A 56,227-nucleotide genomic window follows, 5' to 3' on the forward strand; every position below is an offset into this window, starting at 1 on the left:
GGCCGTCGGGGCCGATCGTGAGGGAGTGCTCGTCGCTTTCGACGGGGATGCCGGCGTCGGTGGTGGTCGGTTCGGGTCGGATCTGCGTCACAACGTTCCTCTTTCCGCGGGGCGGGCGGCGCACCCGGGGCAGATGCCCCAGAACACCACTTCCGCCTCGTCGATGGTGAAGCCGTGCGCGGTGCCGGGGGTGAGGCAGGGCGCGGCGCCGGTCGCGCAGTCGACGTCCTCGGTCCGCCCGCACCGCCGGCACACGACGTGGTGGTGGTTGTCCCCGGCCCGGCGCTCGAACCGGGCGGGGTGGCCCGGCAGCTCGATCCGCCGGACCAGGCCGGCTTCCGTGCACGCGCCCAGCACGTCGTAGATCGCCTGGGTGGACACGGAGTCCAGCAGTTCCCGGACGCCGGTGCCGATGGCGTCCACAGTGGAATGAGGATGCTCGGTCAGCCAGGTCAAGACGGCCCGGCGGGGCGCGGTGACCCGCAAGCCCGCCGCCCGCAGGCTCGACGCCGCATCGCTCATGACTCCCCACCGTGCGCCCTTCTCTGGAACCGGTCAAGTCCACGGATGGACGGTTTTGCGGGCGCGAAAACGGGTAGAGGCGCCCGGTCTGGCATCGTGGGGGAGTGAGCGAGCGACCGGCGTTCGTGCTGCACGAGCACTGGCGCCCCCGGCACCACTTCGACCTCCGCCTCGAGGAGGACGGCGTGCTGCGCTCGTGGGCGGTGCCCCGCGGAATGCCCCCGGACGCGGCGGGCAACCGGCTCGCGGTCGCCGTGCCGGACCACGCGCTCGACCACCTCGCGTACGAGGACGAGACGAAGAAGATCGCGGACACCGGCTGGTGGGAGGAGCACGACCGGACGGAGAAGCGGATCCTGTTCACGCTGCACGGCCGGGCGGGTGCGGTGCGGTATGCGCTGATCCGCACGGACCGGGACTGGCTGCTGCATCGGACGCGGGATCAGCCGGGACAGGCCTCGGTTCAGGCGTAGCAAATTCGCGGGTCGGCGCGACTCTTTACGACTTCACGGGCGAGAGCGACCGCGAGCTGGCCGAAGCCGCCTCCGCGTCGACGTCACGCCGCCGACGAAACGCGCACCTGAGAAGGCCGCATAGCTCGGTGCGCCCACTGGCCCAGCACCGCCAGCAACGCGATCTCCAGCACCATCATCAACCGCTCCACCAGCCCGGTCGCCACCGTCGGCAGGTGGCCGCCCAAGACGACGTTCACCGCGAACGGGACGATGAACGGCAGGTAGAACGGGATCGCGGCCAGGGCGAGCCGCCGTGACCAGGACGCGAAACGGCGCCAGCGGGGGTCGTCGCGGTGGCGGCGGCCCAGGGCCCAGCCGACGATCGGCAGGCTCAGGCACGTCACCGCCGACGCGTACAGGTGGATCTTGCCGGTCGCCGTGATCGCGCCGCCCTGGGGGTCCTTCGCGAAGATCGCCACCGCCACCAGGCTCACGCACCACAGCGCCTTCGCCGCCACCAGCGCCGGGTTCGCCAGCAGGCCGCGGCGGTAGAGCGCGACCAGCAACAGCGCCGAGCCGGTGCTGGTGAGGATCAGCGCGCCGTCCCACAACCCGCGGCCGGGGCTCAGCGCGTAGTCGCTGAGCATCGAGCTGACCGGGTCGAGCGGCGCGAGGCTCCGGTCGAGGTGCAGCACCACGAGCAGGACGACGGCGACGGCGAACGCGGCCAGCGCGCCCGGCACGAGCAGGCGGGCGCGGAGGCGGGGACGGACCGGTGAAGGGCACAACATGCGTTAAGACACTCCGGGACGGCTCGGCTGGTTCAGGCGCAAGCCGCGGACGCTACCGTGACCGTTCCGTGACCAGCGTGAAGCCCGGCCGAGATGTGACGCAGGCCTCAGTGCTCGCCGTCCTGCGGGATCTCCGCCGAGTCCGTCAGCCGCAGCTTGCGCCGGGCCCGCTGGTAGAACGTCGTCATCCCGAGCCGGACGACCCGGGCGGCGCTGGGCCGGCCGCGCAGGTCGAGGCGGTCGCCGGGGGAGACGTAGCCCGCGACCTGGCCGTCGACCTCCACCGCCAGCCGCCCGCTGGTCGGCAGGATCTCCAGGGACACCTCGTCGTGCACCGACAGCACCACCCCGCGGCTGTACGCCGAGTGCGGCGCCGCGGGCGTGACCAGCAGCGCCTCCACCGCCGGGCTGGTGATCGGGCCGCCCGCGGAGAAGCTGTAGGCCGTCGAGCCGGTCGGGGTCGCGACGACCACCGCGTCGGCCGAGTAGCTCACGAACGGCTGGCCGCCGACGCGCACCGCGACCACCGCGCTGCCGTCGCCGGGCACGCGGACCACGGCGATGTCGTTGAACGCCGTGATCTTCCGGCCCTCCAGCACGGCGTCCACGGCCAGCCGCGGCTCCACCGTGAACTGGTGGTCGTCGATGGCCGAGAGCGCGCCGGGCAGGTCGGGGACGTCGACCTCGGCGAGGAAGCCGAGCTTGCCGAGGTTCACCCCGAGCACCGGCGCGCGCTGTCCGTCGGCCAGCCGCATGGCGCGCAGCATCGTGCCGTCGCCGCCGAGGCTGACCACCAGGTCGGAGCGGCGGCCGAGCTCTTCGGGGGTCACCCCGATCGCCGCGCAGTTGAGCCGGACGATCTCGTCGGCGATGCCGAGGATCTCGATGTTCCGGTTGCCCGCCCAGCCGAGCACGGCGTCGACGGCGGCCGCGGAGTCGCGGCGGGGGTGCAGGACCAGGCCCGCGGAGTGCATGTCAGCGGGCCGGGTCGGGAGCGAGCGTCATGCGCCCAGTCTGCCCGCTCCCGCCCGCCGCCGCGAGAACCGGAGCGCGCCGTCGTCGATCCGGCCGTGCCGCAGCTTGACGACGTCGTGCGCGTAGCTCATGCCGAGCGTCCACGGCGCCCGCGACCCGGCCTTCGGGAACTCGTCGATCGACCGCAGCACGTACCCCGCGTCGAAGTCCAGCAGCGGCCGCTCGGTGACGGCCGGGTCGTCGTTGACCGGCACGCACTGGTCGAACCCCTGCCGGTCGAGGTGGCGCAGCAGCCGGACGAAGTACTCGCCGACGAGGTCGGCCTTCAGCGTCCACGACGCGTTCGTGTACCCGATCGTAAACACGAAGTTCGGCACGCCGCTGAGCATCATCCCCTTGTACGCCATGGTTTCCGGCAGCTTCACCGGCTCGCCGTCCACCACGAGCTCGATGCCGCCGAACGCGAGCAGCTTCAGCCCGGTGGCGGTGACGACGACGTCGGCTTCGAGCTCGTCACCCGATTCGAGGCGCACTCCCCGTTCGGTGAAGGCGGCGATCCGGTCGGTGACGATCGAGGCGTCACCACGCTTGATCGAGCGGAAGAGGTCGCCGTCCGGCACCAGGCAGAGCCGCTGGTCCCACGGCTGGTACCGCGGCTTGAAGTGGGTGTCGACGGCGTACCCCGGCGGCAGCTGCTTCATCGCCGCCTTGCGGATCATCGCTTTGACCACCCCGGGCCGGCGGCGGCTGAGCTGGTAGATCAGCGTGCTCACGGCGACGTTCTTCCAGCGCGCGATCGGGTACGCCAGCTTCGCGCCCAGCAGCCCGCGCAGCCGGTTGGCCAGCGCGTCCTCCGACGGCAGCGAAAGGATGTAGGTGGGGGAGCGCTGCAGCATCGTCACGTGCTCCGCGCGGTCGGTCATCGCCGGGACCAGCGTGACCGCGGTCGCGCCGCTGCCGATCACGACGACCTTCTTGCCGGTGTAGTCGAGGTCCTCGGGCCAGTGCTGCGGGTGCACGACGGTGCCGCCGAACCGCTCCAGCCCCGGGAACTCCGGCGTGTGGCCGCCCGCGTAGTCGTAGTACCCGCTGCACAGGTAGAGGAACTTCGCGGTGAGCGTCACGGGCTCGCCGTCGTGCACGGCGTCGACCGTCCACAGTGCGTCCTCTGTGGACCATTCCGCACGGACGACCTGGTGCCCGAACCGGATGTGCCGGTCGATCCCGGCCTCGGTGGCGGTGTCGCGGACGTACTGCAGGATCGACGGCCCGTCCGCGATGGCCTTCTCGCTGGTCCACGGCCGGAACCGGTACCCGAGCGTCTGCATGTCCGAGTCGGACCGCACGCCGGGGTAGCGGAAGAGGTCCCAGGTGCCGCCGATGGCGTCACGGGCCTCGAGGATCGTGTACGTCCGGCGCGGGAACGCCGTCCGCAAGTGGTGGGCCGCGCCGACGCCGGACAACCCGGCGCCGACGATCAGCACGTCGACGTGGTCGGTCATCTCAGGCGGCCTCCTTTCGCCGCAGGCGCTTCAGCAGGAGCGAGAGCATGGCGTTGTAGTGGGTGGGGGTGACACGCGCGAGCGCGTCGAAGAGCCGGGCGTCGGGGCCGACGAGGATGCGGGCCTTCCCGCGGTCGACGCCGGTGTGGATGACCTCCGCCGCCTTGTCCGGCGACGTCATCGTGACGGCCTCGAACTGCGCGGCCATCTGCTCCTTCGTGCGGCCCAGGCCCTCGGGGTCCTGCCGCATCCGGGCGTTGCGGGCGATGTTGGTCGTGATGCCGCCCGGGTGCACGGTGATCGCGCGGACCGCCGAACCGCGCAGCTCCTGGCGCAGCGACTCGGTGAAGCCGCGGACGGCGAACTTCGCCGCGCAGTAGGCGCTCTGGTGGGCCACGCCGAGCAGGCCGTAGACGCTGGAGGTGTTCACGATCGCGCCTTCGCCCTGCTCGACGAGGATCGGCAGGAACGCCCGCGTCCCGTGCACCACGCCGTGGAAGTTGATGTCGTGCAGCCAGTCGTCGTCCTCGGGCACGGCGTCGAGCACGGTCGAGGTCACCGCGACCCCGGCGTTGTTGAACACCGCTGCCAGCGGCGCCGGGAGCCACTCGCGCACCTCTTCGGCGAACCGGAGCTGGTCGGCGGCGTCACGGACGTCGAGGACGCGGGTGAGCACCTTTCCGTGCAGCGCCGCGGCGGTGGCCTTGAGCCCGTCCTCGTCGACGTCGGCGAGGGCGACCGGCGAGCCGAGCCGCGACAGCCGCGTCGCCAGCGCCCGGCCGATGCCGGACGCCGCGCCGGTGATGACCACCGGCCGGCCGGTGATGCTACGGGGCCGTGACATCGCTGCTCCTCACGTGCTTGTCGATGAGGTCGAGGACGGTCGGCCACGCGCCTTCCGGCAGGTCGTGACCCATGCCGGGGACGGTTTCGAGGCGGGCGCCGCGAATCGCCCGCGCGGTGGCCGCGCCGCCGGTCGGGTGGACCATCCGGTCGCGGTCGCCGTGGATCACCAGCGTGGGCGCGGTGATCCGCTTCAGCCACGCCGTCCGGTTGCCGGACTTGAGGATCGCGCCGAGCTGACGGCCCACGCCGCCCGCCGTCGGGTCGCGGTCCCAGCCCGTCCCGGCCGTCTCGCGGACCCACGGCTCGTCGAAGGGGAAGCCGTGCGAGCCGATGTGCCGGAACATCGTCACGGCGCTTTCGATCGCCTCTTCGCGCGACTTCGGCGGCTTCGCGCCCATCAGCCGCAACGTCGAGAACGCCGGGCGGCCGATCAGCCGGGAGCCGGTCGTCGACATGATCGACGTCAGGGTCCGGACGCGGTCCGGGTGCAGCGCCGCGACGGTCTGGGAGATCATGCCGCCCATCGACACGCCCGCGATGTGCACGCGGTCGAGGCTCAGCGCGTCGAGCAGGCCTACGGTGTCGGCGGCCATGTCCTTCAGGTCGTACTGCTCCGCCGGGAAGCGCCCGGCGAACATCGCGGGCAGGCTCGCCGGCCGGAACCGCGGGTGCGTCGAGCGGCCGGCGTCACGGTTGTCGAACCGGATCACCTCGAAGCCGCGCTCGGCGAGCCGGGCGCAGAACGCGTCCGGCCAGCTGTGCAGCTGCTGGCCGAGCCCGGCGACGAGCACCAGCGGCTCGGCGCCCGCGTCCCCGATCCGTTCGCAGGCCAGGGAAATCCCCCGGCCGGCGTCGGCGATCTGTTCGGTCACGAATCTCATCCGGTGCTCCGGCGGCGCACGACCGCGCGGCCGCCCTTGGCCGGGGCGTACGCGACGCCCCGGGAGTGCCAGCGTTCGTCCGGCTCCGCCGTCGGAACGAGGGTGAAGTCCCGCAGCAGGGTGCGCAGGACGACGGACATCTCCATGGTCGCGAACGCGGCCCCGAGACACCGGCGGGTGCCACCGCCGAACGGGATCCACTGGTAGAGGTCCGGGCGCGCGCCGGCGAAGCGGTGCGGGTCGAAGGTGGCCGCGTGCGGGAAGACCGCGTTGTCGTCGTGGATCAGCGCGATGCTGACCAGCACGTTGTAGCCCTTCGGCAGCGTCCACCGGCCGAGCTGGAAGCCGTCCTGCTTGACCTGCCGGGCGGTGAGGTCGATGACCGGGCGGGCGCGCTGGACCTCGAGGATCCTCGCGTCGAGGAGCTTCCCGTCCGTCGCCTCTTCCAGCTCCTTCAGGAGCGCGGGATGACGGCGGAGGCGTTCGACGGCCCAGGCCAGCGTGGTCGCCGTGGTCTCGTGCCCGGCGGTGAGCAGGGTGAGCAGCTGGTCGGCGATCTCGTCGCGGCTCAGCCCGGACCCGTCGTCGTAGCGCGTCTGCAGCATCATCGAGAGGACGTCGTCGCCGTCCGGGCGCGCCTTCGCGATCAGCCGGTCGACGATCGTGTCGTACTCGCGGCGCATCGCCTCGAAGCGGCGCCAGGGGTTGAACCGGCCCTTCTTCGGGATCGGCGCGACCGCCAGCCGCGAGCCCAGGGTGACGAACGGCGGGAGCAGTTCGCGCAGCTGCGCGAACTCGGCCCCTTCGGCGCCGAACACCGCGCGGAGGATGGCGTTGAGGGTGATCCGCATCATCGACGGCAGCGTCGCGAACGCGCGGCCTTCGGGCCAGGTTTCCAGCTCCCGGACGGTTTCTTCCTCGACGATCTTTTCGTACGCGGCGAGCCGGCGGCCGTGGAACGGCGGCACCAGCAGCTTGCGCTGCCGTTTGTGCTCGTCGCCGGACAGGGCGAACATCGACCGCGGCCCGAGCACCCGCCCGAGGTTGACCTCGAGGTTGTCGACGAGGTCCGGCCCGGAGGTGAACAGCTGCTTGATCTCGGCGGGGCCGCTGATCACGACGGCGTTGCCGAAGATCGGCACGTTCACCGTGAAGGCGTCGCCGTAGCGCGCCCGCAGGCGGCGCATGCCGCGCAGCGGGAACGTCAGCGCGTAGGCGCCCTGGACGGCGCGCGGTGCGGTGGGGCCCGGCGGCAGCGCCACCGGCCTCGTCATGGTCGTCATCGACCCTCCCGGAAAGGTGGTACGCGAACGTACCGTCGGTACGGTACGCCGGTGTACCATTCGATTTCAAGAGGAGGGGTATAGCGTGGCGACGGTGACGACAACGGCTCCCGTGGCCGGCGGGTTCCGGCAGCGGCTGCTCGACGGCCTCGCCGCGGCCATCACCGCGGACGGCTTCCGCGACACGACGGTCGCCGACATCGTGCGCCAGGCCCGCACGTCCCGCCGGACCTTCTACGAACACTTCGCCGGCAAGGAAGAATGCCTCGTCGCGCTGCTGGCCGACGCCAACCGCGAGATGATCCGCCGGATCTCCGAAGCCGTCGACCCCCGGGCCCCGTGGGCCGACCAGGTGCGGCAGGCGATCGAGGCGTGGATCGCCTGCGCGGAGTCCGAACCGGCGATCACGCTGAGCTGGATCCGCGACGTCCCGGCCCTCGGCGCCCCGGCCCGCGAACTGCAGCGCGACGCGATGGAAGGGTTCATCGCGATGACGCACCGGCTGACCGACACACCCGAGCTGCGCGCGGCGGGGATCAGCCCGCCGTCGCGGCAGCTGGCGATCATGCTCCTGGGCGGCCTGCGCGAGCTGATCGCCACGACGGTCGAGGACGGCGGCCGCGCCGGCGACGTCACCGAGGTGGCGGTCCGGGCGTCCCTGGCGTTGCTGGGCCCGGCCTAGTGCTCGACGCCCGCGCACCAGACGCGGGTGATCGTGCGGGTGGCGTGGATGTCCGCGACCGGGTCGCCTTCGACGAGGACCAGGTCGGCGCGCAGGCCCGGCTCGATCCGGCCCCGGTCGGTCAGGCCGAAGTGCCGCGCCGGCAGCTCGGTGGCCGCCCGCAGCGCGTCCACTGTGGACAGGCCCGCCTCGACGAGGAGGGTCAGCTCGGTGTGCAGGCTTTCGCCGTGCGCCACCTGGGAAGGCAGGCCGGGCTGGGTGTGGGAGTCCGTGCCCGCGAGGATCGGCACACCTGCGCGGTACAGCTCGCCCACGGACCGCCGCGCGCCGGTGTACGCCTCCGGTGAGCCGAACCCGGACGCCAGGCCCTGCATCATGACCAGGGTCGGGACGACCACCCGCCGTGCGGCGACCGCCCGTTCGACATCGTCTGCTGCGACGGGAACGCCGAGCGGCGCGTGGGTCAGGATGTCGGCGCCCGCGTCCAAAGCCATCGTGTACGCCCCGGCCGAAGCGGCGTGCGCGACCACCCGCAGCCCGGCTTCGTGCGCGGCCTCGACCAGCGCCCGGGCGGCGGGCAGCTCAGGGCCGCCGTCTCCGGGCGCCTCCAGGACGATCTTGAGGTAGTCGGACCCGGCGGCCACCCGCGCCGCGACGAACTCCGCGGCCCGGGCAGGATCGGTGACGATGGCCTCGGCGGGCAGGCCGAGCACGCGCGCGTGCGGCCCACCCGGGCCGATCGCGGGCAGGCCCGCACTGCGGATGTCCGTGAGCCCAGGCTGGTTCCGTAGGGACGTGAGGAGCTCGATGTCCGCCGTGGCCATGTCGAGGGCGGTCGTGACGCCGTGCCGGGTCAGCCGCTCCAGGTTGTCGCGGCTGTCGAGGTGGATGTGGGCGTCGATGAGCCCGGGCAGCAGGACGTGCCCTTCGCCGTCGACCGTCCGTGCGCCGGAAGGGTCGGTGCCGAGGACGGCGCCGTCGATCACGACGGTCCGCGGCTCGGTGAGCCCGGCGCCGTCGAACACCCGGACGTCGGTGATGGCGGTCTTCGAGAAGATCGCCGCCCGCGCCGGCACCGGGAAGGCCGCGCTCTACCGGCGCTGGTCGGCGCCGGCGGACCTCGTGCTCGCGGCGCTCACCGACCCGGTCGCCGGGTTCGAACAGACTCCGCCGCCGCGCACCGGCTCGCTGCGCGGTGACCTCGTGGTGCTGCTCGGCGGGCTGGCCCGGGTGCTCGACGAACCGCACGGCCGGGCGCTGCGGCCGCTGATCACGCAGCGGGACCGGCACCCGGAGCTATTCGAGCGCATCCGGGCGCTGGTGCTGCGCCCGCGTCAGGAGCTGATCGTGGCGGTGCTCGCGGAAGCCGTCTCGCGCGGGGAGGCGCGGCCTTCGGCGGTCACCGCGCGGTCGGCCGCGGTCGGGCCGCGCCTGGTCATCGTCGAGCACATCGAGACCGGCGCCGTGCCGGCGGCGGAGGTCGAGGCGATCGTCGACGAGGTCCTGCTGCCGCTGTACCGGCGGTAGGTTGCGGTTCATGGAAAGCGACAACAGCCAGAGCGTGTTCGACGTCCACGCCGAAGCCGCGGCCCTGCCGGCCACCGCGACGACGATGCTGGTGGACAAGTACTTCGTCGACAAGCCGTCGGCGAGCGCGCGGATCTTCCGGATCTACCGCGAGGTTCCGCTGCACTACCACGAGGAGTGCGACGAGCACCTGTACATCCTCAGCGGCGGCGGCACGTTCCACCTCGACGGCGAGGAGTTCGAGGCGCGGCCGGGGATGTTCCTGTGCTTCGAGCGGCGGAAGGTCCACGGCTTCCCGGTGGTGGCCTCCGAGCCGTTGGTGGTGCTGGCGATCGACGTGCCGCGCCGCCGCCCGGACGACATCGTGTTCGTCGACCCTTCGGCCGGGGACGCGAAGACCTTCATGGCCCGCAACACCTGAGGCGCTGTCTCGAATTGCGACAGCCGGACGGCGGTGGCGGTCCTACCGTCGGTGGGCGGCCGTGCCCGGACGCCGATGCCGGGCGGCACGCCGGAGGCGACGATGAAGGCGCTGGTCTACCACGGTCCGGGCGCGAAGGCCTGGGAAGACGTCCCGGACGCCACCGTCCAGGAGCCCACCGACGTCGTGGTGCGCGTCGACACCACGACGATCTGCGGCACCGACCTCCACATCCTGCAGGGCGACGTCGCCGCGGTCACCGACGGCCGGATCCTCGGCCATGAGGCGGTCGGCACGGTGACGGCGGTGGGCGACGCGGTCCGCGCCTTCGCGGTCGGCGACCGGGTGCTCGTCCCGGCCATCACCCAGTGCGGGCGTTGTGAGTACTGCGGCCGCGGGATGCCGTCCCACTGCCGGACGGTCGGCGGGATCGGCTGGATCTTCGGCCACCTCATCGACGGCACGCAGGCCGAGCTGGTGCGCGTGCCCTACGCGGACACGTCGCTGTACGCGGTACCCGACGACGTCACGAACGAACAGGCGATCTTCCTGGCCGACTCGCTCCCGACGGGCTACGAGGTGGGCGTCCTGGCCGGCCGCGTCCGCCCGGGCGACACGGTGGCGGTGGTCGGCGCGGGCGCGGTCGGCCTGGCGGCGATCCTGACCACGGGCCTGTGGGGCGCGTCGAAGGTGATCGCGGTCGACTCCAACAAGTTCCGCCTGGAGAAGGCCCTGGAGTTCGGCGCAACGGACGCGTTCGAAGCCGGCCCCGGCGTTCTGTCCGACGTCCAGGCCCTGACCGACGGCCTCGGCGTGGACGTCTCGATCGAGGCGGTGGGCTACCCGGAGACCCTCCTGACGGCGGCATCGCTGGTCCGCCCGGGCGGCCGCATCGCGAACATCGGCGTGCACGGGGTGCCGGTCGAGCTGCCGATGCAGGAGATGTGGATCCAGAACCTGACGCTCACGATGGGCCTGGTCGACACGGTGTCGATCCCGACGCTGCTGAAGATGGTGTCCTCGGGCCGCATCCCGGCCGAGCGCATGGGAACCCACCGGTTCACGTTTGCTCAGATGGACGAAGCGTACGAGGTGTTCGCCAACGCTGCGGCGAACTCGGCGCTGAAGGTGGTCATCACTCCCTGAGCGCGTCACGCACGACCTCGACTTCGATGTGCTTCGCGAGCCTGCCGAGGTGTTCCCGGACTTCGGCGGAGTCGCCGGTGAAGCGGTCGAACATGAACACCTTGACGCGCGAGGTGCAGCTGGTCGTGGCCCAGCCCGTCGAGCTCTTCCGCACGTAAGTCGAATCTTCGCCGTCCTGTCGATCCTGTCAGGACTCGTTCGACGCTTCTATGACGGCGAGCCCAGGGAGGCCCTACGATGACCGGTCCGGTCCGGCTGTACATGACGATGTCGCTCGACGGTTTTGTCGCGGGCCCGGACGACCGCCCCGGTCAGGAGCTCGGCGCCGGCGGTGGCCGGCTCTTCGACTGGCTGGACCACCGCCACGGTGACGGCGCCAGCGGGCAGATCTTCGCCGAGGCGATGGCCACGGGAGCGCTCATCTCGGGCCGCCGGACCTTCGAGCTGGCCGGGCGGTGGGGTGGCGACCACCACGACGGTGTCCCGATCCACGTGCTGACACACGAAGTGGACCCGGCGGACGTCCCGCCGGGCAGCGCGCGGTTCTTCACGGACGTGGTCGCGTGTGTCGAGGAGGCGCGCGCCGCGGCGGGCGAGCGTGCGGTGATGGTCCACGGCGCCGGCGCGGCTCAGGCTTTGCTGGCGGCGGACCTGCTGGACGAGCTGGAGATCCACCTCGTCCCGGTCCTGCTCGGCGCCGGGCGCCCCTTGTTCGGGGAGACCGGACTGGACCGGCGCGAGCTGGAGCTGGTGCGGCAGCTCACCGACGAGGGTGTGCTCCACTTGCGTTACGTCGTACGGCGTTGAGCCGTCCCGCGGCTCCGGTCTCGGCCGGAGCCACGGGGGAAGCGTCAGTCGGCGTCGGGGAAGTGGATGTCGGTGATGTGGACGTCCACCAAGGCGACCTCGAGGCCCAGGTACTGCTCGACCGCCTCGATCACCTTGATGCGGATTTGCTCCGCCACCGTCTTGACCGAGCGCCCGAACTCGAGGACCACCGCGACGGTGATCGTGGCGACGTCGTCCAGGATGTCGACCAGGATGCCGGACTCGTCGAGGGCGTGGACGCCTTCGGCCTTCGCCGTGACCTTCGTGACGATCTTGGTCACGACGCCGTCCGCGACCGTCGTGCTGCCGCGGGTTCCGGCCGCCTGGCGGGATTCCGCGACCTCCGGCTCGGCGACCGCTTCCTCGGCCACGGCCGGCTCGGTCTCCTCGGCTTCTTCGGCGGTGTCCTCGTCGCTCTCGGCCGTCACCACGACCGGCTCGGCGACCTCGTCGGTGTCCTCGTCCTCTTCCACGACGGCGTCCTCGTCGGACCCGGCCGAGTCCTCGTCGTCCTCATCAACCTCGGCGGTGTCTTCGTCCTCGGTCTCGACCGCCTCGGCGCTGTCCTCGGTTTCTTCGGTGTCGTCGTTCTCGGTCAGGTCACCGTCGGCCGCGTCGGTCTCGACGATTTCCTCGGCCGAAGCCGTCTCGGGAGCGGATTCCGTTTCCTCGGTGGCGGGCTCGACGACGGCGGTCTCGGTGGCGACCGGCTCGGGGGAGCTGTAGCCGTACCCGCCGGAACCGGCGGTTTCGTTCTTGGGGCGGCCGAAGATGCTGTTGATGACGTCGGACATGTTTTCCCTTTCCGGGAGCGACGACTTCGGGTGGGGGACGAGCAGACGGGCGAAATGATAGGGGCATCGCCCGGCTTTCGATCAGCGGCCCCCGCATCGAGACTTGCTTGTGTCCCAACGGATAACGCGCTCACTGTGCGTCAGGTCGCGATCAGCGATCAGCTACCGCGGTGGCCCGTTGTTGTCCCGGAGTTGTCCCTCGCCCGGCCAGTCCACAGTGTTATGTCAGCGTTCCTCGAACAGCCGGGCCGGGACGCTCGAAGCCAGCGCCCGGTACCCGGCCGGGTTGAGGTGGAGATGATCACCCACGTCGTACGCCGGGAGCAGCCGCGAAGGCTCCGCCGGATCGCGGACCACCCGATCGAAGTCCAGGACCGCGTCGAAGTGGCCGCCGCCGCGGATCCATGCGTTCACCGATGTCCGGGCCGCCTCACGTTCGGGTGCGTCGTAGCCTTCGTTGCCGCCGAACGGTGTGAGCGTCGCGCCGTAGACCTGGATTCCGGCCGCGTGGGCTCGGACCAGGATCTGGTCGTACGCGTCGATCAGGTCCGACGCCGTCCGGGCTGCCGTCGCCGGAGTCGCGGTGCCGAGGTCGTTTACGCCTTCGAACACGATCGCCCATGAGACTCCGCTCTGGGCGAGCAGGTCACGATCCAGGCGGGCCAGGACGTTCGGGCCCAGGCCGTCCTGCAGTACCCGGTTGCCGCCCGCCGCCTGGTTCACGACCGCCGTCGGCACCCGTGCGGCCAGGACGTCCGGCCAGCGGTCGTTGCCGTTGGTCGTCGAACCGCGGCCGTCCGAGAGGGAGTCGCCGATCACCGCCGCTGCCGACGCCGGGGACAGCACCTCGATGCCGCTCAGGAAGTACCAGTGGTCCACCGGCGTCGCGCGGGGCAGGTCGGATGCGGCCACCTGGTTGCCGGGCATCAGATAGGACGTCGTCCGGGAACCCGGGTGCGAAGTGACCGACAGCGAACCCTGTCCCGTGGCCAGATACGCCGTCACCGTGACGTTTTCGAACGCGCGCACCGGGAACGGCAGCGGGTCCGACACGACCTGCGCGCCCACCGGGACCGTCGTCGACGGCTTTCCGTGGAACGTCACCGGGAGCGCACTGCCCGGCACCACGCCGGACACCCCGGCCCGGCCGTCGACGGGACGCGCCACCGTGACGGCGGTCAGCGGCAGGGGAGCGCCGCCGAAAGCGTTCGAGAAGCGCAGGCGGATCCGCGGCCCGCCCGCCGACACGTGCGCGGTCTGGCGCAAGGAAGCGTTTTCGAAGACCCGGTCAACACCCGTGAACGGCGCCGGCGGCAGGTTCGACGGCTCGGTCAGCTGCGGCATCGACGTCCAGGTCGCGACCCAGCGCAACGACGGCGGGCGGCCCGACGCGCCCACGAACAGCGCTGTCAGGACGGCCAGGAGCAGGATCAGCAGTGGCCGTCTCACCCGGAGAACTCCGGGGAGAGCACCCGGTCGAAGCCGACGAGACGGCGCGGGCCGGTCAGCGTGCAGTGCAGCGTCGTCACGATCCGCTCGCTCGAGGTCCCCACCCGCAGCTCGACGTCGCCGGGGTCGACCTGGCGCCGTCCCGCGCGACCCGTGTACGACGTCAGGTCGGCGTGCAAACCGATCTCCAGCATGGAAGTCGCGCCGGCGGCCAGGGTGACCCGGCGGGCCGCGATCAGCTGACGCTCGGGCCGCGCGACCTCGGCGACCGGGTCGTGCAGGTACACCTGGACCACTTCCGTGGTGTCCCGCGAGTGGTCGTTGCGGAGGGTCACGCGCACGCGGCACACCCCGTCCGTCGGCCACACCGAGCCCGTCGCGCTGACGTCCAGCCAGGTCGCCGGCGCGTAGGAGAGCCCGTGGCCGAACGGGAACAGCGCGGACGGGTCGACCGTGCTCACCTCGCTGCGGCGGCCCAGCGGCGCCGCGAGGTAGGTCGACGGCTGGCCCGCGCCGGCCGCCGGGAAGCTCACCGGCAGCCGGCCCGATGGGTTGATCCGTCCTTCGAGGACACCGGCCAGGGCCGCGGCGCCCTCCTCGCCGGCGTAGAAGCCGCAGACCACCGCGGCCAGCCGGGAGATCTGCCGCGAGAGCTCGTACGGCCGTCCGGAAAGCAGGACGACGACCACCGGGGTGCCGGTGGCCAGCAACGCTTCCAGCAGCTCCTCCTGCCGGCCGGGCAGCCGCAGGTCGGCCGCGTCGCAGCCTTCGCCGGACGTCCCGCCGCCGAACAGCCCGGCCCGGTCGCCCAGCACGGCCACGCAGACCGAGGCGGACGAACACGCCGCCACCGCTTCCGCGATCCCGTCGTCGTCCCCGCCGGTCACCGGGCAGCCCAGCGCGTACGCGACGTCGTGGGACGAGCGCAGCGCTTCCAGCACGGTCGGCACCGAGACGCCGAACGGGACGTCGGGATGGTGGACACCGACGTGCAGCGGGAACGAGTAGCAGCCCAGCATCGCGCCGGGGGCGTCGGCGCGCGGGCCGACCACGGCGAGCCGGCCGCCGGGGGAGAGCGGCAGCGTCCCGTCGTTGTGCAGCAGCACGATCGACTCTTCGGCCACTTCGCGCGCCAGCGAACGCGACGCGTCTTCGTCGAGGTTGATCTCCTCGGGCACGTCCGGCGCCCAGTCCGCGTCGAGCAGCCCCAGCTCGCACTTCTGCCGCAGCACCCGCTCGAGGGCGCGGTCGACGACGGCGGCGTCGACCGCGCCCCCTTCCACCGCGGCGAGCAGCGGCTCGCCGTAGCAGTCCATGGTCGGGAGTTCGACGTCGATGCCCGCGGTCAGCGCCTGCCCGGCGGCGTCGGCGCGGTCGGCCGCGACGCCGTGCAACCGGTGCAGGAACGCCACGGAGAAGTAGTCGGACACCACCGTGCCGGTGAAGCAGTAGGTGTCCCGCAGCAGTTCGGTCAGCAACGAGGGGTCGGCGGCGCCGGGCACGCCGTCGACGTCGGTGTAGGTGTTCATCACCGAGCGGGCGCCCGCGCGCAGCGCCTGCTCGAACGGCGGCAGCAGGACGTCGGCGATTTCGCGCGGCCCCGCGGAAACCGGTGCGAGGTTACGGCCGGCGCGCGAAGCGGAGTACCCGACGAAGTGCTTCAGAGTCGCGACGACGCCGGCCGATTCGAGACCCGCGACGTAGGCGCTGCCGATCGTGCCGACCAGGTACGGGTCCTCGCCGATCGTCTCCTCGACGCGGCCCCAGCGCAGGTCGCGCGCGACGTCGAGCACCGGCGCGAGCCCCTGGTGCACCCCCAGGCCGCGCATCGTTTCGCCGATCCGCGCGGCCATCCGGCGGACGAGGTCCGGGTCGAACGTCGCTCCCCAGGACAGCGGCGCGGGGTAGATCGTCGCCTGCCACGCGGCCAGCCCGGTCAGGCATTCTTCGTGCACCACGGCGGGAATCCCGTACCGGCTGCTCGCGACGATCCGCCGCTGGGTGCGGGCGAGGCTGCGCGCGCCGATCACCGGGTCGACCGGGCGGGTGCCGAAGGCCCGGGTCAGCTGCCCGATGCCGTGGCGGGCCAGGTCGTCGAGATCGATCGAGGCGTCGACGAAGTCGTGCTGGTGCGGGGCCATCTCCCCGCCGGAGTCGATGCCGACCCAGACGCCGTAGAGCTGGGCGATCTTCTCGCGGAGGGTCATCCTGGCCATCAGGGCGCGGACGCGCTCGGCCGGGTCGGCGGCGGGGTCGCGCCACGGCTCCGGAGCCGTCGCAGGCTGCGTGGTCAAGGGTTTCCGCCCTTCTTCGAGGGGAGGGCGCGGGTCGAGTGCCGCACCACCAGGCCGGTCTCGAGGGTGACGTGGGTGCGCTCGACGGCGTCGCCGTTGATCAGCGCGATGAGCATGCTGATCGCGCGGTGGCCCATCTCGCGGATCGGCTGGTCGACGGTGGTCAGCGGCGGGCTGCAGAGCGCCGACTCGGGCACGTTGTCGAAGCCCACCACGGAAAGGTCGTCGGGCACCGAAAGACCCAGCTCGCGCGCCGCGCCGACGGTCGCGATGGCCGAGATGTCGTTCGCGGCGAAGACCGCGGTCGGCCGGTCCGGGCCGGTGAGCAGGTCGTGGGCCGAGGCCGCGGAGACCTCCGGGTCGTAGGCGCCGATCCGGATCAGGTCTTCGTCGGCCGGCACGCCCGCGGCCTCCAGCGCCCGCAGGTAGCCGGTCTTGCGCAGCGACGCCGATTCGAGGTCGGGCCGGCCGGAGAGGAACCCGATCCGCCGGTGCCCCAGCTCCAGCAGGTGCTCGGTGGCCAGCTGCGCGCCGCGCAGGTTGTCGGAGTCGATGGTCGGCAGGTGGGACGGCCCGGTGTGCGGGTCGACCGCGACGACCGGTGTCCCGGGCACGGCTTCCAGCGAGACGGCCGGCGTGACCAGCACGGCGCCGTCGACCAACGTGCCCGAAAGCCGTGACAGGTAACGCTTTTCCCAGCCCTTCGGGTCGCCGGTCCGCCCGCCCGCGGAGTAGACGACCAGCTCGAAGCCGCTGCCGCGGATGGCGTCGGCCGCGCCCTTGAGCAGCTCCGTGGAGAACGGTTCGAGGTCGGCGACCAGGATCCCGATCACGTTGGTCCGGTGGTTGCGCAGGCTCTGCGCCACGAGACTCGCCTCGTAGCCGAGCTCTTCGATCACCGCGCGGACCTTCGCGAGCGTCGCGGCGGAGACGCCGTAGCGCTCGTTGATCACTTTGGACACCGTGGCCACCGAGACGCCGGCACGGGCCGCGACGTCACGGATGGTCACCCTCGAACTGGGCTGCATCGGCTCAGACTAACCATGGAAAACGTTATCGACAACGATTGACATCCGATTTGCCCGGGAGCAAACTCTTCGCCAACCCGGGCGCTGTGACGCCCCGTCCTACTCGGCCGAAGTCGTCAGGAGTGGACCCACGATGTTTGCGAAACGCAGAATCCCCGTTCTCGCCGCGCTGGCGGCGATCGTGCCGCTCGCGCTCTCGGCGTGCGGCGGGGGGAGCGAAGCACCCGCGCAGCCGAGCGGGCCGGTCACCCTCACCTGGTGGCACAACGGCACCACCGACCCGATCAAGTCGATCTGGGAGAAGGTCGTCACCGACTACCACCAGGCGCACCCGGACGTCACGATCAAGGCCCAGCCGCTGCAGAACGAGGACTTCCCGACCAAGGTCCCGCTCGCCCTGCAGGGGGCCACGCCACCGGACGTCTACCAGTCCTGGGGTGCGGGCGAACTCGCCTCGCAGGTCACCTCCGGCAAGCTCGCCGACATCACCGAGGCGACCAAGCCGTGGATCTCGCAGGCCGGCAAGTTCGCCGAAAGCTGGCAGGTCGACGGCAAGCAGTACGGCGTGCCGTTCGAACAGCACTTCGTCGGCTTCTGGTACCGCAAGGACCTCTTCACCCAAGCCGGGATCACCGCGCCGCCGAAGACCATGGACGAGCTCAACACCGCCGTCACGCAGCTGAAGGCCAAGAACATCGCCCCGGTCGCCGTCGGCGGCAAGGACCGCTGGCCGGACGCGTTCTACTACAACTACTTCGCCGTCCGCGAGTGCTCCGCCGACGTGCTCAAGCAGTCGGTGAAGGCCGTCAAGCTCGAGGACCCGTGCTGGACGAAGGCCGGGCAGGACCTGAAGAACTTCCTGGCCACGCAGCCGTTCCAGACCGGGTTCGCCGGCACCCCGGCCCAGCAGGGCGCGGGCAGCTCCGCCGGCCTGGTCGCCAACGGCAAGGCCGCGATGGAGCTGCAGGGTGACTGGGAGCCGGGCACGATGTCGTCGCTGACCGACGACAAGCAGCTGGACTCGAAGGTCGGCTGGTTCCCGTTCCCGTCCGTGGCGGGCGGGCAGGGCGACCCGGCGGCCGTGCTCGGCGGCGGTGACGGGTTCGCCTGCACCTCCCGCGCGTCGAAGGCGTGCGCAGACTTCCTGCAGTACCTCAACACCGAGCCGGTGCAGACGCAGCTCGCGGCGCAGGGGGCCGGCCTGCCGGTCAACAGCGCGGCGGCGAAGTCGCTGAAGACCGACACGCTCAAGGCGGTCTACGACTACGGCGTCAAGGCTCCCTACCTGCAGATGTACTTCGACAAGGCGTTCCCGACCGCGGTCGGCGCGGCCCTGAACGACGCGGTGGCCACCATGTTCGCCGGCCAGGGCACCCCCGAAGGCATCGTGGCCGCCGTCAACCAGGCCGCGGCGGGCAACAAGTGACCACGACGACCAGCCCGGTGCGGGCGGCGCGACCGCCCGCACCGGCGGCGCCGGTCCGGAAGCGGCGCTCGAGCCTGCGCAAGCGGCTCGAGCTGGCGTTGCTGCTCGGCCCGGCGCTGCTGCTGTTCGCCGGGTTCGTCCTGGTGCCGATCGGGATCGCCGGGTTCTACAGCCTCTTCCAGTGGAACGGGTTCGGCCCGCTCGAGGACTTCGTCGGGTTCGACAACTACGCCGACGCCTTCGCCGGCGACGTGTTCCAGGGCGCGATCGGGCACAACCTGATCATCGCCGGGCTGTCGATCGTGGTGCAGCTGCCGCTGTCGATCGGGCTGGCGATGCTGCTCAACCGAAAGCTCCGCGGCCGCGCTGTGCTGCGCGCGCTGGTGTTCGCGCCGTACGTCCTGTCCGAGGCGATCACCGCGGTGATCTGGGTGCTCATGCTGCAGCCGAACGGGTTCGCCGACCAGGTGCTGCAAGGCGCCGGGCTCGGCGGCCTGGTCCGGCAGTGGCTGGCCGACCCGGGCATCGTGCTCTACACGCTCTTCGCGGTGATCACCTGGAAGTTCATCGGCTTCGGCATCATCCTGCTGCTGGCCGGCCTGCAGGGCGTGCCCGCCGAGCTGCGCGAAGCCGCGGCGCTGGACGGCGCGTCGGCGTGGCAGACCACCCGGCACGTCGTGCTGCCGCTGCTCGGGCCGACCATCCGGATCTGGGTCTTCCTGTCGGTGATCGGCTCGCTCCAGCTGTTCGACATCGTGTGGATCATGACGCTGGGCGGCCCGGCGAACGCGTCGACGACGATGGCGACCTACCTGGTCGACCACGGGTTCAAGCGGTACGAGTTCGGGTTCGGCTCCGCCGTCGCGGTGATCCTCTTCGTCATCTGCTTCGTGTTCGCCCTGCTGTACCAGCGGTTCGCGCTGCGCCGCGACACCCAGGGCGCCCTGACGAGGATGGTGGGCTGATGCGCTCGCGCCGGTTCGGGCTGTCGATGGGGTACCTCGCGGCGATCGTCGTGGTCGGCGTGACCCTGGTGCCGCTGCTGTTCGTGGTGCTCGGCGGGTTCCGCAGCAACGCGCAGATCAACTCCGACCCGGCGGGCCTGCCCGGGCCGTGGGTCACCGGGAACTACGCCTCGGTGCTCGGGTCGGGCGCGTTCTGGACGTTCCTCGGCAACAGCGCGCTGATCGCGGTGATCGCGACCGCCGTCGCCGTCGGCCTGGGCTCGATGGCCGGGTTCGCGCTGTCGCGGTACCAGTTCAAAGGCCGTGAGGCGCTCTACACGTTGTTCACGCTCGGCCTGCTCTTCCCGCTCACGGTGGCGACGCTGCCGCTGTACCTGTGGCTGCGGCAGCTGGGCATGCTCGAAAGCTTCTGGGGCGTGGCGATCCCCGAGGCGGCGTTCTCGCTGCCGGTGACGATCGTGATCCTGCGCCCGTTCATGCACGCCATCCCGGGCGAGCTGGAGGACGCCGCCGTGCTCGACGGCGCGAGCCGGCTCGGGTTCTTCTGGCGCATCCTGCTGCCGCTCTCGGCGCCGGCGCTCACCACGGTCGGCGTGCTCGCCTTCGTGACCAGCTGGAACGCCTACCTGCTGCCGCTGCTGGTCTTCAACGACACCGCGCACTTCACGCTCCCGCTCGGTGTCGCGACGTTCCAGTCCCAGTACTCCCAGGACACCGCCCGTGTGCTCGCGTTCACGGCGTTGTCGATGGTCCCCGCGCTCGCGTTCTTCGTGCTCGCCGAACGACGCATCGTCGGCGGGCTGACCGGATCCGTGAAGGGCTGACTCAGGAGGTCTGCCGTGCCGTCCGAGGTCCACCGTCGTGCCTTCCTGCAGTTGCTCGCCGTGGCCGGCGCGGGGTCGGTCGCCGCGCCCGGGCTCGCCGAAGCCGGGACGGGGTTCCCGCTGGTGTCGCGAGGAAAGGCCGCGACGATCGTGGTTGACCCCGGTGACCGGCCGGGCGTCCGGCGGGTGGCCGCCGACCTGGCCGCCGACGTCGAGCGGGTCACCGGGATCCGGCCGGTCGTGGCGGACGCCGTCCCCGCGCACGGGCCGGTGGTGCTGGTCGGCACGCTCGGGCACAGCCCGTTGGTCGACTCACTGGCCGCCGCCGGCCGCCTGGACGTCCGTGACATCGCCGGGAAGTGGGAGACGTCGCTGAGCCAGGTCGTCGACGGACGGCTGGTGCTCACCGGCAGCGACCAGCGGGGCGTCATCTACGGCGTCTACGAGGTTTCGCGGCGGATCGGCGTGTCGCCGTGGTACTGGTGGGCCGACGTCCCGCCTGCCCGGGCTTCGGAGCTGCACCTTCCGGGCGAGCGGTTCAGCCTGGGGACACCGCACGTGAAGTACCGCGGGTTCTTCATCAACGACGAGAACCCCGCGCTCGGGACGTGGGCGCCGGCGTTCTTCGGGCCGGGTCTCGCGCCGGGTTATCCCGGTGGGTTCAACCACAAGTTCTTCGCCAAGGTCTTCGAGACGATGCTTCGGCTGCGCGCCAACTACCTGTGGCCGGCGGTGTGGGGCCGCGCGTTCGCCGAGGACGACCCGCTGAACCACGCCACCGCCCAGGAGTACGGCGTGGTCATGGGCACGTCCCACGAGGCGCCGATGATGCGCGGGATCGAGGAGTGGAACCGGCACGCGTCCCCGGGGCACGACCCGTACGGCGGCACGGGGGAGTGGAGCTTCCGCCGCAACGGCGAGGCGATCAAGGCGTACTGGACCGACGGCATCCGCCGGATGGCCCGGGAAGGCTTCGAGGGTGTGGTCACGCTCGGGATGCGCGGCAACGGCGACGTCAGCCTGCCCGACGGTGACGGCATCGAGCTGATGCGGGAGATCATCGCCGCGGAGCGGGAGATCCTGGCCCGTGAGCTGAGCACGGACGTCCCGCAGGTGTGGACGCTCTACAAGGAGGTGCAGCGGTACTGGGCGCAGGGCCTGCGGCCGCCCGACGACGTCATCGTGGTGTTCACCGACGACAACTGGGGCAACATCCGCAAGCACCCGGACCTCTCGCTGCCGCCGCACCCCGGCGGGTTCGGGCTGTACTACCACTTCGACTACGTCGGCGGCGGCCGCAACTACAAGTGGGTCGACACCGCGCTGATCGCGAACACGTGGGAGCAGCTGAACCAGGCTGTTTCGTACGGGAACGACCGGCTGTGGGTGGCCAACGTCGGCGACCTGAAGGGCAACGAGCTGCCGCTGCAGTTCTTCCTCGACTTCGCGTGGGATCCCTCGGCGCTGCCCGCATCACGGCTGTCCACTTGGGAGCGGGCCTTCGCCGCCGAGAACTTCGGCTCCGCCCTGGCGTCCGACATCGCGTCGGTGCTCCACGACTACGGACGGCTGCAGTCCCGGCGGAAGCCGGAGCTGCTGAACCGGCTGATCACGCTCCAGCCGGACGGCACGATCGTCTACGACGACCAGGCGTCGCCGTTCAGCCTGGTCAACTACGGCGAGCTGGACCGGGTCACGGCCGAGTGGCAGGCGTTGTCGGCAAGAGCGTCGCGGATCTCGGCGCGGCTGCCCTCCGCTTGGCGTGACGCCTTCTACGAACTGGTGCTCTACGAGGTGACGGCGTCGGCGAACCTGTACGCGCTGCGGCGGGCCGAGTTCACGAACCTGCTCTACGCGGCCCAGGGCCGGGCATCGGCGAACGGGCTCGCCGCCGTCACCGAGGCCCGGTTCGCCGACGACCTGGCGCTGGCGGAGAAGTACAACACCGGCATCGCCGGCGGCAAGTGGCGGGGGTTCCAGACCCAGCCGCACATCGACTACGGCGACGTCGAGCGGTACGGGCCGAACGCGCCGTGGCAGCAGCCGGAGAAGGACAACGTGGCGTTGCCGGACGTGATCTTCCCGGCGGTGAAACGGCTCTCGGTGCCTTCGGCCGCTTCGCTCGGTGTCGCCGTGGACGGCTCGGCGGAGGCGTGGCCGGGCGCCGCGGGGCGTCCGGCGCTGCCGGAGTTCAGCCCGTTCCAGACGGCGCCACCGCAGTACATCGACGTCTTCAACCGCGGCCGGACGGCGTTCCGCTGCACGGTTTCCGCCGCGGTGCCCTGGGTCGTGGCCGAGCCGCGCGGCGGCCGGGTGGAGGAGGAGCTGCGCGTGACGGTGCGGATCGACTGGAGCCGGGCGCCCCGAGGCGTGACGACCGTGCCGGTGACGGTCTCGGGCGCGGGGGCTTCGGTGGTGGTGGACGCGGTGGTGCGCAACCCGGTCGTGCCGCCGTCGTGGCGGCGCGGGTTCGTCGAAGCCGGGGGATACGTGTCGATGGAGGCTTCGGGGTGCACCGCGAACATCGGTGTCGCGGGCGTGACCTGGCGGCGCATCCCGGACCTCGGCATGACGCCGTTCCCGGTGACGTCCCCGAGCCACGCGGCGGGCGCCGGACCGCGCCTGGAGTACCGGATGACGCTGTTCACGGCCGGTCCGGTGACGGTCTGGGCGTACCTTTCGCCGCGCAGCAACGTCCTGCCGGGGGACGGGCTGCGGTACGCGGTGTCCTTCGATGACGCGCCGCCGCAGGTCGTGAACATCACGAAGGCGACGGGCGCGGATGACACGACCATGAACCGCCAGCGGGAGCGGACCACTTCGGACAACGTGAACCTGACCTCGACGCGGCACGAGGTGAGCGCGGTGGGCCCGCACGTGCTGAAGGTGTGGATGGTCGACCCGGCGGTGGTGGTGCGGAAGCTGGTCGTCGACACGGGCGGGGTGCGGCCGAGCTATCTGGGGCCGCCGGAGAGCCTGCGGTGGCCGGGATGAGGGCTGCCGCGGAATCGAGGCGGGCGACCGCCCGCGGGGGCGCCCCCCGTCTTCCACTCTACCGGTGGGTACCGACAGTTCCGGCGCCCGGAAGCCCGCCGGCGGCCGGTTATCCCCGGCCCGCCGGAACCACCTCGATCGCCGGTGCCGCCGTGCTGTGCCGGACCACCAGGCTCGTCGCCAGCTCCAGCCGGTGGCTCTCCGGGTGTGTCCCCCTCGCCAGCGAGATCGCCAGCCGGGCACCCGCCGCCGCCATCTCCTGGAGGGGCTGGCGGATCGTGGTCAGCTCCGGGGTCAGCCAGCGGGCGATCGGGAGGTCGTCGAACCCGACCACGCTCAGGTCGTCCGGGATGCGCAGCCCCGCGTCGCGCGCGGCCTCGTACACCCCCAGCGCCTGCAGGTCGCTGCCCGCGAACACCGCCGTCGGGCGGTCGGGGAGGGTCAGCAATGACGCCAGCTCGCGATAGCCCGACCGGGTGTGGAAGTCGCCGCGGCGGACCAGGGCCGGGTCGAATGCCAGGCCGGCCGTCTCCAGCGCCGTGCGGTAGCCGTCGATGCGGGCGCGGCTGCACAGCACGCCGTCCGGGCCGCCGATCATCGCGATCCGGCGGTGGCCCAGCTCCACCAGGTGCCGCGTGGCCGTCAGCCCGCCTTGCCAGTTGGTGGCCCCGATCGAGGGCGTCTCCGGGCCGGGCGCACCGGCCGGGTCCACGACCACCAGCGGGATGTCGCGGGCGCGCAGCTTCGCCAGCTGCCCGCCGGTGAAGTCGGAGCACACCGACACGATGCCGACGGGCCGCCGGGCGAGCACGCTCTCCAGCCAGCTCTGCCCCGGCGTGTGCCGGCCCGACGATTCGGCCAGCACGACCGCCATTCCGTTTTCGCGGGCGACGAACTCGACCCCGCGGATGATTTCCAGCGCCCACGTGCTTTCGAGTTCGTGGAACATCAGTTCCAGCAGCCGGGAACGGCGGGAGCGCTCGTCCGCCCGACGGCGGTATCCGTATTTCCCGATGACCGCTTCCACCCGCGCCCGGGTGCTTTCGGCGACGTCGGGACGACCGTTGAGCACCTTCGAAACAGTCGGGACGGAAACCCCGGTCTCGGCGGCGATCCGGGCGATGGTCACCCGGGACGCCACGGGCTCGAGGTCCTCGGACTTCGTTGTCATGAAGGAGATTCTAGGTCATCGAAACCCGAATTGACACTCGTCGAAACTTTCGGAAAACGGAGAAAAGAGATGCTGCGAAGTATTCCTATTAAACGCGCTCTGCTGACGGTCGCGGTCGTCGCTGGTTTTGCCGCATGGCAGGCGCCCGCGGCGTACCTGGCGAACAAACCGATTACCGGCCGTGCTCACCCGCGAATTCGACAACGTGACCCCCGAGAACGAGATGAAGTGGGGCACCGTCGAGGCGGTGCGCGGGCAGTACGACTGGTCCGGCGCGGACGCGATCGTGCGGTACGCGCAGGCGCACCACAAGACCGTCCGCGGTCACACGCTCGTCTGGCACTCGCAGCTCCCGGACTGGGTCGCCGCGCTGCCCGCCGACGAGCTGAGACGCGTCCTGCGGGACCACACCACGACGGAAGTCAAGCGGTACCAGGGAAAGGTCCGCGCCCGGGACGTCGTCAACGAGATCTTCAACGAGGACGGCACCCGCCGCGACACGGTCTTCCGGCAGAAGCTCGGTGACGGCTTCGTCGCCGGCGTCTTCCGCTGGGCCCACGCGGCCGACCCGAAGGCGACGCTCTACCTCAACGACTGCAACATCGAAGGCCGCAACCCGAAGAGCGACGCGGTCTACGACCTGGTGAAGACGCTGCGGCGGCAGGGTGTGCCGATCGGCGGCGTCGGCGTCCAGGCGCACCTGTCGATCCGGTACGGCTTCCCGGCCGGGTACCGCGCCAACCTGGACCGCCTGACGCTCGACACGCAGGCGAGCTACTTCGACCGGCTGTGGGACGGCTGCCAGGCGGTTCGGCGGTGCGTCGAATTCGCGACGTGGGGCTTCACGGACCGGCACTCGTGGGTCCCGGACGTCTTCCCAGGCGAGGGCGCGGCCTGCCTGTTCGACGAGAACCTGCGGCCGAAGCCGGCCTACACGCGGATCAACCCCTGACCGGACGAAGTCGCCTCCGCGGCCCGTCGAGGCCGCGGAGGCGGGTCCGGAGGCGTGGGTCAGCGGGCGAGGGCGGCCAGCCGCTTGGCCGTCGGCCAGCGGACGTTCCACGCCCAGCCGAGCTTCTCGAACAGCCAGATGACCCGCGCCGAGATGTCGATCTGCCCGCGCTGCGCGCCGTGGCGGGCCGAGGTCGGGTCGGCGTGGTGGGTGTTGTGCCAGGACTCACCCATCGACAGGATCGCGAGCGGCCAGAAGTTCGCCGAGCGGTCCCGGCTGGTGAACGGGCGTTCGCCGATCATGTGGCAGATCGAGTTCACCGACCACGTCACGTGGTGCTGGAAGGAGATCCGCGCCAGGCCGGCCCAGAGGAACGCGGTCAGCGCGCCCCACCACGAAAGGGTGATCAGGCCGCCGAGCAGCGGCGGGACCAGCAGGCTCACCACGACCCACAGCGGGAAGAGCCGGTCGACGACGCGCATGTCGCGGTCGGCCGCCAGGTCGGGGGCGAAGCGGTCGATGTTGGTCTTGTCGCGCCCGAAGAGCCAGCCCATGTGGGCGTGCCAGAAGCCGCGCGCCAGCGCCATCGGCGACGTGCCGAACAGCCACGGCGAGTGCGGGTCGCCTTCCCGGTCGGAAAAGGCGTGGTGCCGGCGGTGGTCGGCGACCCAGCCGATCACCGGGCCCTGCGCGGCGAGCCCGCCGGCGACGGCCAGCGCGATCCGCAGCGCGCGCTTGGCGCGGAACGCGCCGTGGGTGAAGTAGCGGTGGTAGCCGACGGTGATGCCGAGGGTCGACAGCACGAAGAACGCGCCGCCGATGGTCAGGTCGAGCCAGCTGACGCCCCAGCCCCAGAACACCGGGACGGCCGCGGCGAGCGCGAGGAACGGGACGAGGAGGAACGTGCGGATGGTGATCAGCTCGGCCACGGTCTGACGGCCGGAGAGCACGGGTTTGGCGACGGGACGGGGAGCCTTCACGGAGGCTGTCATGCACTACTCGTTTCGACGTCGTTCGCGCGCGGAGCCGGGCTCACGCACGGGGGCCGGGGAGCGGGAAACACCCGGCGGTCAGCGGTCTTCGGTGGGGCGGGGCGCGTCGCCGCTCCTGTTCGGCGATCCGCCTCGATGCCCGTGGGCCGGGAGCGAGACCGGCAGGACGCCGGCATCCGAGGGGCTCTCGACCCCCTCCACGTTACCTGACCGTTGTAAACCCGCGGTGTGGCGCGAACGAGAAAGGCCCCCGCCCCGGCAAGTGCCGGGGCGAGGGCCTGGGTGCCTCGTGGCTCAGATGACGCTGACGCGCTGGGCCTGCGGGCCCTTCTGGCCCTGGCCGATTTCGAACTCCACGCGCTGGCCCTCGTCGAGCGACTTGAAGCCGCTGCCCTGGATCTCGGAGTAGTGGACGAACACGTCCGGACCCCCGCCGTCCTGCGCGATGAAGCCGAAGCCCTTTTCGCCGTTGAACCACTTGACACTGCCCTGAGCCATACCCATACCTACTCTTTGTAGTGAGCCTGGACGTCCCGTTCGGACACCCGGTCTCACGACCATCCTCCCATTACCGGTCCGGACGGGCCAGCCCGGTCGTCAAACTCCCCAATCGGGGCGCAGCGGCATGCCCATTCCGCCCTCGCTGTCGGTCCGCACCCCGAGGATGTGGTGCAGCTCGATCTCCCGCCGTTCGAACGCCAGCCGGCAGGCCGCGAGGTAGAGCGCCCACACGCGGCTGCGCCCGGGGCCGGCCTCGGCGACCGCCTCGTCCCAGTGTTCGTCGAGGTTGGCGCACCACGCCCCCAGCGTCGTCGCGTAGTGCTCGCGCAGGTTCTCGGTGTGCCGGACCTCGAGGCCGGCGTCGTGCATCGCCGTGACGAGCTCGCCGGGCGACTCCAGCTCGCCGTCCGGGAAGACGTAGCGGTCGATGAACCCGCGGGAGCGGTGGGCGACGCTGCTGTCCGGGTTGGTGATGCAGTGGTTGAGCAGGCGTCCGTGCGGCTTGAGCTTGCCGGCGAGGAAGCGGAAGTACCCGGGCACGTTGCGCGCGCCGATGTGCTCGGTCAGGCCGATCGACGAGATCGCGTCGAAGCCCGTCTCGGTGACGTCCCGGTAGTCGAGGTGGCGGATCTCGGCGCGGTCGGCGAGGCCGAGGGCGACGACGTTCTTCTGCGCCCACTGCGCCTGTTCACGCGAAAGGGTGACACCGAGCGCTTCGACGCCGTAGTGCCGGACGGCGTGCGCGACCATGCCGCCCCAGCCGCAGCCGACGTCGAGCAGCCGCATCCCGGGCTTGAGGCCGAGCTTGCGGCAGATCAGGTCGAACTTGTTCGCCTGGGCCTCCTCGAGGGTGGCCTCCGCCGACGGGTAGACGGCGCACGTGTAGGCCATCGACGGGCCGAGGACCAGCTCGTAGAACCGGTTGGACACGTCGTAGTGGCTGGCGATGGCCTCGCTGTCGCGTTCCTTCGAGTGCCGCAGCGCGGTCATGCCGCGGCGGAACCGGCTCGGGTGCTCCTCGGCCGGCGGTTTGACCAGCCGCAGGTGGCGGGGCCCGAGCCGGCGCAGCAGCCACACGCGGTCGGCCGTCGAGAGCTGGTCGACCTGGGCCGAGAGGGCGTGCAGCGCCGTGTAGAGGTCGCCGGTGACGTCCAGCGCGCCGGCGACGTACGCGCGGGCGAGGCCGAGGTCGCCGGGGGAGGACATCAGGTAGTCCAGCGCCAGCGGCGAGCGCACCTCGATGGCCACCGGCGCGTCGGCCGGGCCGCTGCTGCTGCCGTCGTAGGCGGTGATCGACACCTGGGCCCGCGGGCCGAGCAGGCGCTCGAAGACGGCGCCGACGGAGGTGTTTTCCTGGGTCACGATGGTTCCTTTCACCGGCGGCGGACGCATTTTTCGTAGAGGCCGAGCAGCCGCCCGGCGGGGTCGTAGGTCCGCTTGAGGTCCCGGTAGACGTCGCCGTTGTAGAGCCGCCAGAACTCGTCCTCGGCGTAGAAGCTGTCCGAATAGAGCGACTTGTGCCCGCCGAGCCGGGTGACCTCGGCTTCGATCATCCGGTTGTGCACGCCGTCCCGCTCGCCGGGGTCGAGGGGGACGGCCGACCAGAACCCGAAGTTGACGTACAGCTCGTCCGGGTTCAGCTCGTAGAGCGGCCAGCGGACGCCGCCGGGGCGCTGGCGCAGCGGGCAGATCCAGACCGGGCTGATCGGGATCTCGCGCTCGAAGAACTCGAGGAACTCCGCGGCGCGCGCGAGCGGCACCTCGATGTCCTGGACGATCGTCTCCTCGGGCGGCATCCGCCGGAGCTTGAGGAGCTTGTCGGCGATCTTGAACCGGCGGTCGAGCGCCACGGCCTTCCAGTACACCGACGAGCGCAGCAGCCGCCGGCCGAGCAGCAACCGGGGCAGCCGGTGCTGCACGCCGAACGCGCGGGAGCACCAGAACCAGTCGGTGTCCCAGCGCCAGAGGTAGTCCCGGACGGTCAGGTGGTCGGTCTCGCGCCGCTGGATCGAGCGGTAGTAGATGTCCAGCCAGGTGTAGTCGCTGGTCGCCGGCGCGTGGTCGGTGAACGTGCCGAGCGTGAGGTACAGCTCGTCCGGGCCGAACACCGTGCCGTCCACGAAGTCGACGTGCGCACCCTCGAACTCGCTGGTCCGGCAGATCTCGCCCAGCGCGGTGAAGTAGGTCTCCCGGTCGTGGTGGCGGACGTGGCGCACTCGCACGAAGGGCTTCACCGGCTCCAGCAGGATCCGCAGCCGGAGGGCGTAGCCGAGGGAGCCGTAGGAGTTGGGGAAGCCGTGGAAGAGCGCGCTGTGCTCGTTGTCCGGGCGCGCGACGACGATCCCGCCGTCGCCGGTGAGCACCTCGAGCTCCAGCACCGACTCGTGCGGCATGCCGTTGCGGAACGACGAGGACTCGATGCCGAGCCCGGTCACCGCGCCGCCGAGGGTGATCGTCTTCAGCTGCGGGACGACCAGCGGCATCAGGCCGTGCGGCAGCGTCGCGTCGACGAGCTGCTCGTAGGTGACCATGCCTTCGACGTCGGCGGTGCGGGTCTCGGGGTCGACGCGCAGCACGTGGGTGAACCCGGAGACGTCCAGGCCCGGGTGTTTCGTCCGGGTTCGGGCGCGGAAGAGGTTGGACGTCCGTTTCGCCAGCCGGACGGTGCTTTCGCCGCCGAGGGCGGTGAGCTGTCGCCGCAGGGCGTCGACACGGGCTTCGTGGTCGGGGAAGGCCGGGGCTTCGGGGGCACCGGCCCGTTGGGTGGTCACCACCTGATCCTGCCTCACGGGAAGAGCGGGCGCACCGCGCCTCCGGCGTGAGGAAGATCCGGGTGTCCCGCGAGGTGGGAACTTCGCGGTTGATCGCCCCTGGGCGGGGTATCCGGCGCTCGGACCGCGGGGATCCCGCGGCGGCACGGGGAAAGCGGGGCGGCGTTGAGCATTCTGATCGACTTCGGGCGCGACACGGAGTTCTCGTTCGAGCGGCGGCTGCGGAGGTACCTCGGCGCCGTCGCCCGGGCGGTGGGGGTGGGACTGGAGTCCTGCACGCTCGACGCGGGCACGCCCGCCGCCGCGTACATCGCCCTCGACTGGCGGCTGGACCGCTTTCCCGGCCACGACCTCTCGCTCGTCTGGGACGAGGTGCACGGGTGGGCGGCCGCGATCGAGGACGCGGGCGGGGACGCCTCGACCGTCCTGGTCTACCTCGGCCGCGAGGTGCACCCGGAGCCTCGCGCCGTCGTCCGCTTCCTCGCGGCCGTGCGCGCGGACGACCCGGCGGCAGGCCTGCTCGAAGCGCCGAAGCTGCGCGAAGCCGGCGACCACGAGCAGCTGCTCACCGAGGTGAAGCCGGTTTAAGGCCGCGCACCTTGCCCGGGGAGCTGGCATGATGTCGCGCGGTTCCCCGCCCCCTCCCGGATCGGACACTGGTGAGCAGCCCGTCCCCGCTCGGCCCCGCGCCGCGGCGCCTGACCGTCGACGTCGACCAGGTGCGCCGGCTCGTCGCCGCGCAGTTCCCGGAGTGGGCCGGGCTCCCGGTGCGGCCGGTGGCCCGCGGCGGCTGGGACAACTGGACCTTTCACCTGGGTGCGGACAAGGTGGTGCGGCTGCCCAGCGCATCCGAATACGCCCTGGCGGTCGCGAAGGAACAGCAGTGGCTGCCGGTGCTCGCGCCGCGGCTGCCGCTCCCGATCCCCGTCCTGCTAGGAGCAGGCTCGCCCGGCGAGGGGTATCCGCACCCGTGGTCGGTCTACGCCTGGCTCGACGGTGAGCCCGCCCGAGCCGACCGGATCGCCGACCCCGTCCGGTTCGCGCACGACCTGGCCGGGTTCCTGGCCGCCCTGCAGAGCGTCGACCCTGTCGGCGCGCCCGGACCCGGGAAGCACAACTGGTTCCGGGGCGGGACAGTGCGCACGTACGAAGAAACCGCCGAGCGCGCGCTCGCGAAACTGGATGGCCACGTCGACACCGCCCGGGTCCGTGAGGTCTGGAAGACCGCGGTGGACGCCCCTTGGGACGGCGTGACGCGCTGGTTCCACGGTGACGTCGCCGCGGGAAACATCCTGCTCGAAAACGGCGAGCTGGCCGCGGTTCTCGACTTCGGGACCTGCGGCGCCGGTGATCCGGCCTGCGACGTCGCCATCGCGTGGACGCTGCTGACCGGCGACGCCCGCGAGGCGTTCCGCGAGCGGCTGTCCGTCGACGACGCGACCTGGGCGCGCGGCCGCGGGTGGGCCCTCTGGAAGACCCTCGTCGCCTGCGCGCAGGCCCTGGGCCGGGACGACGCCGACGCCGTGGCCGCCCGGCGCGTGCTCGGCGAGGTCCTCGGCGGGCAATAGTTCCGTAGCCGTACGGGGTGGCTCCCCGGTTGTTCTCGCACCCGGCGTCACCGGAAGGTGACCGGCAGCAACCTAAGGAGCTGCCGTGAACTCGAGACAACGCTTGCTGGGGGCGTTCGCCGCCGTCCTCGCCCTGCCGCTGTTCGCCGTCCCCGACGCCGGGGCGGCCGGGAACCCGCCCGCGGTCACCCCGCTCGGCGGAACCCCGCTGCCGGCCGGGGTTTCGCCGTCTTCGGTCGGCGGGTCGCCGGCTTCGGTGGCCGACTACCCGTTCATCATCGCGGGCCTGCGCGAGGGCGGCACCCGGCCGCTGGGGCAGACCTGCACCGGTTCGGTGGTCGCGCCGCGGAAGATCCTCATCGCCGCCCACTGCAAGGCCGCCGAAGGGCAGAAGTCCTTCCTGTACGGGCTGGACGACCTCAACGCCGGCGGCGGCACGCCCATCGGCGTCACCAGCTACGACACGCACCCCAAGTACGTCAACTTCGACCAGGGGTACGACGTCGCGGTCGTGACCACCGACCGGGACATCCCGGTGCCGGGCGGGAAGTACGCCAAGGTGGCGACGTCGGCCGACACCGACCTGAACAAGCCGGGCAAGACCGGGCTGGGCCTCGGGTACGGGAAGAAGGACTTCAACGACAACACCCGCGACGTCACGCTGACGAAGTTCAGCCTGCCGGTCGTGGCCGGGAGCAACTGCAGCGGCGTCGGCGCCGGCTTCCAGGAAGCCACGATGATCTGCAGCGGGTACTCCGACGGCCACGTGACGATCCTGCCCGGCGACAGCGGCGGCCCGCTGATCGTCGACGGCAAGGTCACCGGTGTCGCGTCGTGGAGCCGCAGCGACTTCAAGTGGTACAGCGTCTACGGGCGCCTGAACAACGACATGGGCGACTGGGTCGCGCAGCAGATCGGCGACGTCACCCCGCCGCAGACCTTCGGTCTCGGGGTCACGCCCGGCAGCGTCAAGGTCGACCCGGGCAAGTACGTCTCGGCCACGGTGACCAGCACCGCGGGCCAGAACGGGAGCGAGAAGGTCGACCTGACCGCGTCGGGCCTGCCGGCGGGGGCGAAGGCGACGTTCCAGCCGGCGACGATCAACTCCGGCGAGTCGGCCAAGCTGACCATCGAGACGGCGGCGAACACCCCGCAGCAGGACTACCCGGTCACGGTCACCGGCACCGGCCCGAGCGGCACCGCGACCGCGAAGCTGACCCTGACCGTCGGCACCGGCCAACCGCCCACCGGTGACCTGAAGGTGAGTGTCAACCCCGGCAGCGGGACCGTGCAGCCCGGCTTCTTCACCACCGCGACGGTCACCGTGTCCGGCGGCACCGGCACCGTGACGCTGTCGGGCACCGGCCTGTCGTTCGCGCCGTTCTTCAACCCCTCGACGGTGAACGGCGCCGGGACGTCGCAGATGCAGGTGGTCGGGCCGTTCCAGCGCGGGACCTACCCGGTCACCGTGACGGCGAAGGACTCGACCGGCAAGACGGCGACGGCCAAGTACACCTTGACCGTCCAATAGGGACGAACGAGCGGGAGGCCGCCGCGCCACGGCCTCCCGCCCGGCCCGCGTCAGAACGTGATCGTGAAGCCGTCGATCGTTCCCGTGTCGAACCGGTAGACGTCCTGCACCCGCAGCTGCCAGGTGCCGTTCGCGGCCTCGCTCGCCGCGTTCACCGAGTAGGTGGTGTGGACACCCGACGCCGTCCCGGAGCCACCGGCCTTCTGCAGTCCGAAGACCGCGCCGCCCGGGCCGACGAGGTCGATCACCAGGTCACCGGGGTAGGAGTGGCTGATGTCCACCTTCACCGCCAGCGACGCGGACGCCTTGCCGTCACAGCCGTCCTGGGTCACCGAGCTGGTGACCGCGGCCCCGGCGTCCGGGATGGCCACCGGGGTCGTGTTCGACTTCGCGCCGCACCGGGACGGCGGGGTGCCGCCGCCGATGAACGACACGTTGAGCAGCTTGTTCGGCGAGCCGCTGCCGGCGTTCTTGACCACGCCCGAGGTGGCGCCGCCGACGAGCGCGTCCCGAACCTGCTGGGCCGTCGCACCCGGGTTGGCGGCCAGGTAGAGCGCGGCCGCGCCGGTGACGTGCGGGGTCGCCATCGAGGTGCCGCTCATGTTCGCGCTGCTGCCGTTGGACAGCCCGAGCGAGGTGATGTTGTTGCCCGGCGCGAAGAGGTCGGTGCAGGTGCCGTAGTTGGAGAACGACGCCCGGTTGTCGTTCTCGTCGGAGGCGTTCACCGTGATCGCCTCGGGCACGTGCGCCGGGCTGGTGTTGCAGGCGTCGGTGGAGCTGTTGCCCGCGGCCACCGAGTAGACGATCCCGGCCGCGATCGAGCGCTTGATCGCGTCGTCGCCCACGCCGACCTGGTCCATGGTCAGGCTCATGTTCGCCACCGCGGGCTTGACGGCGTTGGCCGTCACCCACTCGATCGCGTCGACCGCGGCGGAGTCCGGGCCGTTGCCGGAGCAGTCGTTGCCGAGCACCTTGAGCCCGACGAGCTTGACCTTCTTCGCGACGCCGTAGGTCTTGCTGCCGATCGTCCCGGCGGTGTGCGTGCCGTGGCCGTTGCAGTCGCTGCCGTTGCCGCCGACGAAGTCCTTGCCGATCGAGGCGCGGCCTTCGTACTCCGGGTTGTCCGGCTTGATCCCGGTGTCGAGGTCGTAGGCCGTGACGCCTTCGCCGGTGTTGGGGTAGGTGTAGGACTTGTCGCGGGGCAGGTTCGCCTGGTCGATGCGGTCCAGGCCCCAGGTCGGGTTGGCCTGGGTGCCGGCGATCGTCGCCGTGCCGTCTTCGTAGACCGCCGCCACCGCCGGGTCGGCCGCCAGCCGCCGCGCCTGCGCCGCGGTGAGGTGCCGCGCGGAGAACCCGTGCAGGACGCGGCTGTAGGTCGACCGGACCTCGCCGCCGTACCGGCCGGCCAGCGACGCCGGGTTCGCGAGCCCCTGGGCGTCCTTGAGCACGACGATGTACTGGTCGCCGTAGTGCTGGCGGGCCGTGACCACGGTGCCTTCCGGCTGGGCGGCGGCGGCCGCGCCGGTCGTGGCCAGGGTGGCCAGGACCGCCGCGGCGAGGACGACCGCCTTCCGATGAACTGTGCGCATGCTTCAGCTCCACTCACTCGAACAGGTGAATCGGTGCGCGGCGCGGCCAGGTGACCGAGAGCCACCGCCGTCTCACTCTCAGGGGTGATCACCTGCACTAACAAGCGAGGCAGCGCCCCGTAGGGCTACGTAACTAATGGCTCCGGCGGCGCCCCTACGAAAGTTCCGTGCCCGCTCGCGCGGGTTCCGCGCGCCCGAGCGGCGGACCTAAGCTCCGGACCATTCGGACAGGGTGGTCCGGGTGGGCGTGCCGCTTTCAGGCGGGGGACGGCGATGACGGACGGGATCGTGGCCAGGACCAGTTCACCGGTCCTGATCGGGCGGGCGGACGAGCTCGCCGCGCTCGTGTCCGCCGCCGTGCGCCCGCCCGCGGTGCTCGTGCTCGAGGGGGAGGCGGGGGTCGGCAAGACCCGGCTGACCGGCGAGCTGCTGGCCCGCCCGGAGCTCGCCCGGACACGCGTACTGGCCGGCTGCTGCCAGCCGCTGCGGGAGCCGTTCCCGTACGGCGTCCTCGTCGAAGCGCTCGGCGACGCGGGGAAGTACCTGCCGGCCGCGGCGCGGCTGAGCCCGCTCGCCGGTGTCCTCGGCCGGTACCTGCCGGAGCTGGCGCCGCAGCTGCCGCCGGCCCCGGAGCTCCTGGGTGACGGCCGCGCCGAAGCCCACCGCTTCTTCCGCGCCGTCCGCGAGCTGCTGGACCTGCTGGGACCGCTGGTGCTGGTCGTCGAAGACCTGCACTGGGCCGACGACGGGTCGCGGCGGCTGCTGCGGTTCCTGATGAGCGACCTGCCGCCCGGGACGGTCCTGGTGGTGAGCTACCGGCCCGAGGACGTGCCCGGCGACCTCCCGCTGGGCCGCGCGCACCGGCCGGCGCCGGGCAGCTCGACCACGCTGGTGCGGCTCGGCCCGCTCGGCCCGGACGGCGTGCGGCGGCTGGCCGGCGCCCTGCTCGGCGAGCCCGGGGTGTCCGCCGCGTTCGCGGCGCGGCTGCACGAACGCACGGCCGGGATCCCGTTCGTCGTCGAGGAGACCCTGCACGCGCTGCGCAACCCCGCCGGGGCGGTGCACGCCGACGGCGCGGCCGCGCGGCGGCTGCTCGACACCGCCGAGGTGCCCGCGCTGCTGCGGGAAGCGACGGTCGAGCGGCTCGCGACGCTACCGCTCGCCGCGCGCCGGATCACCGAAGCCGCCGCGGTGTTCGCGGAACCCGCGCCGGCCGAGCTGCTCACGACGGTCGCGGGCCTCGGTGCGGCTCGCGGGCGGCACGCGCTGGTCCTGGCCCTCGAACGCGCCGTGCTGGTCGAGGTCGCCGAGTGCCGCTACGGCTTCCGGCACGAGCTCGCGCAGCAGGCCGCGTACGGGACGATCCCGGGACCTTCGCGTCAGGAGCTGCACCGGCGGGTGGTCCGCGCGCTGGCCGGTCGGCGGCCGGCGCCCCTGGTGCGGCTGGCCGAGCACAGCCGCAAGGCCGGGGACACCGCCGACGCCCTGCGGTACGGCGAGGCCGCGGCCGACCGCGCGATCGACGTCGGCGACCCGGCGACGGCCATCGGGCTGGTGCGGGCGCTGCTGGCCGCCCCCGACCTCGAACCGTCCGATGTGGACAGACTGGCCGCGAAGCTGGCTTCGGTGGCCAACAACGACGTGTCCCAGGCCGAGGTCGTCGCGACGCTGGAAGCGCTGCTCACCGACGACCGGCTGTCCGGCCGGCTGTCGGCGGAGATCCGGCTGAGCCTCGGGCTGCTGCTCATCCGGCAGGCCGGCGGGCTGGAGGCGGCCCGGGCCGAGATCGAGGTGGCGCTGGCCGGCCTCGGGCACCGCCCGGACCTGGCCGGGCGTGGCATGGCGGTGCTCGCCCAGCCGTGGATCGGCGCGACGCCGTTGCGCGTCCACCGGCCGTGGCTCGACCGGGTCGACACGCTGATCGAGACCGCGGCCGACGCGCGGCTGCGGCTCACCCTGATGGCCAACAACATTCCGTCCCGCCTGCACACCGGCGACCCGCGGGCCTGGGCGTCGCTCGACGGCGCGCCGGCCGTCGCCGGCACGGCCGAGGAACAGCGCCAGCTCGCGCGGCTCTACTGCAACGCCGCCGACGCGGGCGCGTGGACCGGGCACCACCGCCGGGCGCGCGGCCTGCTGGAACGCGGGATGCAGCTCGCGGCCGACTCCGGGACGCCGTACGTGGTCAGCACGGCGCGGACCACGGGGGTGCACATCGACTGGCTCGGCGGCGCGTGGGCCGGGCTGGACGAGCGCGCGCTCGCGCTGCTGGCGGAGTACCGCGACCTGCTGCCGGTCACCAGCGAGCTGTCGCTGGTCCTGGGCCTGCTCGCCACCGCGCGGGGCGCCTGGGACCGCGCGGCGGCCTGCTTCGCGGCCACCGGCGTCGACCGGCCGGAGAACGCGTTCACCCCGGTGGTGGTCGCCGCGCACGGCGGGATCGCCGGGATGCTGCTCGCGCAGGACGCCGTCGACGCGGCGGCGGCCGAGGCCGCGCGCGGGCTGGAGCTGTTGCGCACCAAGGGAGTCTGGGCCTGGGCGGGGGACCTGGTCCCGGCCGCGGCGGAGGCGTTCTGCCGGACCGGCCGCGCCGGCGCCGCCCGGGAGCTGCTGGCCGAGCTGGAGTGCGAGACGAGCCTCCTGGACGCGCCGATGGCGGCCGCGGTCCTCGCCGAGGGACGCGGGATCGTCGCCGCGCACGACGGCGAGGTCGCCGACGCGGTGAAGGCGTTCGAAGAGGCCCGTGACCGGTACGAGCGGCTCCCGGCGCCCTACTCGGCGGCGCTGGCGGCGGAACGGCGGGCGCGGTGCCGCCTGGACAGCGGCGAGCCGACGGCAGCCGCGGAGTTCGGCGACCTGGCGGACGTTTTCGCGGCCCTCGGCGCGACCCGGGACGCGGCCCGCTGCCGCCACACGTTCCGCTCGACGGGGGCGACGGCGCCGTCCCGCCGCGGCCGCCGGGGATACGGAGACGAGCTCTCACCGCGCGAGCGCGACGTCGCCCGGCTGCTGACCGACGGGCACACGAACCGCGAGATCGCGGAGGTGCTGTTCCTGTCCCGGCGGACGGTCGAGCAGCACGTGGCCAACGTGCTGCGGAAGCTGAAGGTGCGGTCGCGGGGTGAGCTGCGCACGGGCTGAGGCCGGCGGGCTCAGCGTTCGAGGAACGTCCGGTTCGGCACCAGCGCCCACACGACCTTGCCGGCCGGGGTGGTCCGGACGCCCCAGCCGTGCGAAAGCTGGTCCACCAGCCGCAGGCCGAACCCGCCGCCGGCCGCCACCGGTTCGATCGAGCTGTCCTCGTCGGCCACCTCCACCAGCAGGCCGCCGCGCTGCCTCGTCACCTGCAGCCACGACGGCCGGGAGGAGTGGCGATAGGCGTTGCTCACCAGCTCGTCGACGACCAGCAGGAGCGCGCCGAGGAGCTCTTCGCGCGGGCGCCCGAAGGCGAGGCAGTCGGCGACCGTCGCGCGGATCCGGCGCGGTGACGGCCGGGTGCTCAGGTCGAGCTTCAGCTCCGCCGCCGTCGCGACGCGCAGGCTGAGCCACTCCACGGCCTGCTCCCAGTCGGGCGGCAGCTGACCACCGACGTCCATCCTGTCGCTCCCTCGCACCGGGCTTCCTCGGGAGGTGTTCGGTCTCACCCGCCGGTTGGATGGGCCTGGCAGACTGGCGCCACCGGAACGGGGGTACTGCGTGGGGGAGCTGACGGCGGAAACCGTGGTGGACCGGGTCGTGCCTCGCACGCCGCGGATCTCCCCGGACGGCCGGTGGGTCGTGTACGTGACCTCCCGCGTCGGCGGGCACCTGGTCAGCGGCCTGTGGCTGGCGCCGGCCGGCGGCAGTGCCCCGCCGCGGGAGCTCGCGCCGAGCCCCGCGCGGGACCACGAGCCGCGGTGGTCCGGGGACACGGTGCTCTTCCTTTCCGATCGGGGTGAGCGCGGCACCTCGCAGCTCCACCGGATCGGCCTGGCGGACGACGAGCCGTCGCGGCTGACGGACCTGGCCGTGACCGGCTTCGCGCCGCTGCCCGGCGGGGACTCGGTGGTGCTGATCGCGCCGGGCGACGAGGAGCCGGCGGATCCGCGCGTCCGGTCGGTCGGGCGTGCGTCACCGCGGTGGGACACGGCCGTGGCCCCGGACCGGCTCTGGCTGGCCGACCTCACGACCGGCGCCGTCCGGCCGCTCGGTGACCTCGGTGAGCGGCACGTCGATCAGGTCGAGCCACGGCCGGACGGGCAGACCCTCGCCGTACTCACCTGGTCGTGCGCCGACCGGGAGCCCGGGGTCTTCGAGCCCGGGCTGCACCTCGTCGACCTCACCACCGGTGCGACCGAAGACCTCGGTGTCCCCGCGCTCGAAGCGTCCTCCCTCAGCTGGTTCCGCAACGAAGACGAATGGCGCCTGACCTACCTCGGCCTCACTCCGCCCGGGCTGATCGGCGGGAGCGCCGTCTTCGCCGTGCCCGGGCACCACAACCTCACCGCCGGGATGACCGTCTGCCCGCTGGAACTCGCACCGGGCGGGCTCGCGTTGTTCGCCGAAGGCCTCGACACGAGCGTCCGCCGTCTCGACCCCGCCACCCGGACCTACGTGAAGGTCGCGGAAGCACGAGGTTCCCTGTCCGGCCTCTCCGCGAGCGACTCGGGCGACATCGCGGTGATCGCGAGTACCGGGACCGAGCCGGACGAGGTCTGCGCCGGACCGCCGGAGAAGCTCGTCCGGCTCAGCGAGACCGGCCCGGCGGGCATCCGCTGGGGCACCCAGCACCGCGTGCACTACCGCGCCGAGGACGGCCTCGACCTCGACGGCGTCCTGGTCCTCCCGCCCGGCAAGACCCGCGGCGACGGGCCGTTCCCGCTGGTCACCGTCGTCCACGGCGGACCGTACGACCGGAACGCCGACCGGTTCCACCTGGGCTGGCACGGGTCGGGACAGTGGCTCGCGCCCGCCGGCTTCGCCGTGTTCCTGCCCAACGCCCGCGGCGGCCTCGGCCACGGGCACGCCTTCGCCGAGAGCGTCGCCGGGGACGTCGGCGGCGCCGAGCTCACCGACGTCCTCGTGGGGATCGACCTGCTGGTCGCCGAAGGGGTCGCCGACCCGGACCGGCTCGGGATCGGCGGCTGGAGCCACGGCGGGTTCTTCGCCGCCTGGGCCGTGACGCAGACCGACCGGTTCAAGGCGGCCGTGGTCGGCGCGGGGGTCATCGACTGGCCGTTGCTGGCCGCCACCGGCGACCACAGCCGGTTCGAAGCCGGGCTGGGCGGCGCGCGCAACAGCCCGATCACCCACGCCGCGAAGATCCGCACGCCCGTCCTCATCCTGCACGGCGAGGACGACACGAACGTCCCGCTGTCCCAGGCGGAACTCCTGCACTGGGCGCTCGGCGACCGGCCCCACGAGTTCGTCGTCTACCCGCGCGAGGGCCACTCGATCCGCGGACGCGCGCACCAGATCGACGTTCTCGACCGCACGCGGGCGTGGTTCTCACACCTGCTCGCCTAGCTTGAACTCGGCCTCGCCGGTGCTGAAGGAGAACCCGTCCGCGCCGATGGTGACGTCGGCTTCGCGCGGCTCGGCCCGTTCGACGACCGGCCGCACCTCGCCGTCGAGGTCCAGGACGACCGACGCGTCGGTGTACCAGCTCGGCACCACCGGGTTGCCCCACCAGTCGCGGCGCTGGTTGTCGTGCACGTCCCAGGTGATCACCGGGTTGTCCGGGTCGCCGGTGTAGTAGTCGTGGGTGTAGAGCTCGACGCGGTGGCCGTCGGGGTCCCGGACGTAGAGGTAGAAGGCGTTCGAGACGCCGTGGCGGCCCGGCCCGCGTTCGATCATGCCCGACCGGCGCAGCGCGCCCAGGTGGTCGCAGATGTGCAGGATCTGGTGCCGTTCGTGCGACGCGAACGCGATGTGGTGCAGCCGCGGCCCGTCCCCGCCGGTCAGCGCGACGTCGTGCACGGTCGGCTTGCGGAACAGCCACGCCGCGTACACCGTGCCTTCGTCGTCCTGGATGTCTTCCGACACGCGGAAACCCAGGCCCTCGTAGTACTTCCGGGCCGCCGGGACGTCCGGGGTGTCGAGGTTGAAATGGTCCAGCCGCGCCAGCGCGCCCGCGCCGTGGACGTCGTAGCGCTGCGTGAACCGCTCGACGTGCTCGGCCTCGTGGAAGAACTCCACGGGGAACCCGAGCGGGTCCTCGACGCGGACCGCCTCGCCGATGCCGCGGGTCGCGCCGGCCGCCCGGCGCTCCACCCGGCAGCCGAGCTCGCGGTAGTACGCCTCGGCGAGGTCGAGGTCCGCCGCGCTCCGGACGCGGTAGGCCAGCACGGCCAGCGCGGGCGTGGATCCCTTGCGCAGCACCAGGGAATGGTGCAGGTACTCCTCGAACGCACGCAGGTAGAGTGCCTCGGCGTCCTCGTGGGTCACCACCAGCCCGAGCACGCCGACGTAGAAATCGCGGGACGCGGCGAGGTCGGTGACGACCAGTTCGGCGTAGGCGCAGCGGAGGACGTCCGGCGGGGTGGCGGTCATGACTGTCCTTTCTGGACGCTGCCGAAGCGGGCCGTGTGCACCGGCCCGAGCGAGACGTGGATCGCCTGCTGGTGGGTGTAGAAGTCGAGTGAGCGGTAGCCGCCTTCGTGGCCGAGGCCGGACGCCTTGACCCCGCCGAACGGGGTGCGCAGGTCGCGCACGTTGTGCGAGTTCAGCCAGACCATCCCGGCTTCGACCGACTGCGCGAAAGTGTGCGCCCGCCGCAGGTCCGACGTCCACAGGTACGCGGCGAGCCCGTACTTGACGTTGTTGGCCAGCGCCAAAGCCTCGGCCTCGGTGTCGAACGGCGTCAACGCGACCACCGGCCCGAAGATCTCCTCCTGGAAGATCCGCGCGGACGACGGGACATCGGCGAACACCGTGGGCGCCACGTAGTTCCCCGTGTCCGAACCGGACGGACGCCCGCCACCCGCGAGCAGCCGGCCCTCGGCCTTGCCCAGCTCGACGTAGCTCATCACCTTGTCGTAGTGCTCGGGGTGCACCAGCGCGCCGACCTCGGTGGCCGGGTCGTGCGGGTCGCCGACGACGATGCTGCGCGCCCGCTCGGCGTAGCGCTCGCAGAACTCGTCGTAGATCGGGCGCTCGACGAGGATCCGGCTGCCCGCGGTGCAGCGTTCGCCGTTGAGGGAGAAGACGCCGAACAGCGTCGAGTCGAGCGCGGCGTCGAGGTCGGCGTCGGCGAACACGATCGCCGGGGACTTGCCGCCCAGCTCCATCGACATGCCCTTGAGGCCGGTCGCGCAGTTGCGGTAGATCGTCTGGCCGGTGGTGGTCTCGCCGGTGAAGGAGATCAGCGGGACGTCCGGGTGCTTGACGAGCGCGTCGCCCGCTTCCTCGCCGAAACCGTTGACCAGGTTGAACACACCGTCCGGCAGCCCGGCGCCGGCGAAGATCCCCGCCCACAGGCTCGCCGACAGCGGCGTGAACTCGGCCGGCTTGAGCACCACCGTGCAGCCCGAGGCCAGCGCGGGCGCGAGCTTCCAGCTCTCCAGCATGAACGGCGTGTTCCACGGCGTGATCAGCCCGGCCACGCCGACCGGCTTGCGGTGCACGTAGTTCACCTGGCGGCCGGGCACCTGGTAGGTGTCGTCGGCTTGGGCGACGACGAGGTCGGCGAAGAACCGGAAGTTCTCGGCCGCCCGCTGGGCCTGCCCAAGGGCTTGGGTGATCGGCAGACCGGTGTCGAACGTCTCCAGCTCGGCGAGCCGGGCGTCCTGCGCCTCCACGGCGTCGGCGATCTTGTTCAGCACCCGGGCGCGGGCCCGCGGCAGCATCCGCGGCCACGGCCCGTCGGTGAACGCCCGGCGCGCCGCGGCCACCGCCCGGTCGACGTCCTCGGCCTGCCCCGCCGCGGCGGTCACGTACGGCGTGTTGGACACCGGGTCGAGCACGTCGAAGGTCTTGCCGGAGACGCTGTCGACGAGCTCACCGCCGATGTGGTGCTTGAGCTCGCCCGGCAGTCCGTCCGGGACGTAGTGGGTCATGCCTTCCCCTCCACAGTGAAGCCTTCGGTCGGCGACAGGTACTTCGCGCCTTCCGCCATCAGGTCCTTGATCCGGGCGAGACCCGCTTCGGTCGGCGGGATCAGCGGCGGCCGCACGTGCCCGGACGCGAGCAGCCCGCGCTGTTCCAGGACCCACTTGCCCGGCGCCGGGTTGGTCTCGACGAACAGCAGGTCGACCAGCGGGTGCAGGCCGTAGTGGATCTCGCGGGCGCGTTCGTGGTCGCCGGACTGCCACGCCGTGTACAGCTCGGCGCAGGCGGCCGGGGCGATGTTGGCCGTCGCGCTGACGAACCCGGCGCCGCCGAGGGCCAGCAGCGGCAGGCAGAGCAGCTCGATCCCGGACCACACCAGCAGCTCCCGGCCGCAGAGGTGCAGCACGCGGGAGAAGTGCTCGAAGTCCTTCGTCGTTTCCTTGATCCCGACGAAGTTCTCGCACGAGCGGTAGAGCTTCGCGACCGTCTCCGGCGCGAGGTCGACGGCGGTCCGGCTCGGCACGTTGTAGGCGACGATCGGCAGGTCGGGGAACTCGCGGCAGACCGTGCGGTACCAGACGAACAACGCGTCCTGCGTGGGCCGCGCGTAGTACGGCGTGATGACGAGCGCCGCGTCGATTCCGGCGTCCCGCGCGGCCGCGGTCAGCTCGAGGGTTTCGTCGAGCTTCGCCGAGCCGGTGCCGGGCACGAACGGCACCCGGTCGCCGACCTCGGCGGACACCGTGCGGATCGCCTCGGCGCGTTCGGCGACGGTCTGGGAACCCGGTTCGCCGGTGGACCCGCCGATCGAGATCCCGTGCGAACCGGAGGCGAGCTGCCAGCGCACGAGGTTCTGCAGGCCGTCGTGGTCCACCTCGCCGCCGGCGGTGAACGGCGTCATCAGCGGCGCGATCGACCCGCGGATGGCCTGGGGGTCGGAGCGGAAGCGCATGGGGTGCCTTTCTGCGTCAGGGGTGGCGGTAGGCGAGGTACGCGTCGAGCGTGGCCAGCCGGTGGTCGCGGACGGCCCGTTCGACCTCGGCGGCCGGCGCGCCGTCGCCGAGGAGGGCGAGGATGTGCTCGTGCTCGGCCACCGACTCGCGGGCGCGGCCGGGCACGAAGCTGAACGTCGAGGTGCGCAGCCCGCCGAGGCGGTCCCAGCCGCGCCGGACCAGGTCGAGGACCTGCGGGTTCGGGCAGGCGTCGAACAGCACGGCGTGGAAGTCCCGGTTGAGCGCGGTGAACCGCGCCGGTTCGAAGTGCCCGAGGCAGCCGGCCAGATCCGCGTTGAGCGCGCGGGCCTTGTCGAGCGTGCCGGGGGCCAGGTGGGGCGCGGCGAGCGCGGCGGCGTACCCCTCGACCAGCGCGAGGGTCTGCATCGTGTGCTGGTACTCGCTCTTGTCGACCATGGCGACCTGCGCGCCGACGTTGCGTTCGAACGTCACCAAGCCTTCGGCCTCGAGCAGCCGGATGGCCTCGCGGATCGGGACCACGCTCACGCCGAGCTCCTGGGCGAGCTGGCCGAGGACGAGGCGGTAGCCGGGGGAGAAGGTGCCGTCGCCGATCCGGGCCTTGATCCACTGGTAGGCGATCCGCGACTTGCTCATCGCGGCGCCGTTCACCGCTTCGCGAGCCATTCGGCGTACCTCCCGCGCCAGTGCTCGTCCATCGGGTAGAGGCCTTCGACGCGCTCGCCCGCGGCGACCTGCTCGGCGATGAACGTCTCCTGCCGCTCCTGCTCGATCGCCGCGTCGACGACCTCCTCGACCAGGTCCGGCGGGATGACCAGGACGCCGTCGCCGTCACCGACGATCACGTCGCCGGGGCAGACGGCCGCGCCCCCGCAGGCGATCGCGACGTCGACGTCCCACGGCACGTGGCGGCGCCCGAGCACCGCCGGGTGCGGCCCGGCGTGGTAGGTGGGAATGTCCAAAGCGGACACTGCCGCGAGGTCGCGCACCCCGCCGTCGGTGACGATCCCGGCCGCGCCGCGGACCTGCGCCCGCAGCGCCAGGATGTCGCCGACGGTGCCGGTGCCGTGTTCCCCGCGGGCCTCCATGACGAGGACGTCGCCGGGCCCGAGGCTGTCGATCACCCGCTTCTGGGCGTTGTAACCGCCGCCGCGGGACTTGAACAGGTCTTCGCGGTGGGGGAGGTAGCGCAGGGTCCGGGCCCGGCCGGTCAGCCGGGCGCCCGGCCGGGTCGAAGTGAGCCCTTCGACGAAGACGTTGCCGAGCCCGCGCTTGCGGAGCTGGACGGACAGTGTCGCGGTGCCGACGGACTCGAGCTTTTCTCGCAGCTCCGCGGTCAGCTCGAAGTCTTCGGAGGTCCCGTAGGCGTCCGCCCGCTGCTGCTCGTCGGCGCGGGGGAGCGCCCCGTACGGTCCGAACGGGACGGTCCCTTCGGTGATCGTGGTGACCAGCCGGCCGGTGGTGTGCCCGGCCGTGTCGACCTCGACCTCGACGACGTCGCCGGGGACGGCGACCGACGCGCCCGCGGGGGTGCCGGTCAGGACGACGTCGCCGGGGTCGAGGGTGATCAGCTGCGAGAGGTCGGCGACCAGCCGGCCGAAGCCGAAGAGCAGGTCGCCGGTGGTGTCCTCCTGGACGAGCTCGCCGTTCAGCCAGGTGCGCAGGCGCAGCGCGGCCGGGTCGACGTCGGCGGCGGGCAGCACCGCCGGGCCGAGCGGGGTGAACCCGTCACCGCCCTTGGACCGCAGGTTGCTGCCCTTGTCGGCGTAGCGCAGGTCGTACACGCCGAAGTCGTTGGCCGCGGTGACGCCGCCGACGTGCGACCAGCCGTCTTCGGGGGTGACGCGGCGGGCGGTGCGGCCGATGACCAGCGCGATCTCGCCTTCGAACCCCAGCAGCTCGGTGCCCGCCGGGCGTTCGAGCGCGTCCCCGCTCGCCGCCACCGACGTCGGCGGCTTGAGGAAGTACGACGGCTGCTGCGGCACCCGGCCGCGCTGGGCGGCGCGGGAGCGGTAGTTGAGGTGCAGCGCGATGATCTTGCCGGGCCGCCCGATGCTGGTCATCCGTGGTTCCTGCCTGCCGGTACGAGAAGATATCCCAAATGATATACGATCTGCGGCACGATCAGTAGCCGTAGTGCAGCCACACGGACTTCGTCTCGGTGTAGGCGTCCAGGGCCCAGGGGCCCATCTCGCGGCCCCAGCCGGACGCCTTGTACCCACCCCACGGCGCGGCCATGTCCGGGACCGGCGGCATGTTCACGAACACCGCGCCGGCCCGGATCCCGTCGGCGTAGCGCTGGGCGGTGCGGATGTCGCGGGTCCAGATCGTCGCGGCCAGGCCGTACTCGGTGTCGTTCGCGCGGGCCAGCAGCTCGTCACCGTCGTCGTAGGCGGTCACGGCGAGCACCGGCCCGAAGATCTCCTCACGCATGATCGCCATCTCGTCGGTGACGCCGGCGAAGAGCGTCGGGGTGTAGAAGTAGCCGTCGCCGTCGACGGGGCTGCCGCCGGTGACCAGGTCGGCGCCCTGCTCGCGGCCGGTGCCGACGAGGAAGTCGACGTGTTCGCGGTGCTTGGCCGACACGAGCGGGCCGAGCTGGGTGTTTTCGTCGGTGCCCGGCCCGAGCCGGAGTCCTTCGAGGCCGCGCGCCAGCTTGTCGACGAACTCCTGCTCGCGCTTGCGGTCGACGTAGAAGCGGGTGTAGGCCGCGCAGACCTGGCCGGTGTTGAGCGTCGCCCCCGCGAGGTTGCCGGCCACGGCGGCGGTGATGTCGGCGTCGGCCGCGATGATGCTGGGGGCCTTCCCGCCGAGCTCGAGGGTGAGCCGCTTGAGGTTGGACGCCGCGCTCGCCGCCGTGATCAGCTTCCCGACCGCCGTCGAGCCGGTGTAGGAGACGTGGTCGACTCCCGCGTGCTCGGTCAGCAGGGCGCCGACCGCGCCGTCACCGGTCACGAGGTTGACCACGCCGGCCGGGAATCCGGCTTCGTGGGCCAGCTCGACGAGCCGGATGCTGGTCAGCGGCGTCACCTCGCTCGGCTTGATCACCACGGTGTTGCCGGTGGCCAGCGCGGGCGCGAGCTTCCAGGCGAGGATCATCAGCGGGAAGTTCCACGGCGTGATCAGCGCGTTCACTCCGACCGGCTCGCGGCGGGTGTAGTGCAGCGTGTCCGGGAAGGACACCGGGTTCGTGGTGCCCTGCAGCTTCGTGACCCAGCCGGCGAAGTAGCGGAAGTGCTCCGCCGCCCCGGTCACGCTCACCTGCCGCGAGACGCCGATCGGCTGCCCTTGGTCGAGGGTTTCCAGCCGGGCCAGCTCCTCGTGGTGCTCCTCGACGAGGTCGGCCAGCCGGAACAGCAGCGCGGCGCGCCGGACCGGGAGGAGCCCGGCCCACCCGGGCGCGGTCAGCGCCCGCCGGGCGGCCCCGACGGCGGCGTCGACGTCGGCCTTCGACGCGGTGCCGACCTCTTCGAGCACCCGGCCGGTGGCGGGGTCGCGCGTCGGGATCGTCCCGCCGCCGGCCTCGGTCCACTGTCCGTCGATGCACAGGCGTGTCGCCATCCCGGGTTCCTCCTCGGCCTTGGATGAGGCGAGTATCGGGTTCCGGGGCGGAGCGGGTCTTGTCCGCTCACGCATGCCCGTTGACCGACGGCGAAGGGATGGTTCCCGCCGGCCGGGGCACGCACCAGGCTGGGCCGCATGGACGTGATCGTGGTGGGCGCCGGTTCGGCCGGCTCGGTGGTGGCCCGGCGGCTGGTGGACGCGGGCGCGGTGGTCACGCTGCTCGAGGCGGGCGGTCCGGACGCCAACCCCGCCATCCACGACCCGGGCCGGGCGGCGGAGCTGTGGCACGGGCCGGAGGACTGGGATCTGTACACGGTCCCGCAGCCGCACGCGGCCGGCCGGCGTCTCCACCTGCCCCGCGGCAAGGTCCTCGGCGGCTCGCACGCGCTCAACGGGATGATCTGGGTCCGCGGCGCGCCCGCCGACTACGACGGCTGGGGCCTGCCCGGCTGGACGTGGGCCGAGGTGGCGCCGGTGTTCGAGCGGATCGAGAAGGACCTCCTCGACGTCGTCCCGAACGAGCCGCTGCACCCGATCCAGCAGTCCATCATGGACGCCGCTGTTTCCGTGGGCTTGCCGCTGGACCCGGACGAGGGGGTGTCCGTTCAGCGGATCACCGTGCGGGACGGCCGGCGGCTCACCACCTGGCGGGCCTACGGTTTGCCGGTGGCTTCGCGGATGACTGTCCACACGGGAGCGGAGGTGCACCGGCTGCGGTTCTCCGGTTCGCGCGTGACCGGCGTCGTGGCGTCCATCGATGGTGCGGTACAAGAGCTCTCGGCGGACCTGGTGGTGCTGGCGGCGGGCGCGCTGGCGTCTCCGGCGATCCTGCTGCGCAGCGGCGTCGGCCCGGCCGACGAGCTGGCCGCGCTCGGCGTCACCGTCGTCGCCGACCTGCCGGGTGTGGGGCGCAACCTCCACGACCACCTCCTCTCTCCGGTGATCTTCGCGACGGACCGCGAGGTCACGCCGTGGCCGGGCCGGCCGGTGACGCAGGTGCACTGGTTCTGGCGCAGCCGCCCGGGTCTCGCGGTGCCGGACACCCAGCCGATCTGTTTCGGCGTGCCGATGTACGAGTCGTGGATGTCCGGGCCGCCGACCGGGTTCTCACTGATGGCGGGGATGGTGTCGCCGGAGAGCCGGGGAAGCCTGCGCCTGGCGCCGGACGGCTCGCCGCTGATCGACCTGAACGCGCTCGCGTCGCCGGCGGACTTCGAGAGCCTGGTCGCCTCGGTGGAGCAGTGCCGGGCGGTCGGCCGGGCACCGGCGCTGGCCGCCGAGTGGGGCGCGCGGCCGCTGTACCCGGCGCCGGAGGACGACGTCCGGGAGTACGTCCGCCGGACGGCGATCACCTACCACCACCAGGTCGGGACCTGCCGGATGGGCACGGACGGCGACGCGGTCGTCGACCCGGCGCTGGCGGTGCACGGTGTCGACGGGCTGGTCGTCGCGGACGCGTCGGTCCTGCCGCGGGTCCCGACGGGCAACACCAACGCCCCGGCGGTCCTGGTCGGCGAGCAGGCCGCGAAGTTCATCCTTGGCGGTTGAGCAGCCGCCGCAGCCAGGAGGAGCGGGCCGCCAGCGCCGCGCGGGTCACCTCCGACTCCGGGGCGAAGCGGTCGAAGCCGTGGTGCGCCCCGGCCCAGACGTGCAACTCCGTCGGCACTCCGGCCTGAGCCAGCCGCTGCGCGTACGCCACGTCCTCGTCGCGGAACAGCTCCGCTCCGCCCACCTCCACGAACGCCGGGGGCAGCCCACCCAGGTCCGCCATCCGCGCCGGGGCCGCGTACGGCGACGTCTGCCCGGCGAGGAGGCTGCGCCAGCCGAAGGTGTTGGCTTCGCGTGTCCACACGAGATCCGGGAGGTCCGCCGCCGTCCGGTCGTCGAGCATCGGGCACAACAACAGCTGACCGGCCAGCGCCGGGCCGCCGCGGTCCCGGGCCAGCAGCGCCACCCCCGCGCTCAGCCCGCCGCCCGCACTGCCGCCGCCCACGATCAGCCGTGAGAAGTCGAACGCCGAGGCGAACCAGACCAACCCCGCGTAACAGTCCTCCAGCGGCGCCGGATGCGGGTGCTCGGGCGCGAGCCGGTACTCGACGGTCGCGCAGACGAACCCGAACTCCTCGATCAACGCCACCAGCCGCGGCAGGTCGGCGAACCGGTCGTCCATCACCATGCCGCCGCCGTGGATGCTGTACAGCCCGGGCGCGCCGGGCCGGGGTGCGCGCGGCCGCAGCACCGTGAGCACGACCCCGTCGTCGAGGACGTGCTCCGACCACACGATGTCCCGGTCGCCGATCGCCTCCGCCGGAGTGAGGTTGCGGAACGAGGCGCGGATCGCGGGCAGCGTCGACGCGGACAGCTCGGGAGTCACGGCCCCTCCGGGTCAACGGCGTCGCGGTCGGCCCAGAACGGCTCCACGAGGGAACGCAGGGTCGCGGCCCCGACGCGGTTCACCAGCGCGACCGCCTCGAGGTTCTCGGAAAGCTGCTCGACGCTCGTCGCGCCGAACAGCGTGGTGGTGTTCGCCGGGTGGGTGAGCGTGAAGGCCAGGCACAGCTGAGCAGGTGTCGCCCCGACGCTCGCGGCGACCTTCGCGAGGTCCGGCGCCGAGTCCGCGATCCGCTCCCGGACGTCGCCGGGGTCCCGGCCCACCTGGCGCCCGCCCTTGCCGAGCAGCACGCCGCCCTCGAACACGTCCGAGGACTGGAGCGAAATGCCAAGGGAGAACACCGACTCGAACGGCGCACCGTCCGGAATGGACCGTCGGGCGACGCTGTACTTCAGCTGCGCTATCGCGGGCCCGGGCGCGCCCTCGGACAGCGAGAAGTCGTGGATCGCCCGGATCGTCCCGGCCGACCAGTTGTTCACACCCCACTGCCGGATCAGCCCGGCCGAACGCAGCTCGGCGAGCTCGCCGGCCAGCGCGTGCAGGTCGGTGTCCTCGCGCCGCAGGTCACCCAGGATCACCAGGTCGGCGTGCGAAACCCCGGCCCGGAAGAACGCGTTCTCCAGCTGGGCGCGCAGGCTCTGCGCGGGGTAGCCCTCCAGCCACAGCTTCGCCGAGAGCAGGTAGTCCTCCCGCCGCAGGCCCGCGGCCCGCACCATCGCGGAGAACAGCACGTCGGTGAAGACCGGCGGGCTGCCGGGGAAGCCGTACACGCCGACGTCGAACAGCGTGACGCCGGCGTCGACCGCGGTCCGCACCAGCGTCACCGCCTCGCGGAAGTCCATCCGGTCGTAGGTGTGCCAGGAGCCGAGCGACAGGACGCCGGTCTGCGGGCCGTCACGGCCGATGCGGCGCTGGGGGATGGTCACGGAAGCCCTCCTAGGGCAGTCGGGGGTCGATGACGGCTTTGAGCTCGCCGAGCCGCGCCATCGACTCGACGGCGGCGGACGCGCCGGCCAGCCCGACCGGCGGGCTGAACAGCTCGGCCCATGGCAACCGGCCGGCGAAGGCGCGGAAGAACTCGACCGAGCGGTGGTAGTCGGCGATGTCGCCGTTGAGCGAGCCGGCGATCGTCAGCTCCTTGCCCATCACCGTGCCCAGCGGCACGGGGGAGGGCGCCGGCCCGGTCGACCCGACGATCGCGACCGTCCCGCGTTGCGCGGCGAAGGCGACGGCCTCTTCGCCGATCGTCGGGCCGCCCGCGAAGTCGAAGACGTGGTCCGCGCCGCGTCCGCCGGTCAGCTCGCGCACCCGCTCGATCCGTTCGTCCGGAGTGGACTCGATGGACACGGTCGCCGTGGCGCCGAACCGCTCCGCCACCTCGAGGCGGGAGGACGGCCCGCCGACGGTGATCACCGCGCCCGCCCCGCAGAGCCGCGCGACGGCGGTGGCGAACACTCCGAGGGCGCCCGCGCCCTGCACGACGACCGTCGCGTTCGGACGGATGCCGCCGGACCGCGTCACCGCGCGCAGCACGGTCTTGCCCGCGCAGCCGGACATCGACGCCCACGTGTCCTCGACGTCGTCCGGGAGCAGCAGCTTCGCCGCGCCGGGTGTGACGTAGCAATGCCGCGCGAGGCCGCCGGTGGCGTACGGGAACCGGTCGGCTCGTTGGAGAAAGCCGTAACCACGGCTCTCGCAGGCGACCGGCTCACGCAGGATCGTGCAGCCGTAACACTTTCCGCACGTCGACTCCGACCAGCCGAGGCGGTCGCCGGGACGGATTTCGCGGCCGAGCGTGTCCGTGGTGCCCGGTCCGACGGCGACCACTTCGCCGACCATCTCGTGACCCAGCACCATCGGCAGCATGCCGGGGAGGGTCATCTGCCCGGACCAGAGGTGGACATCGGTGCCGCACAACGTGGTGCAGGTGAGCCGGACGAGGGCGGCACCCGGTTCCGGCTCCGGGGGCAGGGGAAGCTCCCGCAGTTCGAGGGGCGCGCGGTGGCCGGTGAGCACGGCGGCCTCCGTGTGGGTGGGCAGAGCCATCTTTTTAGTCTACATTTGTGGAAGAAAAAGTCCAGGTCCGGGAGGAAACCATGACAGCACCGCGGATCCGTCCGGCGGACCTCGTCGTCCGAGGGGGCACGGTGCTCACCTTCGACGCGGCCGGCACGGTGTCGAGCGGCTTGGCCGTGCGCGACGGCCGGGTGCTCGCGCTGGGCGACGTCACCGGCCACATCGGACCGGACACCGAAGTGGTCGACCTTGCCGGGCGCACGGTCCTGCCCGGCATCAACGACACGCACCTGCACGCGACCTGGCTCGGCGCGCGCTGGCCGCACCCGCTGCTCGGCCCGCCGCACGAGGAAAAGCCCGTCACGACGGCGGCCGAGCGCCGCGCGGCGATCTTGCGCGCGGGTGAGGTCTGCGCGTCGCTCGGCATCACGAGCTACACCGAACCCGGCCTCGGCCCCGGCGAGACCGGCTGCTTCTCGGCGGAAGTTCTGGAGGAGTACGCGGCTCTGCACCGCGAGGGGCTGCTGCGCGCGCGGGTCACCGTCCTCCGGCTTTTCGGGCTCCTCGACGGACGGTCGGCCCTGGCGGAGTTCGAAAGCGGGCTCGCCACGCCGGTCCCGGACACCGATCCGGCGTGGCTGGCGGTCACCGGGGTGAAGATCTTCGCCGACGGGATCCCGCCGATGCGGACGGCCTGGACCCACCACTGCTACGCCGACGGCACCCACGGCGCCCTGCTCGTCGACGGTCCCGACGACCCCGCCCGCGCGGCCAACCTGGCATTGATGATCAAGCTGGCACACGAACGCGGGTACGTCGTCGGCGTGCACGCCACGGGGGAGCGGAGCATCGAGGCGGCGCTCGCCGGCCTTCGCGCGGGCGACCACCTCGTCCACGGCGACCTGGTGACCACTGCGCAGCTGCGGCGGATGGCGGCCACCGGGATCGGCCTGACCACGCAGCCCGTCATCGCGACCGCGATGGGGCCGATGGTCGCCGCGGCCCTCGGTGACGACGTCGCCGCGCAGGCGTGGCCGCTGCGGAAGATCCTCGACGCTCGCGTGCGGCTCACGCTGAGCAGCGACGCCCCGGTCGTGACCCCCGACTGGCGCCTGCACCTCGCGGCGGCGGGCGAGCTGCTGGACGCGCGAGGCAGCACACCCGGCCTGACCGCGCGGCTCCTGCGGTGCTACACCACCGAAGCGGCCGCGCAGGACGGCTCCGCGCGCTGGAAGGGCTCGCTCGGGCTCGGCCGGACCGCCGACTTCTGCGTCCTGGCGGCCAATCCGCTGGACGTTCCGCTGGCCGACCTGCCGTCGGTCGCGGTCGAGCTGACCGTGACCGGCGGCCGGATCGTCCACCGGGGATGGTCAGGTCAGCAGCTGGCCGCCGTCCACCGCGAGGCTCACGCCGGTGACGTGCCCGGCCGCCGGTGAAGCCAGGAAGAGCACGGCGGGCACCACGTCCTCGACGGCCGCGATCCGGCCGAGCGGGATCCGGGACTCCCACGCCGCGCGCGCCGCGGTGTCCGCGGCGAACCCGGCGGTCATCGGGGTGAGCACCGGCCCGGGCGCGACGGCGTTGACGCGGATCCCGTGCGGCGCCAGCTCCAGCGCCGCGGACCGGGTCAAGGCGTCGACCGCCGCTTTGGTGGCCTCGTAGTGGCCGAGCCCGGGGGTCGGCTGCCGGGCGCCGATCGACGAGATGGTGACGATCGCGCCCCGGGTCCCCGTCGCGACCATGTGCGCGCCGACCGCGCGGGTCATCAGGAAGGTGCCGCGGAAGTTGACCCGCACACACCGGTCGAACACCTCGACGTCGAGGCCGGTGAGCGGGCCGCCGCCCCCGGCCAGCCCGGCGTTGTTGACCAGCACGTCGACCGGGCCGAACCGCGAAGTGACCAGGTCGAGAGCGGCCTGGACCGAAGCCGGGTCCGAGATGTCCAGCTCGACGTGCTCGGCGCCGAGCTCGCGGGCGACGTCGTGGGCCGCGCGGGCGTCGACGTCGGCGACGACCACCCGGTCGCCCGCGCCGAGAAATCCTTCGGCGACCCCTCGGCCGATGCCGCTCGCCCCGCCGGTGACCACCACGATCCGTGTTTTCATTCTACAATCGTAGACGTAAGATGCACTGCGACGAAAGGAAAACTCGTGAGCCTGCTCGGAAAGTCGGTGTTCGGCCTCGGCTCGTGGAACACCTGGGACCGGATGGCCTTCGGTGACGCCGTCCGGTTGCTGAGGACCGCCGTCGACGCCGGCGTCACGCTGTTCGACGTCGCGCACTACGACTTCGGCCCGCACGCGGAGAACTCGCGCACCGACGTCCTCTTCGGCGAAGCCGTGCGGGAAGCCGGGATCGCCCGCGAGGACTACCTGCTGTGCGGGAAGCTCTGGCTCTGGGACTACCCGCGCACCGGCTTCGCGGAGCAGCTCGAGACGTCGCTGGGGCGGATCGGCACCGGGCACGCGGACCTGGTCGTCGTGGGTGACTACCGCGACCGCCCGGACGTCCCGCGGGTGGTCACCGAGGTGGCCGAGCAGGTGCGGGCCGGGCGGGTCGGCGGCTGGGGGGTCAACAACTGGCTCGCCGCCGACCTCGACCTCGCGTGCGAGTTCGCCGACCGGGAAGGTATGCCCGGCCCGGAGTTCGCACAGCTGAAGTACTCCATCGCCCGCCGCTCGATGGCCGAGGGCGAGTTCTACGCCAGGCACTTCGCGAGCGGACGGCTGGTGCTGCAGGCCTCCGACGTCTTCGAAGGCGGGGTCCTGCTCGGCACCGCGGCGCCCACCCGGAAGATCGGCGCCGACGTCGGCGGGATCCGCGAGTCCATAGTGGACGCTTCCGGCGCGCTCGCGGCCATCGCGGCGGAGTTCGGCGCGACCCGCGCTCAGCTCGCGCTGGCGTTCTGCCTGGCGTACGAGCCGGTGGCGAACGTCCTGTTCGGAGTGAGCCGGGCCGCGCAGCTCGCCGACAACCTCGGCGCCCTCGATCTGGCTCGAAGCCAGGGCGCCGAGATCCGCGCGGCCGTCGACCACCTCTGGCTGGACCGTGCCGTCAGGCCCGACGGCTCCTGGTGACGCCCGGCGTCAAGGAGTGTCGAGGAACGTGAGCGCGGCGGTGCGGAAGGGCGCGCCTCGCAACGCCGCACCGTGGTCGCCGGGCACGCGCAGCAGGTCGCTGCCCGGCACCAGCGGGACGAGGGTTTCGACGCCCGCGCTGACCGGGTCGTCCCGGCCCGCGACGAACCTCGTCGGCACGCCGACCGTCCCGACCCGGGGCTCGAACGGCTCGCGCCGCAGCCCCTCGATGCAGCGGGCCAGGGCGGCCGGGTCACGGCCCGGCGCGGTGATCATCCGGGCGATCACCGCCGTCAGCGGGTCGCCCGGGAGCTTTCCGCCGGCCGCGAAGGCCAGGGCGGCCTCGACGTCGACCGCGCCGAACGGCTCGTGCGGGCTGAGCCCACCGAGGACCAGCCGCCGGACCGGCAGCAACGCGGGCAGCTCCCACGCGAGTCGCGCGCCCAGTGAGTACCCGACAACGTCCAGTTCGGACACTTCGCCGACCGCGAGCGCCAGCTCTTCGGTGATCGCCTTGGGGGTCGGGTCCCCGGGAGCCGGGCTCGACCCGTGGCCGGGGAGGTCAGGCACGATCGCCTCGCGGCCGGACGCTGTCAAAGCCGCCGGCCAGCCGGTGCTCACCCAGTCGGTGGCGCCGTCGGAGGCGAAGCCGTGCAGGAGCAGCACCGGCGGGCCGGAAGCCGGGCGGGCCGGGGCGAACCTGCGCACGGCGAGAGACGTCGGGAGCGTCAAGGAAAGGCCTTTCTCAAGAGCGGGAACGGACGCGCAGGCGCTGCAGCTCGCCGAGCGTGCGGGCACGGGCGTCGACGGCGATCCGCAGCGCGGAGCCGATGAGGTTGAGCAGGAAGACGCAGAGCATGATCGTCACGCCCGGCACGACGACCAGCCACGGCGCGACCACGAGGTACGAGCGGCCCTCGGCGATCATGTTCCCCCAGGTCGGCGTGGGTGGCGCGATGCCGAGCCCGAGGAAGCTCATCGCGCCGTCGACCAGCATCGCGGCCGCGGCGAGGATGACGACCTGGACCAGCGCCAGCGGCAGCACGTTGGGGAACACGTGCACCAGCAGGATCTTGCCGCGGCTCATCCCGGACACCCGCGCGGCGCCGATGTACTGCCGGCCGGCGATGCCGAGCACGCGGCTGCGGATGACCCGCGCGGTGAACGGCGTGAAGATCACCGTCAGCGCGATCAGCTCGGTCCAGATGCTCGCGCCCAGCGAGATGGCCAGCGCCATCGCCAGGATGATCGCCGGGAACGACATCCACGCGTCCATCAGCCGCATCAGGATCGCGTCCGCCGTCCGGTAGAAGCCGCTGACCAGGCCGATCACCATGCCGGAGAACGCCGCGCAGAGCGTGATCAACGCCGAGAGCCCGAGCGACGCGCGCCCGCCGGAGACCAGCCGGGCCAGCACGTCCCGGCCGAAGGAGTCGGTGCCGAGCGGGTGCGCGGCCGACGGCGGCAGCAG

The 56,227-nt window shown here is 72.3% G+C and carries 51 protein-coding genes (1 of these 51 cut by a window edge); 19 read left to right on the forward strand and 32 right to left on the reverse strand.

Translation table 11 applies throughout. The features are described from left to right. Positions 1–87: 87 nt before the first annotated feature. On the reverse strand, positions 88–522 hold the full coding sequence (locus ACZ63E_RS34485) for a Fur family transcriptional regulator (RefSeq protein ID WP_465340408.1): 435 nt from the start codon (positions 520–522) through the stop codon (positions 88–90). A 104-nt stretch (positions 523–626) separates the two neighbouring features. On the opposite strand from ACZ63E_RS34485, the gene ACZ63E_RS34490 reads away from it, so the two are divergent. After that, positions 627–995 (forward strand): DNA polymerase ligase N-terminal domain-containing protein, encoded by a 369-nt coding sequence (locus tag ACZ63E_RS34490; RefSeq protein WP_465340409.1) that lies wholly within the window; start codon positions 627–629, stop codon positions 993–995. Positions 996–1,078: 83 nt separating this feature from the next. Here ACZ63E_RS34490 and ACZ63E_RS34495 read toward each other — a convergent pair whose 3' ends face one another. The 6 genes from ACZ63E_RS34495 to ACZ63E_RS34520 all read right to left on the reverse strand — a co-directional run bounded on the left by ACZ63E_RS34495 (position 1,079) and on the right by ACZ63E_RS34520 (position 7,255). Continuing rightward, positions 1,079–1,768 carry a DUF998 domain-containing protein gene (locus ACZ63E_RS34495; RefSeq protein ID WP_465340410.1) on the reverse strand — a complete coding sequence of 230 codons (690 nt, stop codon included), beginning with the start codon at positions 1,766–1,768 and terminating at the stop codon, positions 1,079–1,081. A 107-nt stretch (positions 1,769–1,875) separates the two neighbouring features. Next, positions 1,876–2,742, reverse strand: a complete 867-nt coding sequence (locus tag ACZ63E_RS34500; protein ID WP_465340411.1) for an NAD(+)/NADH kinase — start codon at positions 2,740–2,742, stop codon at positions 1,876–1,878. Positions 2,743–2,769: 27 nt separating this feature from the next. Beyond that, positions 2,770–4,245, reverse strand: a complete 1,476-nt coding sequence (locus tag ACZ63E_RS34505) for a flavin-containing monooxygenase (protein WP_465340412.1) — start codon at positions 4,243–4,245, stop codon at positions 2,770–2,772. 1 nt (position 4,246) lies between these two features. Further along, positions 4,247–5,089 carry an SDR family NAD(P)-dependent oxidoreductase gene (locus ACZ63E_RS34510; RefSeq protein ID WP_465340413.1) on the reverse strand — a complete coding sequence of 281 codons (843 nt, stop codon included), beginning with the start codon at positions 5,087–5,089 and terminating at the stop codon, positions 4,247–4,249. After that, positions 5,073–5,963, reverse strand: a complete 891-nt coding sequence (locus tag ACZ63E_RS34515) for an alpha/beta fold hydrolase (protein WP_465340666.1) — start codon at positions 5,961–5,963, stop codon at positions 5,073–5,075. Before ACZ63E_RS34515 ends, ACZ63E_RS34510 begins: the two co-directional genes overlap by 17 nt. A 5-nt stretch (positions 5,964–5,968) precedes the next feature. Then, complete coding sequence (locus ACZ63E_RS34520) at positions 5,969–7,255, reverse strand: cytochrome P450 (RefSeq protein ID WP_465340414.1); 1,287 nt, start codon at positions 7,253–7,255, stop codon at positions 5,969–5,971. A gap of 94 nt (positions 7,256–7,349) precedes the next feature. Here ACZ63E_RS34520 and ACZ63E_RS34525 point away from each other — a divergent pair, with 94 nt between their 5' ends. Further along, positions 7,350–7,937, forward strand: a complete 588-nt coding sequence (locus tag ACZ63E_RS34525; protein ID WP_465340415.1) for a TetR/AcrR family transcriptional regulator — start codon at positions 7,350–7,352, stop codon at positions 7,935–7,937. Here ACZ63E_RS34525 and ACZ63E_RS34530 read toward each other — a convergent pair. After that, positions 7,934–9,013: an amidohydrolase family protein gene (locus ACZ63E_RS34530; protein ID WP_465340417.1), complete on the reverse strand. Its 1,080-nt coding sequence runs from the start codon at positions 9,011–9,013 to the stop codon at positions 7,934–7,936. The two genes, ACZ63E_RS34525 and ACZ63E_RS34530, sit on opposite strands and share 4 nt — an antisense overlap. On the opposite strand from ACZ63E_RS34530, the gene ACZ63E_RS34535 reads away from it, so the two are divergent. The 3 genes from ACZ63E_RS34535 (at position 8,976) to ACZ63E_RS34545 (ending at position 11,031) form a co-directional block, all read left to right on the forward strand. Next, positions 8,976–9,464, forward strand: a complete 489-nt coding sequence (locus ACZ63E_RS34535; protein WP_465340418.1) for a TetR-like C-terminal domain-containing protein — start codon at positions 8,976–8,978, stop codon at positions 9,462–9,464. The genes ACZ63E_RS34530 and ACZ63E_RS34535 overlap by 38 nt on opposite strands. Positions 9,465–9,474: 10 nt before the next feature. Continuing rightward, entirely contained in the window at positions 9,475–9,885 is a 411-nt protein-coding gene (locus ACZ63E_RS34540) for a cupin domain-containing protein (protein WP_465340419.1), read from the forward strand. Positions 9,886–9,987: 102 nt separating this feature from the next. Then, on the forward strand, positions 9,988–11,031 hold the full coding sequence (locus ACZ63E_RS34545) for an alcohol dehydrogenase catalytic domain-containing protein (protein ID WP_465340667.1): 1,044 nt from the start codon (positions 9,988–9,990) through the stop codon (positions 11,029–11,031). Here ACZ63E_RS34545 and ACZ63E_RS34550 read toward each other — a convergent pair. Next, entirely contained in the window at positions 11,021–11,185 is a 165-nt protein-coding gene (locus tag ACZ63E_RS34550) for a hypothetical protein (protein ID WP_465340420.1), read from the reverse strand. The genes ACZ63E_RS34545 and ACZ63E_RS34550 overlap by 11 nt on opposite strands. Positions 11,186–11,268: 83 nt before the next feature. Here ACZ63E_RS34550 and ACZ63E_RS34555 point away from each other — a divergent pair, with 83 nt between their 5' ends. Beyond that, positions 11,269–11,838 (forward strand): dihydrofolate reductase family protein, encoded by a 570-nt coding sequence (locus ACZ63E_RS34555; RefSeq protein ID WP_465340421.1) that lies wholly within the window; start codon positions 11,269–11,271, stop codon positions 11,836–11,838. A 44-nt stretch (positions 11,839–11,882) separates the two neighbouring features. Here the strand turns inward: ACZ63E_RS34555 and ACZ63E_RS34560 are convergent, their stop codons facing one another. The 4 genes from ACZ63E_RS34560 to ACZ63E_RS34575 form a co-directional block, all read right to left on the reverse strand. After that, positions 11,883–12,653: an Asp23/Gls24 family envelope stress response protein gene (locus ACZ63E_RS34560; RefSeq protein WP_465340422.1), complete on the reverse strand. Its 771-nt coding sequence runs from the start codon at positions 12,651–12,653 to the stop codon at positions 11,883–11,885. A 225-nt stretch (positions 12,654–12,878) separates the two neighbouring features. Continuing rightward, positions 12,879–14,102 carry an SGNH/GDSL hydrolase family protein gene (locus ACZ63E_RS34565; RefSeq protein WP_465340423.1) on the reverse strand — a complete coding sequence of 408 codons (1,224 nt, stop codon included), beginning with the start codon at positions 14,100–14,102 and terminating at the stop codon, positions 12,879–12,881. Then, the gene (locus tag ACZ63E_RS34570) at positions 14,099–16,396 is read right to left on the reverse strand and encodes a beta-xylosidase/alpha-l-arabinosidase (RefSeq protein WP_465340424.1); all 2,298 of its coding nucleotides are present in this window, start codon (positions 16,394–16,396) and stop codon (positions 14,099–14,101) included. Before ACZ63E_RS34570 ends, ACZ63E_RS34565 begins: the two co-directional genes overlap by 4 nt. Further along, positions 16,393–17,424 (reverse strand): LacI family DNA-binding transcriptional regulator, encoded by a 1,032-nt coding sequence (locus ACZ63E_RS34575; protein WP_465340425.1) that lies wholly within the window; start codon positions 17,422–17,424, stop codon positions 16,393–16,395. The genes ACZ63E_RS34570 and ACZ63E_RS34575 overlap by 4 nt, the downstream gene beginning before the upstream one ends. Positions 17,425–17,557: 133 nt before the next feature. Between ACZ63E_RS34575 and ACZ63E_RS34580 the strand changes: the two genes are divergently transcribed. From ACZ63E_RS34580 to ACZ63E_RS34595, 4 genes are read left to right on the forward strand one after another with little or no spacing between them, the layout of a single operon-like run. Further along, positions 17,558–18,850: an ABC transporter substrate-binding protein gene (locus tag ACZ63E_RS34580; RefSeq protein ID WP_465340426.1), complete on the forward strand. Its 1,293-nt coding sequence runs from the start codon at positions 17,558–17,560 to the stop codon at positions 18,848–18,850. Beyond that, complete coding sequence (locus ACZ63E_RS34585; protein ID WP_465304447.1) at positions 18,847–19,815, forward strand: carbohydrate ABC transporter permease; 969 nt, start codon at positions 18,847–18,849, stop codon at positions 19,813–19,815. Before ACZ63E_RS34580 ends, ACZ63E_RS34585 begins: the two co-directional genes overlap by 4 nt. Next, positions 19,815–20,639 (forward strand): carbohydrate ABC transporter permease, encoded by an 825-nt coding sequence (locus tag ACZ63E_RS34590; protein WP_465340427.1) that lies wholly within the window; start codon positions 19,815–19,817, stop codon positions 20,637–20,639. The genes ACZ63E_RS34585 and ACZ63E_RS34590 overlap by 1 nt, the downstream gene beginning before the upstream one ends. Before the next feature lie 15 nt (positions 20,640–20,654). After that, positions 20,655–23,633, forward strand: coding sequence for a glycosyl hydrolase 115 family protein (locus tag ACZ63E_RS34595; protein WP_465340428.1), 2,979 nt, complete (start codon positions 20,655–20,657; stop codon positions 23,631–23,633). Between the two features lie 109 nt (positions 23,634–23,742). Here the strand turns inward: ACZ63E_RS34595 and ACZ63E_RS34600 are convergent, their stop codons facing one another. Next, a complete protein-coding gene (locus ACZ63E_RS34600; protein ID WP_465340429.1) occupies positions 23,743–24,804 on the reverse strand; it encodes a LacI family DNA-binding transcriptional regulator in 1,062 nt (353 codons plus the stop codon). Positions 24,805–24,931: 127 nt separating this feature from the next. Between ACZ63E_RS34600 and ACZ63E_RS34605 the strand changes: the two genes are divergently transcribed. After that, the gene (locus ACZ63E_RS34605; RefSeq protein WP_465340430.1) at positions 24,932–25,756 is read left to right on the forward strand and encodes an endo-1,4-beta-xylanase; all 825 of its coding nucleotides are present in this window, start codon (positions 24,932–24,934) and stop codon (positions 25,754–25,756) included. A gap of 59 nt (positions 25,757–25,815) precedes the next feature. On the opposite strand, the gene ACZ63E_RS34610 is transcribed toward ACZ63E_RS34605, so the two are convergent. The 4 genes from ACZ63E_RS34610 to ACZ63E_RS34625 all read right to left on the reverse strand — a co-directional run bounded on the left by ACZ63E_RS34610 (position 25,816) and on the right by ACZ63E_RS34625 (position 30,020). Then, the gene (locus ACZ63E_RS34610; RefSeq protein WP_465340431.1) at positions 25,816–26,748 is read right to left on the reverse strand and encodes an acyl-CoA desaturase; all 933 of its coding nucleotides are present in this window, start codon (positions 26,746–26,748) and stop codon (positions 25,816–25,818) included. 294 nt (positions 26,749–27,042) lie between these two features. Further along, positions 27,043–27,246, reverse strand: coding sequence for a cold-shock protein (locus ACZ63E_RS34615; protein WP_004558414.1), 204 nt, complete (start codon positions 27,244–27,246; stop codon positions 27,043–27,045). Between the two features lie 99 nt (positions 27,247–27,345). Continuing rightward, a complete protein-coding gene (locus ACZ63E_RS34620; protein ID WP_465340432.1) occupies positions 27,346–28,641 on the reverse strand; it encodes a class I SAM-dependent methyltransferase in 1,296 nt (431 codons plus the stop codon). Beyond that, positions 28,623–30,020 carry an FAD-binding oxidoreductase gene (locus tag ACZ63E_RS34625; RefSeq protein ID WP_465340433.1) on the reverse strand — a complete coding sequence of 466 codons (1,398 nt, stop codon included), beginning with the start codon at positions 30,018–30,020 and terminating at the stop codon, positions 28,623–28,625. Before ACZ63E_RS34625 ends, ACZ63E_RS34620 begins: the two co-directional genes overlap by 19 nt. 165 nt (positions 30,021–30,185) lie before the next feature. Here ACZ63E_RS34625 and ACZ63E_RS34630 point away from each other — a divergent pair, with 165 nt between their 5' ends. The 3 genes from ACZ63E_RS34630 (at position 30,186) to ACZ63E_RS34640 (ending at position 33,119) form a co-directional block, all read left to right on the forward strand. Next, complete coding sequence (locus tag ACZ63E_RS34630; RefSeq protein ID WP_465340434.1) at positions 30,186–30,608, forward strand: DUF6292 family protein; 423 nt, start codon at positions 30,186–30,188, stop codon at positions 30,606–30,608. Between the two features lie 71 nt (positions 30,609–30,679). Further along, positions 30,680–31,588, forward strand: a complete 909-nt coding sequence (locus ACZ63E_RS34635; RefSeq protein WP_465340435.1) for an aminoglycoside phosphotransferase family protein — start codon at positions 30,680–30,682, stop codon at positions 31,586–31,588. A gap of 85 nt (positions 31,589–31,673) precedes the next feature. Next, on the forward strand, positions 31,674–33,119 hold the full coding sequence (locus ACZ63E_RS34640; RefSeq protein ID WP_465340436.1) for a trypsin-like serine protease: 1,446 nt from the start codon (positions 31,674–31,676) through the stop codon (positions 33,117–33,119). 50 nt (positions 33,120–33,169) lie between these two features. Here the strand turns inward: ACZ63E_RS34640 and ACZ63E_RS34645 are convergent, their stop codons facing one another. Next, positions 33,170–34,708, reverse strand: a complete 1,539-nt coding sequence (locus ACZ63E_RS34645) for a S8 family peptidase (RefSeq protein WP_465340437.1) — start codon at positions 34,706–34,708, stop codon at positions 33,170–33,172. A 288-nt stretch (positions 34,709–34,996) separates the two neighbouring features. Here ACZ63E_RS34645 and ACZ63E_RS34650 point away from each other — a divergent pair, with 288 nt between their 5' ends. Continuing rightward, complete coding sequence (locus tag ACZ63E_RS34650) at positions 34,997–37,849, forward strand: ATP-binding protein (RefSeq protein ID WP_465340439.1); 2,853 nt, start codon at positions 34,997–34,999, stop codon at positions 37,847–37,849. An 11-nt stretch (positions 37,850–37,860) separates the two neighbouring features. On the opposite strand, the gene ACZ63E_RS34655 is transcribed toward ACZ63E_RS34650, so the two are convergent. Next, positions 37,861–38,304: an ATP-binding protein gene (locus ACZ63E_RS34655; protein WP_465340441.1), complete on the reverse strand. Its 444-nt coding sequence runs from the start codon at positions 38,302–38,304 to the stop codon at positions 37,861–37,863. Positions 38,305–38,404: 100 nt separating this feature from the next. Here ACZ63E_RS34655 and ACZ63E_RS34660 point away from each other — a divergent pair, with 100 nt between their 5' ends. Continuing rightward, positions 38,405–40,213, forward strand: a complete 1,809-nt coding sequence (locus ACZ63E_RS34660; protein ID WP_465340442.1) for a S9 family peptidase — start codon at positions 38,405–38,407, stop codon at positions 40,211–40,213. Here the strand turns inward: ACZ63E_RS34660 and hpaD are convergent. The 6 genes from hpaD to ACZ63E_RS34690 all read right to left on the reverse strand — a co-directional run bounded on the left by hpaD (position 40,196) and on the right by ACZ63E_RS34690 (position 47,268). Next, positions 40,196–41,239: a 3,4-dihydroxyphenylacetate 2,3-dioxygenase gene (gene hpaD, locus ACZ63E_RS34665; protein ID WP_465340443.1), complete on the reverse strand. Its 1,044-nt coding sequence runs from the start codon at positions 41,237–41,239 to the stop codon at positions 40,196–40,198. The genes ACZ63E_RS34660 and hpaD overlap by 18 nt on opposite strands. Then, the gene (gene hpaE / locus ACZ63E_RS34670) at positions 41,236–42,744 is read right to left on the reverse strand and encodes a 5-carboxymethyl-2-hydroxymuconate semialdehyde dehydrogenase (protein ID WP_465340444.1); all 1,509 of its coding nucleotides are present in this window, start codon (positions 42,742–42,744) and stop codon (positions 41,236–41,238) included. Before hpaE ends, hpaD begins: the two co-directional genes overlap by 4 nt. After that, positions 42,741–43,688, reverse strand: a complete 948-nt coding sequence (gene dapA / locus ACZ63E_RS34675) for a 4-hydroxy-tetrahydrodipicolinate synthase (protein ID WP_465340445.1) — start codon at positions 43,686–43,688, stop codon at positions 42,741–42,743. Before dapA ends, hpaE begins: the two co-directional genes overlap by 4 nt. 16 nt (positions 43,689–43,704) lie before the next feature. Next, the gene (locus ACZ63E_RS34680) at positions 43,705–44,373 is read right to left on the reverse strand and encodes a GntR family transcriptional regulator (RefSeq protein WP_465304483.1); all 669 of its coding nucleotides are present in this window, start codon (positions 44,371–44,373) and stop codon (positions 43,705–43,707) included. After that, complete coding sequence (locus ACZ63E_RS34685) at positions 44,355–45,770, reverse strand: fumarylacetoacetate hydrolase family protein (RefSeq protein ID WP_465340446.1); 1,416 nt, start codon at positions 45,768–45,770, stop codon at positions 44,355–44,357. Before ACZ63E_RS34685 ends, ACZ63E_RS34680 begins: the two co-directional genes overlap by 19 nt. A gap of 61 nt (positions 45,771–45,831) precedes the next feature. Further along, positions 45,832–47,268 carry an aldehyde dehydrogenase family protein gene (locus tag ACZ63E_RS34690; protein WP_465340447.1) on the reverse strand — a complete coding sequence of 479 codons (1,437 nt, stop codon included), beginning with the start codon at positions 47,266–47,268 and terminating at the stop codon, positions 45,832–45,834. Positions 47,269–47,406: 138 nt separating this feature from the next. Between ACZ63E_RS34690 and ACZ63E_RS34695 the strand changes: the two genes are divergently transcribed. Further along, positions 47,407–48,819 (forward strand): GMC family oxidoreductase, encoded by a 1,413-nt coding sequence (locus ACZ63E_RS34695; protein ID WP_465340448.1) that lies wholly within the window; start codon positions 47,407–47,409, stop codon positions 48,817–48,819. Here ACZ63E_RS34695 and ACZ63E_RS34700 read toward each other — a convergent pair. The 3 genes from ACZ63E_RS34700 to ACZ63E_RS34710 are packed head-to-tail and all read right to left on the reverse strand — an operon-like array spanning position 48,803 to position 51,703. After that, on the reverse strand, positions 48,803–49,645 hold the full coding sequence (locus ACZ63E_RS34700) for an alpha/beta hydrolase (protein WP_465340449.1): 843 nt from the start codon (positions 49,643–49,645) through the stop codon (positions 48,803–48,805). The genes ACZ63E_RS34695 and ACZ63E_RS34700 overlap by 17 nt on opposite strands. Then, the gene (locus tag ACZ63E_RS34705; protein ID WP_465340450.1) at positions 49,642–50,589 is read right to left on the reverse strand and encodes an aldo/keto reductase; all 948 of its coding nucleotides are present in this window, start codon (positions 50,587–50,589) and stop codon (positions 49,642–49,644) included. Before ACZ63E_RS34705 ends, ACZ63E_RS34700 begins: the two co-directional genes overlap by 4 nt. A 10-nt stretch (positions 50,590–50,599) precedes the next feature. Continuing rightward, positions 50,600–51,703, reverse strand: coding sequence for a zinc-binding dehydrogenase (locus ACZ63E_RS34710; RefSeq protein WP_465340668.1), 1,104 nt, complete (start codon positions 51,701–51,703; stop codon positions 50,600–50,602). A gap of 56 nt (positions 51,704–51,759) precedes the next feature. On the opposite strand from ACZ63E_RS34710, the gene ACZ63E_RS34715 reads away from it, so the two are divergent. Further along, complete coding sequence (locus tag ACZ63E_RS34715) at positions 51,760–53,115, forward strand: amidohydrolase (RefSeq protein WP_465340451.1); 1,356 nt, start codon at positions 51,760–51,762, stop codon at positions 53,113–53,115. Here the strand turns inward: ACZ63E_RS34715 and ACZ63E_RS34720 are convergent. Further along, complete coding sequence (locus ACZ63E_RS34720) at positions 53,050–53,784, reverse strand: SDR family NAD(P)-dependent oxidoreductase (protein WP_465340452.1); 735 nt, start codon at positions 53,782–53,784, stop codon at positions 53,050–53,052. The two genes, ACZ63E_RS34715 and ACZ63E_RS34720, sit on opposite strands and share 66 nt — an antisense overlap. Positions 53,785–53,829: 45 nt before the next feature. On the opposite strand from ACZ63E_RS34720, the gene ACZ63E_RS34725 reads away from it, so the two are divergent. Beyond that, a complete protein-coding gene (locus ACZ63E_RS34725; RefSeq protein ID WP_465340453.1) occupies positions 53,830–54,756 on the forward strand; it encodes an aldo/keto reductase in 927 nt (308 codons plus the stop codon). 9 nt (positions 54,757–54,765) lie between these two features. Here the strand turns inward: ACZ63E_RS34725 and ACZ63E_RS34730 are convergent, their stop codons facing one another. Beyond that, the gene (locus ACZ63E_RS34730; RefSeq protein ID WP_465340454.1) at positions 54,766–55,464 is read right to left on the reverse strand and encodes an alpha/beta fold hydrolase; all 699 of its coding nucleotides are present in this window, start codon (positions 55,462–55,464) and stop codon (positions 54,766–54,768) included. Positions 55,465–55,501: 37 nt separating this feature from the next. Continuing rightward, positions 55,502–56,227, reverse strand: partial view of an ABC transporter permease gene (locus ACZ63E_RS34735; RefSeq protein ID WP_465340455.1) — the 3' portion only. 186 nt of this gene lie beyond the right edge of the window; only the last 726 of its 912 coding nucleotides appear in the window; its start codon lies off the right edge, out of view — the gene reads right to left on this strand; the stop codon is at positions 55,502–55,504.

The organism is Amycolatopsis sp. NPDC104819 (genome assembly GCF_055583145.1).

Excerpts from the sequence above, each read along its gene's own strand:
- ACZ63E_RS34590 (WP_465340427.1), top strand. The coding sequence starts at position 19,815 with ATGCGCTCGCGCCGGTTCGGGCTGTCGATGGGGTACCTCGCGGCGATC.
- ACZ63E_RS34695 (WP_465340448.1), top strand. The coding sequence starts at position 47,407 with ATGGACGTGATCGTGGTGGGCGCCGGTTCGGCCGGCTCGGTGGTGGCC.
- ACZ63E_RS34620 (WP_465340432.1), bottom strand. The coding sequence starts at position 28,641 with ATGCGTCCGCCGCCGGTGAAAGGAACCATCGTGACCCAGGAAAACACC.
- ACZ63E_RS34505 (WP_465340412.1), bottom strand. The coding sequence starts at position 4,245 with ATGACCGACCACGTCGACGTGCTGATCGTCGGCGCCGGGTTGTCCGGC.
- ACZ63E_RS34645 (WP_465340437.1), bottom strand. The coding sequence starts at position 34,708 with ATGCGCACAGTTCATCGGAAGGCGGTCGTCCTCGCCGCGGCGGTCCTG.
- ACZ63E_RS34720 (WP_465340452.1), bottom strand. The coding sequence starts at position 53,784 with ATGAAAACACGGATCGTGGTGGTCACCGGCGGGGCGAGCGGCATCGGC.
- ACZ63E_RS34655 (WP_465340441.1), bottom strand. The coding sequence starts at position 38,304 with ATGGACGTCGGTGGTCAGCTGCCGCCCGACTGGGAGCAGGCCGTGGAG.
- ACZ63E_RS34685 (WP_465340446.1), bottom strand. The coding sequence starts at position 45,770 with ATGACCAGCATCGGGCGGCCCGGCAAGATCATCGCGCTGCACCTCAAC.
- ACZ63E_RS34600 (WP_465340429.1), bottom strand. The coding sequence starts at position 24,804 with ATGACAACGAAGTCCGAGGACCTCGAGCCCGTGGCGTCCCGGGTGACC.
- ACZ63E_RS34545 (WP_465340667.1), top strand. The coding sequence starts at position 9,988 with ATGAAGGCGCTGGTCTACCACGGTCCGGGCGCGAAGGCCTGGGAAGAC.
- ACZ63E_RS34555 (WP_465340421.1), top strand. The coding sequence starts at position 11,269 with ATGACCGGTCCGGTCCGGCTGTACATGACGATGTCGCTCGACGGTTTT.
- ACZ63E_RS34575 (WP_465340425.1), bottom strand. The coding sequence starts at position 17,424 with ATGCAGCCCAGTTCGAGGGTGACCATCCGTGACGTCGCGGCCCGTGCC.
- ACZ63E_RS34715 (WP_465340451.1), top strand. The coding sequence starts at position 51,760 with ATGACAGCACCGCGGATCCGTCCGGCGGACCTCGTCGTCCGAGGGGGC.
- hpaD (WP_465340443.1), bottom strand. The coding sequence starts at position 41,239 with ATGACCGCCACCCCGCCGGACGTCCTCCGCTGCGCCTACGCCGAACTG.
- ACZ63E_RS34615 (WP_004558414.1), bottom strand. The coding sequence starts at position 27,246 with ATGGCTCAGGGCAGTGTCAAGTGGTTCAACGGCGAAAAGGGCTTCGGC.
- ACZ63E_RS34510 (WP_465340413.1), bottom strand. The coding sequence starts at position 5,089 with ATGTCACGGCCCCGTAGCATCACCGGCCGGCCGGTGGTCATCACCGGC.
- ACZ63E_RS34500 (WP_465340411.1), bottom strand. The coding sequence starts at position 2,742 with ATGCACTCCGCGGGCCTGGTCCTGCACCCCCGCCGCGACTCCGCGGCC.
- ACZ63E_RS34560 (WP_465340422.1), bottom strand. The coding sequence starts at position 12,653 with ATGTCCGACGTCATCAACAGCATCTTCGGCCGCCCCAAGAACGAAACC.
- ACZ63E_RS34610 (WP_465340431.1), bottom strand. The coding sequence starts at position 26,748 with ATGACAGCCTCCGTGAAGGCTCCCCGTCCCGTCGCCAAACCCGTGCTC.
- ACZ63E_RS34580 (WP_465340426.1), top strand. The coding sequence starts at position 17,558 with ATGTTTGCGAAACGCAGAATCCCCGTTCTCGCCGCGCTGGCGGCGATC.
- ACZ63E_RS34690 (WP_465340447.1), bottom strand. The coding sequence starts at position 47,268 with ATGGCGACACGCCTGTGCATCGACGGACAGTGGACCGAGGCCGGCGGC.
- ACZ63E_RS34535 (WP_465340418.1), top strand. The coding sequence starts at position 8,976 with ATGGCGGTCTTCGAGAAGATCGCCGCCCGCGCCGGCACCGGGAAGGCC.
- ACZ63E_RS34520 (WP_465340414.1), bottom strand. The coding sequence starts at position 7,255 with ATGACGACCATGACGAGGCCGGTGGCGCTGCCGCCGGGCCCCACCGCA.
- ACZ63E_RS34540 (WP_465340419.1), top strand. The coding sequence starts at position 9,475 with ATGGAAAGCGACAACAGCCAGAGCGTGTTCGACGTCCACGCCGAAGCC.
- ACZ63E_RS34680 (WP_465304483.1), bottom strand. The coding sequence starts at position 44,373 with ATGGCTCGCGAAGCGGTGAACGGCGCCGCGATGAGCAAGTCGCGGATC.
- ACZ63E_RS34495 (WP_465340410.1), bottom strand. The coding sequence starts at position 1,768 with ATGTTGTGCCCTTCACCGGTCCGTCCCCGCCTCCGCGCCCGCCTGCTC.
- dapA (WP_465340445.1), bottom strand. The coding sequence starts at position 43,688 with ATGCGCTTCCGCTCCGACCCCCAGGCCATCCGCGGGTCGATCGCGCCG.
- hpaE (WP_465340444.1), bottom strand. The coding sequence starts at position 42,744 with ATGACCCACTACGTCCCGGACGGACTGCCGGGCGAGCTCAAGCACCAC.
- ACZ63E_RS34485 (WP_465340408.1), bottom strand. The coding sequence starts at position 522 with ATGAGCGATGCGGCGTCGAGCCTGCGGGCGGCGGGCTTGCGGGTCACC.